Annotated in this window: 54 protein-coding genes, 1 pseudogene and 1 riboswitch (1 of these 56 running past the window's edge); of the genes and pseudogenes, 26 read left to right on the top strand and 29 right to left on the bottom strand. The window is 75.4% G+C overall.

Going from position 1 to position 53864, the window contains the following annotated elements:
• Positions 1 to 922 carry the 3' portion of a class A beta-lactamase gene (bla, locus tag ABTY40_RS15710; RefSeq protein ID WP_352059988.1) on the top strand. 80 nt of this gene lie to the left of the window's left edge, so 922 of the gene's 1002 nt are visible here — the last part of the coding sequence; its start codon lies off the left edge, out of view; it ends in the stop codon at positions 920 to 922.
• Between the two features lie 18 nt (positions 923 to 940).
• Here the strand turns inward: bla and ABTY40_RS15705 are convergent, their stop codons facing one another.
• Positions 941 to 1141: a hypothetical protein gene (locus ABTY40_RS15705; protein WP_352059987.1), complete on the bottom strand. Its 201-nt coding sequence runs from the start codon at positions 1139 to 1141 to the stop codon at positions 941 to 943.
• 165 nt (positions 1142 to 1306) lie between these two features.
• Positions 1307 to 1843: a hypothetical protein gene (locus tag ABTY40_RS15700; RefSeq protein ID WP_352059986.1), complete on the bottom strand. Its 537-nt coding sequence runs from the start codon at positions 1841 to 1843 to the stop codon at positions 1307 to 1309.
• 402 nt (positions 1844 to 2245) lie between these two features.
• On the opposite strand from ABTY40_RS15700, the gene ABTY40_RS15695 reads away from it, so the two are divergent.
• Positions 2246 to 3349 (top strand): ABC transporter substrate-binding protein, encoded by a 1104-nt coding sequence (locus ABTY40_RS15695; RefSeq protein ID WP_352059985.1) that lies wholly within the window; start codon positions 2246 to 2248, stop codon positions 3347 to 3349.
• Between the two features lie 203 nt (positions 3350 to 3552).
• Here ABTY40_RS15695 and ABTY40_RS15690 read toward each other — a convergent pair whose 3' ends face one another.
• Positions 3553 to 4092, bottom strand: a complete 540-nt coding sequence (locus ABTY40_RS15690; protein ID WP_352059984.1) for a hypothetical protein — start codon at positions 4090 to 4092, stop codon at positions 3553 to 3555.
• Between the two features lie 150 nt (positions 4093 to 4242).
• On the bottom strand, positions 4243 to 4683 hold the full coding sequence (locus ABTY40_RS15685) for a GNAT family N-acetyltransferase (protein ID WP_502990588.1): 441 nt from the start codon (positions 4681 to 4683) through the stop codon (positions 4243 to 4245).
• A 389-nt stretch (positions 4684 to 5072) separates the two neighbouring features.
• Between ABTY40_RS15685 and ABTY40_RS15680 the strand changes: the two genes are divergently transcribed.
• From ABTY40_RS15680 to ABTY40_RS15670, 3 genes are all read left to right on the top strand, one after another.
• Complete coding sequence (locus tag ABTY40_RS15680) at positions 5073 to 7601, top strand: glycoside hydrolase family 3 N-terminal domain-containing protein (RefSeq protein WP_352059983.1); 2529 nt, start codon at positions 5073 to 5075, stop codon at positions 7599 to 7601.
• Positions 7602 to 7689: 88 nt separating this feature from the next.
• Positions 7690 to 8061 carry a PadR family transcriptional regulator gene (locus ABTY40_RS15675; protein WP_352059982.1) on the top strand — a complete coding sequence of 124 codons (372 nt, stop codon included), beginning with the start codon at positions 7690 to 7692 and terminating at the stop codon, positions 8059 to 8061.
• Entirely contained in the window at positions 8058 to 8609 is a 552-nt protein-coding gene (locus tag ABTY40_RS15670) for an HAAS signaling domain-containing protein (RefSeq protein ID WP_352059981.1), read from the top strand. Before ABTY40_RS15675 ends, ABTY40_RS15670 begins: the two co-directional genes overlap by 4 nt.
• Positions 8610 to 8665: 56 nt before the next feature.
• Here ABTY40_RS15670 and ABTY40_RS15665 read toward each other — a convergent pair whose 3' ends face one another.
• From ABTY40_RS15665 to ABTY40_RS15650, 4 genes are all read right to left on the bottom strand, one after another.
• Positions 8666 to 9349 carry a class E sortase gene (locus ABTY40_RS15665; RefSeq protein ID WP_352059980.1) on the bottom strand — a complete coding sequence of 228 codons (684 nt, stop codon included), beginning with the start codon at positions 9347 to 9349 and terminating at the stop codon, positions 8666 to 8668.
• Between the two features lie 140 nt (positions 9350 to 9489).
• Entirely contained in the window at positions 9490 to 9876 is a 387-nt protein-coding gene (locus tag ABTY40_RS15660; RefSeq protein ID WP_352059979.1) for a hypothetical protein, read from the bottom strand.
• Positions 9873 to 10184: an STAS domain-containing protein gene (locus tag ABTY40_RS15655; RefSeq protein WP_352059978.1), complete on the bottom strand. Its 312-nt coding sequence runs from the start codon at positions 10182 to 10184 to the stop codon at positions 9873 to 9875. Before ABTY40_RS15655 ends, ABTY40_RS15660 begins: the two co-directional genes overlap by 4 nt.
• Positions 10185 to 10449: 265 nt before the next feature.
• Positions 10450 to 11760 carry a D-arabinono-1,4-lactone oxidase gene (locus tag ABTY40_RS15650; RefSeq protein WP_352059977.1) on the bottom strand — a complete coding sequence of 437 codons (1311 nt, stop codon included), beginning with the start codon at positions 11758 to 11760 and terminating at the stop codon, positions 10450 to 10452.
• A gap of 503 nt (positions 11761 to 12263) precedes the next feature.
• Between ABTY40_RS15650 and ABTY40_RS15645 the strand changes: the two genes are divergently transcribed.
• Positions 12264 to 15029: a SpoIIE family protein phosphatase gene (locus ABTY40_RS15645; protein WP_352059976.1), complete on the top strand. Its 2766-nt coding sequence runs from the start codon at positions 12264 to 12266 to the stop codon at positions 15027 to 15029.
• Here the strand turns inward: ABTY40_RS15645 and ABTY40_RS15640 are convergent.
• Positions 15007 to 16014, bottom strand: a complete 1008-nt coding sequence (locus ABTY40_RS15640; RefSeq protein ID WP_352059975.1) for a GlxA family transcriptional regulator — start codon at positions 16012 to 16014, stop codon at positions 15007 to 15009. The two genes, ABTY40_RS15645 and ABTY40_RS15640, sit on opposite strands and share 23 nt — an antisense overlap.
• A 294-nt stretch (positions 16015 to 16308) precedes the next feature.
• On the opposite strand from ABTY40_RS15640, the gene ABTY40_RS15635 reads away from it, so the two are divergent.
• A complete protein-coding gene (locus ABTY40_RS15635; protein WP_345277897.1) occupies positions 16309 to 16710 on the top strand; it encodes a hypothetical protein in 402 nt (133 codons plus the stop codon).
• A 60-nt stretch (positions 16711 to 16770) separates the two neighbouring features.
• Here ABTY40_RS15635 and ABTY40_RS15630 read toward each other — a convergent pair whose 3' ends face one another.
• The gene (locus ABTY40_RS15630; RefSeq protein WP_352060135.1) at positions 16771 to 17493 is read right to left on the bottom strand and encodes an NPP1 family protein; all 723 of its coding nucleotides are present in this window, start codon (positions 17491 to 17493) and stop codon (positions 16771 to 16773) included.
• Positions 17494 to 17720: 227 nt separating this feature from the next.
• On the opposite strand from ABTY40_RS15630, the gene ABTY40_RS15625 reads away from it, so the two are divergent.
• Both ABTY40_RS15625 and mgt read left to right on the top strand, forming a co-directional pair.
• Positions 17721 to 18671: a hypothetical protein gene (locus ABTY40_RS15625; protein ID WP_352059974.1), complete on the top strand. Its 951-nt coding sequence runs from the start codon at positions 17721 to 17723 to the stop codon at positions 18669 to 18671.
• A gap of 230 nt (positions 18672 to 18901) precedes the next feature.
• A complete protein-coding gene (mgt, locus tag ABTY40_RS15620; protein WP_352059973.1) occupies positions 18902 to 20101 on the top strand; it encodes a macrolide-inactivating glycosyltransferase in 1200 nt (399 codons plus the stop codon).
• 82 nt (positions 20102 to 20183) lie between these two features.
• Here mgt and ABTY40_RS15615 read toward each other — a convergent pair whose 3' ends face one another.
• The 4 genes from ABTY40_RS15615 to ABTY40_RS15600 form a co-directional block, all read right to left on the bottom strand.
• Positions 20184 to 21404 (bottom strand): S8 family peptidase, encoded by a 1221-nt coding sequence (locus ABTY40_RS15615; RefSeq protein ID WP_352059972.1) that lies wholly within the window; start codon positions 21402 to 21404, stop codon positions 20184 to 20186.
• Between the two features lie 259 nt (positions 21405 to 21663).
• Positions 21664 to 22434, bottom strand: a complete 771-nt coding sequence (locus ABTY40_RS15610; RefSeq protein ID WP_352059971.1) for an alpha/beta fold hydrolase — start codon at positions 22432 to 22434, stop codon at positions 21664 to 21666.
• Between the two features lie 99 nt (positions 22435 to 22533).
• The gene (locus ABTY40_RS15605) at positions 22534 to 23370 is read right to left on the bottom strand and encodes a class II fructose-bisphosphate aldolase (protein ID WP_352059970.1); all 837 of its coding nucleotides are present in this window, start codon (positions 23368 to 23370) and stop codon (positions 22534 to 22536) included.
• Between the two features lie 75 nt (positions 23371 to 23445).
• A complete protein-coding gene (locus tag ABTY40_RS15600) occupies positions 23446 to 24366 on the bottom strand; it encodes an SIS domain-containing protein (protein WP_352059969.1) in 921 nt (306 codons plus the stop codon).
• Positions 24367 to 24517: 151 nt separating this feature from the next.
• On the opposite strand from ABTY40_RS15600, the gene ABTY40_RS15595 reads away from it, so the two are divergent.
• Positions 24518 to 25321, top strand: coding sequence for a DeoR/GlpR family DNA-binding transcription regulator (locus ABTY40_RS15595; RefSeq protein WP_352059968.1), 804 nt, complete (start codon positions 24518 to 24520; stop codon positions 25319 to 25321).
• A 57-nt stretch (positions 25322 to 25378) separates the two neighbouring features.
• On the opposite strand, the gene ABTY40_RS15590 is transcribed toward ABTY40_RS15595, so the two are convergent.
• Positions 25379 to 26014, bottom strand: a complete 636-nt coding sequence (locus tag ABTY40_RS15590) for a DUF6197 family protein (RefSeq protein ID WP_352059967.1) — start codon at positions 26012 to 26014, stop codon at positions 25379 to 25381.
• 383 nt (positions 26015 to 26397) lie between these two features.
• Positions 26398 to 26566, top strand: a riboswitch (cyclic di-AMP (ydaO/yuaA leader).
• A 4-nt stretch (positions 26567 to 26570) separates the two neighbouring features.
• Here ABTY40_RS15590 and ABTY40_RS15585 point away from each other — a divergent pair.
• Positions 26571 to 27440, top strand: coding sequence for a LysM peptidoglycan-binding domain-containing protein (locus tag ABTY40_RS15585; protein WP_352059966.1), 870 nt, complete (start codon positions 26571 to 26573; stop codon positions 27438 to 27440).
• Here ABTY40_RS15585 and ABTY40_RS15580 read toward each other — a convergent pair.
• Positions 27424 to 28770, bottom strand: a complete 1347-nt coding sequence (locus ABTY40_RS15580; RefSeq protein WP_352059965.1) for an alpha/beta family hydrolase — start codon at positions 28768 to 28770, stop codon at positions 27424 to 27426. The genes ABTY40_RS15585 and ABTY40_RS15580 overlap by 17 nt on opposite strands.
• Positions 28771 to 28906: 136 nt before the next feature.
• Positions 28907 to 29671 carry an alpha/beta fold hydrolase gene (locus tag ABTY40_RS15575; RefSeq protein ID WP_352059964.1) on the bottom strand — a complete coding sequence of 255 codons (765 nt, stop codon included), beginning with the start codon at positions 29669 to 29671 and terminating at the stop codon, positions 28907 to 28909.
• 225 nt (positions 29672 to 29896) lie between these two features.
• Between ABTY40_RS15575 and ABTY40_RS15570 the strand changes: the two genes are divergently transcribed.
• A complete protein-coding gene (locus ABTY40_RS15570) occupies positions 29897 to 30145 on the top strand; it encodes a type B 50S ribosomal protein L31 (protein ID WP_309051348.1) in 249 nt (82 codons plus the stop codon).
• Positions 30146 to 30221: 76 nt separating this feature from the next.
• Here ABTY40_RS15570 and ABTY40_RS15565 read toward each other — a convergent pair whose 3' ends face one another.
• The 6 genes from ABTY40_RS15565 to ABTY40_RS15540 form a co-directional block, all read right to left on the bottom strand.
• A complete protein-coding gene (locus ABTY40_RS15565; protein WP_352059963.1) occupies positions 30222 to 30722 on the bottom strand; it encodes a peptidylprolyl isomerase in 501 nt (166 codons plus the stop codon).
• Positions 30723 to 30847: 125 nt separating this feature from the next.
• Complete coding sequence (locus ABTY40_RS15560; protein ID WP_352059962.1) at positions 30848 to 31060, bottom strand: hypothetical protein; 213 nt, start codon at positions 31058 to 31060, stop codon at positions 30848 to 30850.
• Positions 31061 to 31067: 7 nt separating this feature from the next.
• On the bottom strand, positions 31068 to 31703 hold the full coding sequence (locus ABTY40_RS15555; RefSeq protein WP_352059961.1) for a DUF6629 family protein: 636 nt from the start codon (positions 31701 to 31703) through the stop codon (positions 31068 to 31070).
• Positions 31704 to 31783: 80 nt separating this feature from the next.
• A complete protein-coding gene (locus tag ABTY40_RS15550) occupies positions 31784 to 32293 on the bottom strand; it encodes an NUDIX domain-containing protein (RefSeq protein WP_352059960.1) in 510 nt (169 codons plus the stop codon).
• 127 nt (positions 32294 to 32420) lie between these two features.
• A complete protein-coding gene (locus tag ABTY40_RS15545) occupies positions 32421 to 33131 on the bottom strand; it encodes a response regulator (protein ID WP_352059959.1) in 711 nt (236 codons plus the stop codon).
• Positions 33132 to 33180: 49 nt separating this feature from the next.
• Positions 33181 to 34473 carry a sensor histidine kinase gene (locus ABTY40_RS15540; protein WP_352059958.1) on the bottom strand — a complete coding sequence of 431 codons (1293 nt, stop codon included), beginning with the start codon at positions 34471 to 34473 and terminating at the stop codon, positions 33181 to 33183.
• A gap of 131 nt (positions 34474 to 34604) precedes the next feature.
• Between ABTY40_RS15540 and ABTY40_RS15535 the strand changes: the two genes are divergently transcribed.
• Together ABTY40_RS15535 and ABTY40_RS15530 are read left to right on the top strand one after the other, a co-directional pair.
• Entirely contained in the window at positions 34605 to 35513 is a 909-nt protein-coding gene (locus ABTY40_RS15535; protein ID WP_352059957.1) for an ABC transporter ATP-binding protein, read from the top strand.
• Complete coding sequence (locus tag ABTY40_RS15530; RefSeq protein WP_352059956.1) at positions 35510 to 36343, top strand: ABC transporter permease subunit; 834 nt, start codon at positions 35510 to 35512, stop codon at positions 36341 to 36343. Before ABTY40_RS15535 ends, ABTY40_RS15530 begins: the two co-directional genes overlap by 4 nt.
• Positions 36344 to 36491: 148 nt before the next feature.
• Here the strand turns inward: ABTY40_RS15530 and ABTY40_RS15525 are convergent, their stop codons facing one another.
• Both ABTY40_RS15525 and ABTY40_RS15520 read right to left on the bottom strand, forming a co-directional pair.
• Positions 36492 to 37373, bottom strand: a complete 882-nt coding sequence (locus ABTY40_RS15525) for a YhjD/YihY/BrkB family envelope integrity protein (protein ID WP_352059955.1) — start codon at positions 37371 to 37373, stop codon at positions 36492 to 36494.
• A 135-nt stretch (positions 37374 to 37508) separates the two neighbouring features.
• Positions 37509 to 37874 (bottom strand): luciferase domain-containing protein, encoded by a 366-nt coding sequence (locus ABTY40_RS15520; protein WP_352059954.1) that lies wholly within the window; start codon positions 37872 to 37874, stop codon positions 37509 to 37511.
• A 276-nt stretch (positions 37875 to 38150) separates the two neighbouring features.
• On the opposite strand from ABTY40_RS15520, the pseudogene ABTY40_RS15515 reads away from it, so the two are divergent.
• The 3 genes and pseudogenes from ABTY40_RS15515 to ABTY40_RS15505 all read left to right on the top strand — a co-directional run bounded on the left by ABTY40_RS15515 (position 38151) and on the right by ABTY40_RS15505 (position 41068).
• A pseudogene (locus ABTY40_RS15515) lies at positions 38151 to 39019 on the top strand (AAA family ATPase).
• Between the two features lie 62 nt (positions 39020 to 39081).
• Positions 39082 to 40398, top strand: coding sequence for a VWA domain-containing protein (locus tag ABTY40_RS15510; protein WP_352059953.1), 1317 nt, complete (start codon positions 39082 to 39084; stop codon positions 40396 to 40398).
• An 82-nt stretch (positions 40399 to 40480) separates the two neighbouring features.
• Positions 40481 to 41068: a nucleosidase gene (locus tag ABTY40_RS15505; protein WP_352059952.1), complete on the top strand. Its 588-nt coding sequence runs from the start codon at positions 40481 to 40483 to the stop codon at positions 41066 to 41068.
• Between the two features lie 81 nt (positions 41069 to 41149).
• On the opposite strand, the gene ABTY40_RS15500 is transcribed toward ABTY40_RS15505, so the two are convergent.
• Complete coding sequence (locus ABTY40_RS15500; protein ID WP_352059951.1) at positions 41150 to 42262, bottom strand: PP2C family protein-serine/threonine phosphatase; 1113 nt, start codon at positions 42260 to 42262, stop codon at positions 41150 to 41152.
• A 418-nt stretch (positions 42263 to 42680) separates the two neighbouring features.
• Here ABTY40_RS15500 and ABTY40_RS15495 point away from each other — a divergent pair, with 418 nt between their 5' ends.
• The 5 genes from ABTY40_RS15495 to ABTY40_RS15475 all read left to right on the top strand — a co-directional run bounded on the left by ABTY40_RS15495 (position 42681) and on the right by ABTY40_RS15475 (position 48150).
• Complete coding sequence (locus tag ABTY40_RS15495) at positions 42681 to 43265, top strand: TMEM165/GDT1 family protein (RefSeq protein WP_352059950.1); 585 nt, start codon at positions 42681 to 42683, stop codon at positions 43263 to 43265.
• 131 nt (positions 43266 to 43396) lie between these two features.
• Positions 43397 to 44014 carry a TetR/AcrR family transcriptional regulator gene (locus tag ABTY40_RS15490; protein WP_352059949.1) on the top strand — a complete coding sequence of 206 codons (618 nt, stop codon included), beginning with the start codon at positions 43397 to 43399 and terminating at the stop codon, positions 44012 to 44014.
• Entirely contained in the window at positions 43998 to 45671 is a 1674-nt protein-coding gene (locus ABTY40_RS15485) for an acyl-CoA dehydrogenase family protein (protein WP_352059948.1), read from the top strand. The genes ABTY40_RS15490 and ABTY40_RS15485 overlap by 17 nt, the downstream gene beginning before the upstream one ends.
• A 392-nt stretch (positions 45672 to 46063) precedes the next feature.
• On the top strand, positions 46064 to 46384 hold the full coding sequence (locus ABTY40_RS15480) for a cupin domain-containing protein (RefSeq protein ID WP_309058172.1): 321 nt from the start codon (positions 46064 to 46066) through the stop codon (positions 46382 to 46384).
• Positions 46385 to 46530: 146 nt separating this feature from the next.
• A complete protein-coding gene (locus tag ABTY40_RS15475) occupies positions 46531 to 48150 on the top strand; it encodes an extracellular catalytic domain type 2 short-chain-length polyhydroxyalkanoate depolymerase (RefSeq protein WP_352059947.1) in 1620 nt (539 codons plus the stop codon).
• 12 nt (positions 48151 to 48162) lie between these two features.
• On the opposite strand, the gene ABTY40_RS15470 is transcribed toward ABTY40_RS15475, so the two are convergent.
• On the bottom strand, positions 48163 to 48477 hold the full coding sequence (locus ABTY40_RS15470) for a CU044_2847 family protein (RefSeq protein ID WP_345277832.1): 315 nt from the start codon (positions 48475 to 48477) through the stop codon (positions 48163 to 48165).
• Positions 48478 to 48514: 37 nt separating this feature from the next.
• Entirely contained in the window at positions 48515 to 49000 is a 486-nt protein-coding gene (locus tag ABTY40_RS15465; RefSeq protein WP_352059946.1) for an SRPBCC family protein, read from the bottom strand.
• A 190-nt stretch (positions 49001 to 49190) separates the two neighbouring features.
• On the opposite strand from ABTY40_RS15465, the gene ABTY40_RS15460 reads away from it, so the two are divergent.
• The 4 genes from ABTY40_RS15460 to ABTY40_RS15445 all read left to right on the top strand — a co-directional run bounded on the left by ABTY40_RS15460 (position 49191) and on the right by ABTY40_RS15445 (position 52076).
• Positions 49191 to 49781, top strand: a complete 591-nt coding sequence (locus ABTY40_RS15460) for a PadR family transcriptional regulator (protein WP_345277828.1) — start codon at positions 49191 to 49193, stop codon at positions 49779 to 49781.
• Between the two features lie 61 nt (positions 49782 to 49842).
• Positions 49843 to 50292 (top strand): peroxiredoxin, encoded by a 450-nt coding sequence (locus ABTY40_RS15455; RefSeq protein ID WP_352059945.1) that lies wholly within the window; start codon positions 49843 to 49845, stop codon positions 50290 to 50292.
• Between the two features lie 49 nt (positions 50293 to 50341).
• Positions 50342 to 50785 carry an RrF2 family transcriptional regulator gene (locus ABTY40_RS15450; RefSeq protein WP_352059944.1) on the top strand — a complete coding sequence of 148 codons (444 nt, stop codon included), beginning with the start codon at positions 50342 to 50344 and terminating at the stop codon, positions 50783 to 50785.
• A gap of 103 nt (positions 50786 to 50888) precedes the next feature.
• Entirely contained in the window at positions 50889 to 52076 is a 1188-nt protein-coding gene (locus ABTY40_RS15445) for a globin domain-containing protein (RefSeq protein ID WP_352059943.1), read from the top strand.
• A gap of 21 nt (positions 52077 to 52097) precedes the next feature.
• Here the strand turns inward: ABTY40_RS15445 and ABTY40_RS15440 are convergent, their stop codons facing one another.
• Positions 52098 to 53684 carry a helix-turn-helix domain-containing protein gene (locus ABTY40_RS15440; protein WP_352059942.1) on the bottom strand — a complete coding sequence of 529 codons (1587 nt, stop codon included), beginning with the start codon at positions 53682 to 53684 and terminating at the stop codon, positions 52098 to 52100.
• Positions 53685 to 53864: the final 180 nt, after the last annotated feature.

The following is a 53864-nucleotide window of genomic DNA, read 5'->3' as shown; positions in this document are numbered from 1 at the left end:
CCCGCTCGCCGCGTGCGGGCGCGGCGGCACCCCCGGCACTCCGGTCGCCTCGTCGGCCCCCGTGTCCGCCTCCGCGTCCGCCCCGGGCGCGGGCGAGCGGGGCGGCCGGCTCCCCGCGGACGACTCCCGGGTGCGACGCGAACTGCGGGAACTGGAACGGGCGTACGGGGCGCGGCTCGGTGTCCACGCCGTGGACACGGGAACCGGCCGGGAGGTGTCCCACCGGGCCGACGAGCGGTTCGCGTACGCCTCGACGTTCAAGGCCCTCGCCGCCGCCGCGGTCGTCGACAGGTACTTCCCGGAGGAGATGGACCGGGTGGTGACCTACGGCGAGGAGGACTTGCTCGCCCACGCGCCCGTGACCCGGAAGCACGTGGCGACGGGCATGACCCTGCGCGAACTGTGCGAGGCGGCCGTCCGGTTCAGCGACAACACCGCCGCCAATCTGCTGCTCGACGCCCTGGGCGGGCCGCAGGGCCTGGCGGCCGCGCTGCGGGAGGTGGGCGACACCGTCACCCGGGTGGAACGGTGGGAGCCCGCGCTGAACGACTGGGCCCCGGGCGCCACGCGGGACACCACCTCGCCGCGCGCCTTCGCCCGCGACCTGCGGGCGTTCGTGCTCGGCGACGCCCTCGGGAAGGACGGGCGGGCCCTGCTGACGGAGTGGCTGCGGACCAACACCACCGGGGACGCTCTCGTCCGGGCGGGGGTGCCCCGTGACTGGGTGGTCGGTGACAAGACCGGGACGGGCGGCGCGTACGGGATCCGCAACGACATCGCCGTGGTCTGGCCGCCCGGCAGGGCCCCGCTCGTGATGGCGATCATGACGAACTGTCCCGCCGCGGACGCCGCCCATGACGACCGGCTGCTCGCGCGGGCGGCCGCCCTGGTGACGGAGTCGCTGGGCGACGGGCACCGGTGACGGACCGAGGCACGCCTCCTACGCCTCGCCGGCTCGCCACCAGCGGCCCGCGCCCCGCCGGACCGGCCGCCCGCCGGGGTGGCCGCTCAGCGTCCGGCAGAAGGGACAGAGCAGGTCGTCATGGTCGGCGGGGAACGGCGGATCGGCCGGGGCCGTGCCCAGAAGCTCGGCACGGACTCCGGAGATGTACTCGTCGTGTTCGTGTGGATGCTTCGTCATGTCAAGCCAACCGACATCTTCGGTCCGTGGGGACGGGAGGCGCCGGCCCCGTGACCCGACCGAGGCAATCCGCCGCCCCCGCGCTGACATCGTCACGGTTCACCACCGGGGCGTGTCGCTACCGGTGGGGGCGGCGGGTGACCGGCCCGCCCGGCCCGCGGCCCCTCAGAGCGCCTCCGCCTTCGCCAGGGCGTCGCTGACCAGCCGGGTCGCGAAGTCACGGTCCTCCGTGAGCCGGTTGACGTGGTCCGCGAGAAGGAAGACGGTCGCCTCCAGGGACGTCATCTCGTGCGGGGTCCAGTCGCCGTACTGCCTGCGCCACAGGCTGGGGCTCAGGCCGCTGCCCGCGGCGACGAGCAGACCGGCCATGGTGGGCACGGCCTCGGGGCGGATGCTCCGGGTCATCGCGCGCATCGAGCCGACGAGACTCGGGACGACGTACTCGATGACGTCCTTGTCGTGGCTCTCGTAGGCCCTGCGCAGCCACTGCATGTACATGTAGAGGAGGGTGCAGGCGCCGTCCAGGAGGTCGTCGATCCCCTCGGGGCCGAGGGAGGCGGCGAACTGGTGCACGAGCTCGCGCTGTTCGGCGTCCGGCCGGGTCTTCCCGTCGTAGACGGCCTTGAGTTGGGAGTCGATCATCATGAGCGCTCCGCTCACGTCACCGACCGGGGCGTGCTGGGGGTCGCAGGGGGATGACACGGGTCTGCCTCCTCGGGTGACCGCCGGTGCGCGGCACGGCGGTTCGGGGCGTCGGGTGTTCGCGGGGTGCGGGTCGTCGCGGGGTGTGGCTGTTCGCCGGGGTTTCCGCTGCGGGCCGGTGCCGGAGCCCGGCCGCGGGGTGTCAGCGTGGTGCACGGCGCACCGGCGGTGAGCGGGATCGTGGCGGCGATCACCCGAACCGGTGACGGCCCACCGCCACCGGGCGCCCTCCGGGAGCAGCCGCCGGCGTAGGACCCGGGAGGCCGGGTCGCTACGATGCGTCCCAGGGCCGGGGGCGCAAAGCGGTCGGCGACGGGCGTCCGGAGCGGGCGGGGTGCGCGGCCGGCTCGCGGTCCCCGCCGCCGTACCGTCGACCCAGGGGGACACCGCCGCGTGAACGCGATGCCGTCACCACTCCTCCCCGTACCCTCCAGGCCGCCGGCCGTCCCGGTGGGTGCGCTGGCTCCGCTGTCCCGGCCCGGCTGGGTCGAGGCGGGCCGGCATCTGCTCGCGGGGCTCGAGCTGGCCGTCTCCGAGGTGAACCGGGCCGGGGGGATCGGCGGGCGGCCCCTCGCCCTGGTGGTCCGGGACACCGCGGCCGACCCGGAGCGGGCGGCTAGGGCGGTGGAGGAGCTGGCGGGGCTGGGCGTGGCCGCCGTGACCGGGGAGTACCACAGCGTCGTCGCGCGGGCCGCCGCCGCGAAGGCCGACGAGCTCGGTCTGCCGTTCCTGTGCTCGTCGGCGGTCCTGGACGGACTCACCGAGGGGCCGACGGACCGGGTGGCCCGGCTCGCACCCGCCCAGTCGCACGGCTGGCGGCTGTACGCGGACTTCCTGCGCGACGCGGGCCACACCCGTATCGCCGTGGTGACGGAGCCGGGCGCGTACTGGGCGTCGGGGGCCCGCATCCTCCGTGACCGCCTTGCCGCGCACGGCGGTTCCGTGACGACGCTCGACGCGCGGGCCCTCTCCCCCGCCGCGGTCTGCGAGGCACTCGCCGCAGACGGGGTCGGCGCGCTCCTCCTGCTGGTCGGCGTCCCGGAGCCCGCGGCGTCGCTCGTACGGGCCGTCCGCCGCGACCGGCGCCTCGCCGGGCTGTTGCTCGGCGCTCCGGCGGGGCAGCCGGAGTTCGCCGGGTGGTCGGACCTGCTGGGGGACGAGGGCGCCGGCATTCCCTTCCTGCGCTATCTGCCCGAGCGTCTCGGGCCGCGCGGCGTACGGGTCGAGGCGGCCCTCCGCGAACGCCTGGGCACCGCGCCCTCGTTCGTCGCGTTCGAGGGCCACGACACGATCACGGTCCTGGCCGAGGCGCTACGTTCCCACGGCACGGACCGTGCGCGCCTCGCCGCGTCCTGGGCCCGGGTGGCGGTCGACGGCACCCGGGGGACGATCACGTTCACGCGCGTGCCGGGCATCGGCGTACGGCAGTGGGCGTGGGCACCGGTCCAGGTCGTGGACCGGGACCCGGCCCGTCCCGACCGCTTCCGCGTGCTCCGCTCCTCCTGACGGACGCGTCCGGTGCCGCGCGCCCCAGGGGGTGCGCGGCGCCGGGGATCACGGACCGGCCGGTGCCTCGCCTTCGGTGAGTGCGCCGTCGGCCAGGCGGAGGCGGCGGTCGACGCCGATCGCCCGGAGGAACCGTTCGTCGTGGCTGACGACGACGAACGCTCCCCGGTAGGCACGGGCCGCCCGGCGGCCGGCCGGCGGTTTCAGCCCCCGTACAGGGCCCGGCAGAGGTCGGCCGCGCCCATGGGGGCGTCGATCCTCCGGGCCTCCTGGCAGAGGCGGCGCATCTCGCCGGCGTGGCCGGCGGCCGGTCGCTTCGGGGGCGAGGGCCGGGCGGGGGCGGGGACCGGGGGCCGGTGCCGCCGGGCAGGCCGCGGCACGGTGACCGCCTTGCGGGAGGGTGGCTTCCGGGCGCGGGGACGGGGCGGTGGCTTCGGGTGCGGCTTCGTGCGTGCCGTCGGCTCTCCTTTCGCCTCGGCCTTCGGTTCCGGGGGCCGTACCTTCGCCGTCCCGGGGCGCGGCGCGGAGGGTGGGGGCGGGTCGGGCGCGGGAGTGGTGAGTTCCTCACGGGGCGCGGCCGGGGAGGGGTCCGGCCAGGTGGGAAGCGGGGCCGGGGGCCGGTCGGCGGCCGGGAGCAGGTCGGCCGGCCGACGGGGTGCGTCGGCGTGCGGGACGGCGACGCACCCACCGGCCAGCAGCGCGGCCAGCAGCAGGAGCGCGGTGCGGCGGCGGGGGCGGTTCATGCCGTCACCGTGCCCGAGCCGCCCCCTTCGGCGCGGAGGACGGGACGCGGGTCCACTCGGGCGGGTGACGGGCCCGTGGGCGGAGGTGAACCGCTGTACGAGCCCGTCCGCTCAGGAGGCGCCGCGGCACGGGTGCCGGACAAGGGCGGGTCAGACCATGGGTGGGCGGCCGGGCGCGGGCGCGGTACGGAAGGAGATCCAGGCGTCGGGCGGGAGGTCCGGGCGGCCGGGCACCTCCCGGCGTTCCTCGGTCCACGCGTCGCCCGCGATCTCGGTGGCGACACGCCGCCAGAACCTCACGGCGGCCGTGTTGGCGTCCTGGAACGCGATGTCCCAGGAGCCGGGATGGCGGGCGACGATCTCCCGGACGGCGCGCAGGCCGACACCGGTCCGCCGGGCGCCGCGCACCACGAAGAAACTGTTCAGGACGTGGGTCGGCCCCGTCAGGCCCCGGACGAAGGCGAAGGCGACCGGCCGGTCGCCGACCCGCACCAGATAGGGGATCCAATCGGGCTCGCCGAAAGCCAGGTGGAGCCGCTCCTCGCGGAAGGTCCCGTCGGGGTGCGGCAGCACTCCCTCGAACTCCGACATGTCATGACGGAACATCAGCCACAGGCGTTCGACGGCGGGACGATCGGCCTCGCCGGCCCGCCGCAGGGACACCACCGGCCCGGACGCCTCGGACGGGCGGGACGGTACGGGTGACTCGGAGGGCCCGGACGGACGGGACGGTACGGGTGCTTCGGACGGTACGGAGGGGGGCATGGGGCTCCTTCGTGCGGGGCGGGTGCTTCCGGGCATGAAAAAGCCTTCCTGGCGGACGGGGTGTCCGGGCCGGGAAGGCTGAGCGACGGCGGGGATGCTAGCAGCCGTCCGACGTGCGGCGTACGGGCAGCGGTCGGGAGCCGCACGGGTGGTGTCCGGCGGAAGGGACCGCACCCGGCCTTCGGGACCGGTGGTCCTGTGCCGAAGGACCCGGTATGACACGTCTTCCGTCCCGAAGGTCCGCGCGGGCGGTCCTGCTCAGCGCGGCCGCCGTCTTCGCCACCGCCTCCACGGGCGTCCCGCCCGGCGCCGCGACCGCCGCTCCGCTCCCCGCCGGCGCTCCCGCCCCGGCCGTCGTCGTCACCCGGTCCGCCGTGCACCCCGTGGACGAGGGCGGCACCGCCCGCGTCGACCTGTCGGTGGTCACGCCCGGCGCGGTCCCGCTCGCGGGACCCGTCACCGTGGCGTACGCGACGGAGGGCGGAAGCGCCGAGCCGGGGCGGGACTACGCACCGGTGCGCGGCAGCCTCGTCCTCCCCGCGGGTACGCCCTCCGGGGCGAGCCGTTCCGTCCGCGTGACCGCCCTGCGCGACGGGGCCGCCGAGGTGGCCGAGACCGTCACGCTGAGGCTGACGGTCCGGGGCGCGCGCGGGCCCGCCGAGCCGCCGCTCGTCGTGGTGAACGCGCACGGACTGCCCTACCTCGACCGCCGCCTCCCGGTGCGGGAGCGGGTCGCGGATCTGCTCGGGCGCATGTCCCCGCGGGAGAAGGCCGGGCAGATGACGCAGGCGGAGCGCGGGGCGCTGCGCGCTCCCGGGGACATCGCCGGGTACGGCCTCGGTTCGCTCCTGTCGGGCGGCGGGTCGGCACCCACACCCAACACGCCGGCGGCCTGGGCGCGGATGACCGACGCGTACCAGCTGCGCACGCGGGCGACCCGTCTGCAGATTCCCCTGCTGTACGGCGTGGACGCGGTGCACGGGCACAACAACGTGGCGGGGGCGACGATCATGCCGCACAACGTCGGCATCGGCGCCGGGCGCGATCCCGGGCTCGCGGCGAGGACCGCCGCCGTCACCGCGAAGGAGGTGCGGGCGACGGGGGTGCCGTGGAGCTTCGCGCCCTGTCTGTCAGTGAGCCGGGACGAACGCTGGGGGCGTGCGTACGAGTCCTTCGGGGAGGATCCCGCCCTCGTCACCGCGATGGCGGCGGTGATCGGGGGGATGCAGGGCTCGCCGGACGGGACGGACCTCCACCGCGGCGACAAGGTCCTGACGAGCGCCAAGCACTTCGTGGGCGACGGGGGGACGGCCTACGGTTCCTCGTCCACGGGGTCGTACACCGTCGACCAGGGGGTCACCCGGGTCACGCGCGCGGAGCTGGAGGCCGTCCACCTTGCGCCGTTCGCGGAGGCGGTCAGGCGCGGGGCGGGGACGGTCATGCCCTCGTACTCCTCCCTCGACGTCCTCGGGGACGGCCGCGGGCCCGTGAAGATGCACGCGCACGCCGAGATGATCACCGGGGTGCTGAAGGGGCGGCTGGGCTTCGAGGGGTTCGTCGTCAGCGACTGGCAGGCGATCGACCAGCTTCCCGGTGACTACGCGAGCGACGTACGCACCTCGGTCGCCGCCGGGCTCGACATGATCATGGTGCCGGCGGAGTACCGGGAGTTCGTCCGGGTGCTCGTCGCCGAGGTGGAGGCCGGGCGCGTGCCGGTGGCGCGCGTGGACGACGCGGTGCGCCGGATCCTGACGCAGAAGTTCCGTCTGGGGCTGTTCGAGAAGCCGTACGCGGACACGACGCACCTGGCGGCGGTCGGCTCGGCCGCGCACCGCGCGGTGGCGCGGGAGGCGGTGGCCGGGTCGCAGGTGCTGTTGAAGAACGAGGACGCCGTGCTGCCGCTGAGGCCGTCGCAGCGGGTGTACGTGGCGGGGTCGAACGCGGACGACCTCGGGCGTCAGGCCGGTGGCTGGACCATCTCGTGGCAGGGGGCGCCGGGTCGGACGACGACCGGCACCACGATCCTGGAGGCGATGCGCCGGGCCGCTCCGGGGGCGGACATCGCGTATTCGGCGGACGCCTCGGCTCCGATCGGCGGGTACGACGCCGGCGTGGTGGTGATCGGCGAGACGCCGTACGCGGAGGGCCAGGGGGACGTCGGCAACGGTCACGCCCTGGAACCGGCGGCCGCCGACCTGGCGGCCATCGACCGGGTGTGCGGGGCTGTGCCCTGCGCGGTGCTCGTCGTCTCCGGCCGGCCCCAGCTGCTCGGCGACCGACTCCCGGCGATCGACGCCCTGGTGGCGTCCTGGCTGCCCGGCACCGAGGGCGACGGGGTGGCCGACGTGCTCTACGGCAGGCGGCCGTTCACCGGTCGGCTTCCGGTCTCCTGGCCCGCTTCCGAGTCCCAGCTCCCGCTGAACGTCGGTGACGCGCGGTACGCCCCGCTGTTCCCGTACGGCTGGGGGCTGACGACGCTCACTCCCCCACCGGCCGGGGGCGCGCCCGCCCTGCGGACGGCCGAGCGGACGGTCCGCGCTCTCCGGGCCGCCAGGCGCGCGCACACGCCGGAGGCCCGGCGCGTCGTGGAGCGTGCCCGCCTGATCGTCCAGGACCGGATCGGCCCACGGGTGGCCGAGTCCACGGCGAAGCCGTTCGCCGAGGCGGACCACCTGCTGGTGAGCGGTGACCCCGTCGGGGCGGTGGCGAAGCTGAGGGAGGCGTACGGGGTGGCGGGGGCGTGACGTCCCGGTGCTTCCGTCCCCGGGCGACGGCGCGCGCCCGGGGGCGGGGCCTTGTTCCCGCTCACCCCCAGGGGCTACCTTGCATGACATGGTTCCTGGCGAAGCAATGGACGAGGCGGGGAGCGGGGTGCCCAGCCAGCTGCGCAAGGGCGTGCTGGAGCACTGCGTCCTCGCGCTGCTCAGGGACGGACCGAAGTACGGCGTGGAGCTCCTGGGCGAGCTCGCGGCCGTCAGCGTCATGGCGACCAGTCAGGGCACGATCTATCCGCTCCTGTCGCGGCTGCGGCGGGAGGGGCTCGTCGACACCGAGCTCCGCGCATCGCCCAGCGGCCCTCCGCGCCGCTACTACACGCTCACGGCCGGCGGCCGGGCGGCCCTGGGCGAATTCGCCTCGGTGTGGCCCCTGTTCCGCGACGCCGTCGACCACTTCCTCAACGACCCGCAGGGGGATCCCGCATGAACGCCACCGAGCACCCGCTCGCCGCCGCCTACCTCGGCGCCGTCGCCCGCGAGGCGGCCGCGCTGCCCCCGGAGCGCCGGGCGGAACTGATCGCGGACCTCCGCGAGCACATCGAGGTGAGCGGTGCCGAGGGCGACGAGGAGGTCCGTGCGGTGCTGGACCGCCTGGGTGACGCCCGGACCGTGGCCGCCTCGGCGCTTGCGGAGGAGCCGGCGGCGCGGCGGGAGGAGGACGGCGCGCGGGGCGGGGTCCGGCTGACGCTGGGTCTGCTCACCTTCTCCGGCCTGCTGGTGCTGCTCCACCCGCTCCTCGGCACGATCGCCCTGTTCGCCGGCCTGGCCCTGCTGTGGAACTCGCCGCTGTGGAGCAGCCGGCAGAAGCTGACGGGCACGGTGACGGCGGGGGCGCCCCCGGTCGTCCTCGTGGTCGGCGGCCTCCTCGGGGCGGGGTCCCGTATCGGGCCGCTCGAACTCCTGGTGATCGCCGGGCTCACGGTGGGTGTGCCGTTCGCCGGCGCGACGGCGCTCCGGCGCGCGATCCGGCGCTGACCGCCGCCCTTCGGCCGGTCGGTCCGTCGGTCGGCGGCCCGCGCCGCCGTGCCCGGTCAGGGGCCCGGAGCTGCGGGCCGGGTCGCGGACAGGACGCCGATCTTGTCGATGCGGTGCTCGGGGTTGCCCTGGGCGTCGCGCCAGAAGTTGCCCGCGGCGTCGTCCTCGGGCGTGGCACAGGTGGAGAGGGTGATCATGGCCCGGGTGGCCTTCTCCCCGGGCTCGCCGGGGACGGCCGCCCGTTGTTCGGCGAGGGAGCGTGCCGAGCGGAACGAAGTCGTACGGGTCTCCACGATCCGGTACTCGTGAACCGTGCCGCCGGCCGTCACGTACACCGCGTCCCCGGTCTTCAGCGCGGGCAGGTCGCGCAGCGGGCCGCCCGCGGAGAGCCGGTGGGCGGTGACCAGGTAGTTGCCGATGTCGCCCGGTCCGACGCCCCCGCGGCTCCCGTGGGGGCTGGCGGCGACACCCCGGTCCTGGATCCGGGTGCCGGCCGGATCGTCGGTCGTCCCCTCGTACGGCAGGACGCGCAGGTCACGGACACCGATGGACGGGATGTCCAGCTCGGCGGGCCGCGGCCGTGCCGTCGGGGAAGGGGAAGGTGAAGGTGACGGTCCGGGTGGGGCCGGCGCGGGGGCCGGTGGGACCGCTGCGGGGGTGGAGACGGCGGTGACGGCCGTACCCGGCGTGGCGGCGCCGGCCGCGCCGGGGGCCGGCGCGCAGCTCGCCAGGAGGGTCACCGCGCAGGCCGCGACGGCGGTGGCGAGGGAACGGCGGGCGCGGGCGGCGCGGCGGGGAGACGTCCTGGGTGTGCGGTGCCCTGGACGCCGGCGGCGCCCTCCCGCCGGGAAGCGATCGCCCGGGCCGGGTATCCGGGGGGTCATGGCACCCGGCCGGGTGCCGTCTCGCCCGCCGGTCCCGTGCCGGGCGCCCCGGTCGCGTGGGCGACGAGGAGGAAACCGTCCGGGCCGGAGGCCGTGGCCGGTCCGGCGTCACGGCGGACGCCGGGCCGTGCGGCCTCCGGGGCGGTGGGTGGGCCGGCGCTCCCGGCCGGTGCGCGCCGGTCGGGGTGGAGGGCAGGGTCGGTGGCGTGCGCGGTGACGGCGCGCCGGATCAGGACGTCCGCGTGCCAGGTCACGGCGGCGGTGTCCCCGGGACGCCGGACGGCCGGACCGCCGCCCGGGCCGAGGCACGTACCCGAGGGGAGCGCCTCGACCTCCCGGACCAGGGCGCCGTCCCGTGCACCGGGACCGTCGACGGTCGTCATGGGGTGGGCCCGAAGAGAGCGGCGGTGCCGGTGGCTTCGAGCAGGCGCGTCACCGGCCGCGCGGCGGCGGTGATGGCGAGGGAACGCCGTTCGCTGCGGGCACGGCGCCGGGCCCGGAGGAGGACGTTGAGGCCGGAACAGTCGCAGAAGGTCACGGAACCGAGGTCCAGACCGACCACGGCACCGGTCTCGCAGCGGGTGACGGCGTGCGCCAGAGCCTGGCGCAGCCGGCCGGCCACGGCCAGGTCGATCTCACCGCGGACGGTGACGGTGACACCTTCGGCGGTGTCGGTCACGGTGACGGCCATCGGGGGGTCCTCCGTCCCGTGCGGTGACGACACGAGCGAGGCAGGCTCGGGAAGCGGATGCATGAGCCCTCCAGAACCGGAACGGTTCCACGACAAGATTCTCGGCACTCGGCCCTTATACGTCAACAATTGCGCGTTTTTCATCACGCGTGATCAGCCAACGGGTCAAATGGCGGAAAAACCGGCCCCACGGGCCGGTGGCCGCCGCGACCCGGCGCGGGGAGCGAGCCGGAGACGCGAGGCCGCCCGGACCGGCCGGGACCGGTCACCCGCCGGGGCGGCCGAGCACGCGGTCGAGATACGGGTTGGAGAACACTCCCTCCGGGTCGAGCGCGTCGCGCAGGGCGGTGAAGTCGTCGAAGTGCGCGTAGCGGGGCCGCAGGTCGTCCGCGCCGAGGTCGTGCATCTTGCCCCAGTGCGGGCGGCCGCCGTAGGCGCCGAGGATCCGCCGGCAGGCGTCGAAGTACCGCCGGTACGGCATGCGGTGGTACTGGTGGAAGGCGATGTAGCAGGTCTCGCGGCCGTGGGCGGTGGAGAGCCAGATGTCGTCGGCCGCGGTGAAGCGGACCTCCAGCGGGAAGGACACCTTCTCCCCGTGGGTGTCGATCCAGGACTTCAGCTCGCGCAGCGCCTCGGCGGCGTGCTCGCGCGGGAGGGCGAACTCCCCTTCGTGGAAACGGACGTTCCGCGCGGAGACGAAGACCCGGGGGGCGTGGTCGGTCCAGGTCCTCGAGGACATGGCGCGGGCCGCGAGGCGGGTGATCGGAGGAACGAGCCCGGGGACGCGGGTGCCGATCCGGTTGAGCCCCTCGAACCCCGCGCCGCTCACCGCCTCGTCGAGCCGGCGGGCGAAGGGGCCGATCGGCGCGAGCCGCGCGTCACCGGGCAGCCGCCGGAAGCGCCGGGTCAGGGTCGTGTCGCTGTGCGGGAACCAGAAGAACTCGAAGTGGTCGTGGGCGTCCGCGAGTTCCTGGACGCGCTCCAGGGTCTCGGCCACGGGCATGGCGGCGTCACGGGCGTGCAGGGCGAAGAGGGGCACGGTCCGCAGGGTCACGCGGGTGATGACGCCGAGGGCGCCGAGCCCGACGCGGGCCGCCGCGAACAGATCCGGGCGCTCGCCGGGCGAGCAGCGGGCGAACGAGCCGTCGGCGAGGACCAGTTCCAGGGCCCGCACCTGGGTGGCGATGCCGCCGAAGCGGACGCCGGAGCCGTGCGTGCCGGTGGAGATCGCGCCCGAGACGGTCTGGCGGTCGATGTCACCCATGTTCTCCAGGGCGCGGCCGTGCGCGGCCAGCAGCGGGTTCAGCTTCCACAGCGGCATGCCGGCGCCGACCGTGACGAGCCCCGATTCGGTGTCGATCTCCTCGACCCCGTCGAGGAGATCCAGGCGGAGCTGTACGTCGGGGGCGACGGCGATCGGGCTGAACGAGTGACCGGCCCCGACGGCCTTGACGCGCAGCCCGTCCCGTACGGACTCCGAGACGGCCGCGGCCACCTCCTCCGGGCGCGAGGGCCGCAGCACCCGCCGGGGGCGCGCCTCCTCGTTGCCGGCCCAGTTGCGCCACACGCTGCTCATGCCAGGAGTCCTCTCGACCGGATCGACGGCGCCGTCGCGCCGGACGCGAGGCCCCGCACGGGGGCTTCCCACCGCGCGGCGGCCCACGGGAAGACTGGTCGGGTCAGGCGTCCCAGTCAAGTGTCCTGATGAGTTCCCGGATGCCGGCCGGCCAGGTGATCGGCTGCTCTGCGGGCGTCCCCTGGAACGGCGGCCACCCTGGCTCGTGCCCCACCGGAGCGAGCTCCGGGGGTGTCGCGGGCCAGGCGCGACATCGCGGACACGGCCGGGTCCCTCGGGGCGTCGCGCGGGTCCGCAGTCCCGGCCCTCACCCGAACGGCTCACCGTGGCGCTTCCGGTCCCATGGGACGCCGCCCTGCCCGGGCGGCGGGCCGGGCGTCCGGAGGGGGCGGGGGCGGGGTGTCGCAGCGGAGGCGCCCGGGACGGGCGGGCCGCACACTTGCATGAGGTCCGCCCCCGGGCACGACCGCGGACCGGGTTCTGCGAAGGAGGTGGCTGACGGCGTGGAAGATCCGCCTCTGACGCATGGGCCCGTCCATGACGGGCTGCCGTTCACCGACGGTGCGGCGGGGGCCCTCCTCGACTCCGCCGGCCGGATCGTCGGCTGGACGGCGGCGGCCGAGCGCCTGCTCGCGCTCTCCGCGGCCGAGGTGTGGGGCCGGCCCGTACGGGAGCTGCTGGCGGATCCCGCCGCGTGGCCGGCCCTGCGCGCGCGGGGCGCCACCGACGCCTGGTCGGGCGAGACCGCCGTGCGCACCGGCGAGGGCCGGGCCCTGCGGGTCGGCTTCCAGGTCAGCCCCCTGGCGGGAGCGGCCCCCGGGGCCGCGGCCCGGCGGGGCCCCGCGCCGGACGGCCCTCCCGGCGCCGGAGCCGAACAGGAGACCGCACCGGACGACACCCCCGCCGGGACCTCGACCGGGCCGCGCCCCGCACCGGTGACCGGCGTCACGGCCGAGTCCTGGCCCCGGCCGGAAGCCGGCGCGGACGCCCCTGCCCCGGCCGTGACCCGGTCCGCGCCGTCGGTGACGGAGCCCGCCCGGTACTTCGTGCTCGCCGCGCCGGCCACGGCGGTCGACCAGTGGCGCCAGGACCAGGCGTTCACCAGGGAGCTGTTCCTCCAGGACCGCGTCGGTCTGGCCGTGTTCGACGAGGAGCTGCGCCTGGTCAGGACCAACACGCATCTCCTGCCGTACACGGGTCTGCCCTCCGACATGCGCGACCGGCGCCTCGGGGACTTCCTGTGGCCGGAGGACGCCGCGGCGATCGAACGGCGGCTGCGCGAGGTGCTGCGCACCGGCCGGCCGCTGGTGCGGGCCGAGGAGACGGCCCGGACGCTCGTGGACCCGGGCGCGGGGGCGGTCATGGCCATCACGGCCTTCCGGATGCAGGATCCGTCGGGGCGGGTCCTGGGCGTCACCGCGCTGTTCACGGACGTCACCGAACTGCGCCGGTCCAGTGGGCGGCTGGCGGTGCTCCACCGGGCGACGGCGGCCGTCGGCGGCTCGCTGTCCGTGGGCGGCACGAGCGAGGAACTGGCGGCCGTGCTCGTACCGGACGTGGCGGACCTGGCCGTCGTGGAGATCGCCGAGGCGGTGTTCGCCGGGGAGGACCCGGCCACGGCTCCCGAGGTGCGGGCGGTGCTGCGGCGCGCCGCCGTCGCGGGCCGGCCGGGGCCGGACCTTCCGGTGCCCGACCTGCCCGTGCCGGACCCGACCGCCGTCGCGGTCGAGACGCCCGGGGGATCCGGGGGCGGCGCGCGGTCCGTGACCGGGGCGCGTCCCTCCCCCGCGTACACGATGAGCGCCCCGCTGCGCGCCCGGGGCGTGGTCCTGGGCCGGGTCACCGTGCACCGGCGGTCCGGCGCGCTCCCGTACGAGCCGGCCGATCTGGACCTGCTGCGCGAGATCGCCATCCACGCGGGCCTGGCCCTGGACAACGCCCGGCGCTACACCCGCGAGCACCGGGCCGCCGTGGAGCTCCAGCGCAGCCTCCTGCCGCCCTCGCAGTCCGAGACGGTCGCGGTGAGCACCGCGGGCGTCTATCTGCCGGCCGACACGGGGACGGGCGTCGGCGGTGACTGGTTCGACGTCATCCCGCTCTCCTCGGCTCGGGTCGCCCTGGTCGTCGGGGACGTCGTCGGCCACGGTCTCACCGCCACCGCGACCATGGGGCGGCTGCGGACCGCCGTGCGGACCCTGGCCGATCTGGACCTGGAGCCGGACGAACTCCTCATCCACCTCGACGACCTCGTCTCCCAGCTGCGGGTGGAGACCGGCGCGCCCGACCGCGCGGACCGGTACGGCGACGACGCCGGGCGCGTGGACACCGGGCCGCCGCCCGGTCCCGCCGGGGAGCCCGGCCCGGGCGCGGGCCCCGGCCGCTCGGGGGAGCCCGAGCCGGCCATCGGGGCCGGCCCCGGCCCACTGGGCGCCACCTGCCTGTACGCGGTGTACGACCCGGTGTCGCGGCGCTGCACGCTGGCGTCGGCGGGGCACCCGCCACCGGCGGTCAGGGCTCCGGACGGGACGGTGACGTACGTGCCGCTGGAGCCCGGTCCCTCCCTCGGTACGGGTGGCGTGCCCTTCGAAACGGCCGAGGTGGTGCTGGAACGCGGCTCCGTCCTCGCCCTGTTCACCGACGGCCTGGTCACGGGCGACGGCGAGGGGCTCGACACAGGCCTGGCGCGGCTGCGGGACCACCTCGCCGACGCGCACGTCACCGACGAGACGCCTTTGCGCGCGCTGGGCCACGCCCTCGTCTCCCGGCGCCCCGGGCAGCCCCTCACCGACGACGTGACGCTGCTCCTCGCCCGTACGCACGCGGTGTCCCCGGAGAACACGGCCACCTGGCCGGTGGAGCCGGACCCGGCCGCCGTCGCGGAGATCCGGGAGCGCGCCGCCCGGCAGTTGACCGCCTGGGGCCTGGACGAGCTGGCGTTCACCACCGAACTCGTCGTCAGCGAGCTGGTCACCAACGCCATCCGCTACACGGGAGGCCCCGTGGAGGTACGGATGATCCGCGCCGGCCGGCTGACGTGCGAGGTCTCCGACCCGAGCGCCACCCACCCCCGGATGCGGCGCGCGCGCCTGACCGACGAGGGCGGCCGGGGGCTCTATCTGGTGGCGCAGCTGAGTGCCCGCTGGGGCAGCCGGTACACGGCCAGCGGCAAGACGATCTGGAGCGAGCAGGACATCCCGGGCGGGCCGGCGGACGTCTCCGGTCCGGATCCGCCGGTGGGCGCCTCGGTCACACCTCCGGCCGCCCTGTGAGCCGGGCCGTCCCGGTGGCCGCGCGGGGCCGCATGGCCGCCCGATAACGGGAGGGCGGGATGCCGTACCGCTCGGTGAACGCCTGGCGCAGGGACTCGGCGGATCCGAAGCCGGAGCGCGCGGCGACGGCCGGCATCGTGAGCGTGGTGGAGGCGAGGAGCTGAGCGGCGGTCTCGGTGCGGACCTCGCGGACGTACCGTCCGGGTGAGCGGCCGAGGTGTTCGGTGAACAGGCGCGTGAGGTGACGGGGGGTCACTCCGGCCCGGGCGGCGAGGGCCGGGGTGCCGAGGTCGTGGTCGGGGTGGGCCGCGATGTGGTCGACGAGGGCGCGGACCAGGGCGTCGCGGGGCGGGGGCGCCGAGGTGAACAGGCTCATCTGCGCCTGGTTGCCCGGCCTCTGGAGGTAGACGACCAGGTGGCGGGCGACCTCGCGGGCCAGGTCGGGTCCGTGGTCCTCCTCGATGAAGGCGAGGGTCAGGTCGAGGGCGCTGGTGATGCCCGCCGCCGTGTACACGTTGCCGTCGCGCGTGTAGATCGGGGCGGGGTCGACGGTGATCTGCGGGTGCCGGGCCGCGAGCAGGGGCGCGTACCGCCAGTGCGTGGTGGCCCGGCGTCCGTCGAGGAGTCCGGCGGCGGCGAGCACGCCCGCTCCGGTGCAGACGGAGGCGACGCGCCGGCTCTCCCGGGCCAGGCGGCGGACGTGGGCGACGAGGCGCGGGTCGGCGGCGGCCCCCTCGACGCCGGTGCCGCCGGAGACGACGAGGGTGTCGAGCGGGCCCGTGACGCGTTCGAGGGCTTCGTCGCTGGCGAGGGAGAGCCCCGAGCCGCAGCGGATGGCACCGCCGCCGGGGCCGGCCACGCGGACCCGGTAGGGGACGGCGGGTTCGCCGATCCCGTTGGCCGCCGCGAGGCCCGTGGTGACGCAGGCGATGTCCAGCAGCTCGGCCGCCGCGTATCCGACGACCACGATCAGGCGCTCCCCCATGGGCGGGAGCCTAGGGCCTGTCTTTCGGATCTTGCCGGGCTCGCGTCGCCTGGCACGCACCTTCGCCGCGTTGTCGTCGGTCGCCGATTCCCCCGTAGCCCTCCGGGCACGGGAGGTACCTCCACCGCATGGACTCCCTCCTCCGCCTTGCGAACGCACGCACCAGACGCCGCTCCCTGATCCGGCCTGATCCGAAAGAAAGACCCTAGGACGGAAGGACACGTACCCCAAGGAGGCGGACACCGTTGGGCGCGGGCCCTCGCCACGGGGCGGGCGGGCCGGGACAGTGCGGGCATGACGATCGACCGACTCGCCCACCGGTGGCCCACGTTCCTGGCTCTCGCCCTGGCCGTCGTGACCTTTGCCGACGGTTCGCCGCCGGCCGGGTTCCTCGCCTCCCTCCTCGTCGCCATGCCCGTCTGCTACCTGGTCTTCGGCGCGCTGCGCGGGGAGTTGCGCCGGCGGCGGACGCTGGGCGTCCAACTCCTCGGGCTCGCCGGTTTCACGGCCGTGGCGCTGCTGGCGCTGTCGGTGTCCGTGCCGCTCGCCCTGTACGTGGTGGCGGCGGGCTGGCTGGGCCACGCCGTCTGGGACTTCGTCCATCTCCGCTCGGGAGCGGTCGTGCCACGGGCCTGGGCGGAGTGGTGCGGGGTGGTGGACGCCTCCGGCGCGCTGGCGATCGCGCTGCTGGCGTGACGTGCCCCCACCTCCTCCTGCCCGGGCCCGGGCGGACCCGGACGGCCTTGGGCTCAAGCGTCAGGCGTACGGGTCGAAGGGGATGCCCGGCGGGAGGGCCTTGGCCAGGTGGGCGGCGAAGTTGCCGTCCTTGAGACCGAAGACGGCGCTGCCGAAGTCGGCCTGGACGAGCTTCTCGCGGACGCCGGGCGGGTAGCCGTTCCAGCCGACGAGGCTCGGGAACTGCCAGGTCCCCCGGTGGTTCTCGGGCGGCTCGTCGTTGCCGCCCGCGAGACGGAAGCAGTGGGTGCTCCAGCCGTCCTTGTGGTAGACGATCTTGGGGTGGGTTCCGTCCCAGCGGACGCGGTCGCTCGGGTGGATGTCGAACCGGCCGTGCGCGGAGGTGGCGACGTAGCGGGCTCGGCCCTCGTGGATCCAGACGACCACGTGTTCCCAGTCGTGGCGGTGGCCGCCGAGACCGCTGCCGGCGACGGCCTGGTCCTTCTCGAAGTAGAGGCCGTACAGGACGGCGCACCAGCCGTTGTTGCACGTGTGGCGGGCATACCCGTTGGTGTTGGCGAGGTCCGAGGAGTCGCGGCACTGGCCGTTGAGCGCGCCGGAGGGGTTGAGACCGCCGTTGACGGTTCCGTCGGCTCCGACGGCCGGGGTCGGGTAGCAGCCGTCGGTGTCGTAGTCGTAGGCGGGTTGGTACGTCTGTTCCAGCGGGTCCGCCGCGGCGGGGAGCGCCGGGGGCGGGGCGGCGAGGGCGCTGCCGGGCGCGGCGCCGAGCAGGGCGAGCGTCATGGCGAGGACGAGTGTCCCCCTGGCACGGTTCCGCACGGTTTCCCCCACGTCTCCTGGTCCGGGGTGCGCCGGTGGCGGCGGCACCCGGTGCGGCGGCTGCCGCCGGCACCAGGCACTGACATGCCCACCTCATCGCAGTCCAATCGCGGGACGGCCCCGCGCGTCGGCGGCAGTGCGCGATGGCAGACTCCTGCCGACAGCGCGAGCGCGGGACGAGGGAGACGACGATGGCTTGGCACGACCGGCGGACGGGGCGCGCGGTCGCGGCGGCGGTGCTCGCCGCGGGCCTCGCGGCCTGCGGCGCCGACACGGGCCCCGCGGGGAACGCGGGCGGAGCCGACGGAGCCGGCTCCGGCGGCAGGTTGTCGGCCGCACTGGACGGCATTCCCGCGGGCGCGGGCGGCGAGGCCGCGCTGACGTACGTGGACGTGCGCGAGGCGCGGCGACTCCTCGGTGAGGACAGGGAACTGTACGGCGGCCTCGACGGATTCGGGATCCCGGAACTTGCGCACGCGCGGTACGACGGCGATTCGCCGCGCGCGGCCCTCGGCTTCGACGCGGCCGACGTGGACACCTCCGTGCAGATCACGCCCGGGGCAGCCCGTCTGACGGGACGCTTCGACGTGGCCGCCGTCACGGCCGCCCTGACGAAGCGGGGCTGGAAGGAGGAGCGGACCGGGGGCGGGGCCCTCTTGAGCGACGGGCCCGCGCGGACGGCGGTCTCCGGTGGTGTCCGCTCCTCCACGGCGGGACCGGAGAACGCCCTGCCGCCGCTGACGGCCCCGGAGCGCTCGGTCGCCGACGATCCGGCGTACCGGTCCGTCGTACGCTGCCTCGGCGAGGACGTGTTCGCCGCCACCTTCTACGGCACCCGGCCGGGCCGGAACCTGCCGGGGCTCACCCTCTTCGCGATCGGCGCCCGGGCCGGCACCGACGGCTCGTCGCGGGAGCGGCTGTGTGCCCTCACCGCGTCGGCCGACGGCGCCCGGCGCGTCACCGACGCGCTGAAGCCCCGGACCGCCGGGGGCGAGCGGTTCGCCGGGGCCACCCTCCGCACCGGCGGCGGCCCGGCCCCGATGGTCACCATGGAGTGGCCGAACCGGGCCGGAACGGGGCTGCGGCCCGGTGATCAGAACCGGACGGGCGAGCTGCCCCGGCTGCTCATGCCGCCGCGCTGACACCCCCGGATCACCGCCCCGCGGCCCCCCGCCGGATCGGTGCGCCGGCACGCCCCTCAGGCCGGACGGGTCGGTGTCGGCGCCCCGGAGGACGACGCACACCTGCTCCCCGGGGCGCGGCCGGTGCCCGCCGGCGTCCGGCCGCGCCGTCCACAACGTGGCCGTCCCACGGCGCTCGACACCACCGAAATAGCTAGACGATACGTTGCGTCTCGTCTAGGGTGGTGCCCATGACCACGACTCCCCCCGCCCACCTCGCCATGTTCTCCATCGCCGCCCACGGCCACGTGAACCCCAGCCTGGAGGTCATCCGCGAGCTGGTCGCCCGGGGGCACCGGGTCAGCTACGCCATCCCCGCCTCCTTCGCCGACAAGGTCGCCGCGACCGGCGCCACGCCCGTCGTCTACACCTCCACCCTCCCGACGGACGACGACCCCGACGCCTGGGGCACCGAACTGATCGACAACATCGAGCCGTTCCTCGCCGACGCGATCCACGCACTGCCCCAGCTCGCCGCGGCCTTCGAGGACGACCGGCCGGACCTGGTGCTGCACGACATCACCTCGTACCCGGCTCCCGTCCTGGCCCACGGCTGGGGCGTGCCCGCCGTCTCGCTCTGGCCCAACCTCGTGCCCTGGGAGGGGTACGAGGAGGAGGTGGCGGAGCCGGTGTTCGCCGAGCTCAAGGCGTCACCGCGCGGCAAGGCCTACTACGCGCGGTTCGAGGCGTGGCTGGCGGAGCACGGCGTCGACACCCACCCCGACCGGCTGATCGCCCGCCCGCGCCGGGCCCTGGTCCTCATCCCCCGGGCCCTGCAGCCGCACGCCGACCGGGTGGACGCCTCCGTGTACACCTTCGTCGGCGCCTGCCAGGGCGACCGGTCCGAGCAGGGGACGTGGACGCGTCCGGCGGGCGCGGAGAAGGTGCTCCTGGTCTCCCTGGGATCCGCCTTCACCAAGCAGCCGGCCTTCTACCGGGCCTGCGTCGAGGCCTTCGGAGATCTGCCGGGCTGGCACGTCGTCCTGCAGATCGGCAAGTTCGTCACCCCCGGGGAGCTCGGGGACGTCCCCGAGAACGTCGAGGTGCGTTCCTGGGTGCCGCAGCTGTCGGTGCTGAGGCAGGCGGACGCGTTCGTCACCCACGCCGGGGCGGGGGGCAGCCAGGAGGGCCTGGCGACCGCCACGCCCATGGTCGCGGTGCCGCAGGCCACCGACCAGTTCAGCAACGCCGCGATGCTGGAGTCGCTGGGGGTCGCCCGGCACTTGCCGATGGACGAGGTCACACCGGAACGGCTGCGCGAGGCGGTGCTCGCCCTCGTCTCCGACCCCGCGGTCGCGCGCCGCGCCGCCGCGGTCCGGCGGGAGATGGCCGGGGAGGGCGGGACGCGGCGGGCCGCCGACCTCGTCGAGGCGGAACTCGCGGGCCGGTGACGAAAGGGGTCCGTCCCGCAGGCGCCGATCGCCTCCGGGACGGACCCCCCGCGCGTGCCGGGGGAAGGCCCCGGCGGGGTGGTTACGGGACGAGCCGCAGCAGACGGTTCGGGGAGCCGCTGCCGGGGCTGGTCACCTTGTTCGGGGTGGAGCCGTTGACGAGGGCGGAGGCGACCTGGGCCGGGGTGGCGGAGGGGTGGCCGGCCAGGTGGACGGCGGCGGCGCCGGCCACGTGCGGGGTGGCCATCGACGTGCCGGAGATCGTGTTGGTGGCGGTGTCACCGGTGTGCCAGCCGGCCGTGATCGACACGCCGGGGGCGAAGATGTCCAGGACGGAGCCGTAGTTGGACCAGCTGGCCTTGGCGTCGGAGCTGTTGGTGGCGCCCACGGTGATCGCCTCGGGGACGCGGGCGGGCGAGGTGGAGGAGGCGTTGACGCCGGAGTTGCCGGCGGCGACGGCGTAGGTCACGCCGTCCGCGATCGACCTCTTCACCGCGTTGTCGAGGGTGGTGGAGGCGCCGCCGCCGAGGGAGAGGTTGGCGACGGCGGGCGCGCCCGCCGTGTGGTGGGACGTCACCCAGTCGATGCCCGCGATGACACCGGCGGTGGTGCCGGAGCCGTTGTTGTCGAGGACGCGGACGGCGACGATCTTCGCGGCCTTGGCCACGCCGTAGGTCTTGCCGGCGATGGTCGTGGCGACGTGGGTGCCGTGCCCGTTGCCGTCCTGGGCGACGGTGTCGCCCTCGACGGCGTCGTAACCGTTCACGGCCCGGCCGGCGATCTCGCTGTGGCTGATCCGGACGCCGGTGTCGATGACGTACGCGGTGACACCCGCGCCGGCGCTGTCGGGGTAGGTGTAGGTGCCGTTCAGCGGCAGGTTCGCCTGGTCGATCCGGTCCAGGCCCCAGGGGGCGTTGGTCTGGGTCGCGTCGGCGCGGACGAGCCGGTTCTGCTCGACGGAGGCGACGGCCGGGTCGGCGGCCAGCCTGCGGGCCTGGGTGGCGTCGAGGGTCGCCGTGTAACCGTCGAGCGCGGCGCCGAAGGTCTTGCCGACCGTGCCGCCGTAGCGCGCTATCAGTTTCCGCCCCTGGGCGGAGGAGGCCTTGAAGCCCGCGTCCTGCTTGAGCGTGACGATGTAGCTGCCGGGCACGGCGTCGGCGGCGCCGGCCGCGAGCACGGTGCCCTCGGCGGGAGCGGGGGCCGCCTGGGCGGGAAGGGCGGCGAAGGTGCCGAGCAGGGCGGCGGCGGTCGCGAGGGACGCCGTGGCGGCGAGGCGGGCAGGGGTGCGCTTGGGGAGTGCCATGACGAGGGTTTCCTCCTCCTGGGCGCCGTGCCCCCGGGGTGGGGCGGCACGGCTGTGGGGGGTGCGCGTGGGGTTCACGCACACGGCCGGGAGCGGTGGGGCCGCGCTCGGCGTGATCAGCAGCCTGTCCTCATCGGCGGCGCCGATCAAGAGAGTTGAAGCCTTGTCATGCATCTGCCACAACTCTGCAATCGAATCCCCGTCGAACGCCCGCACGATGGCGCGAAGGGCTTGCTACGGTGGCCGGGATCCGCCCCCGTCACGCCCCCTGACGGTCCGTGAGCGCGTCCGCCAGCGCGGCGGCGAACCCCTCCGGGTTGTCCAGCATCAGGTTGTGTCCCGCCGCCGGGACCTCGCGCACCGGGACACCGGCCGCCGCCATCCACGCGGCGTCCGGCTCGGGCAGGCTCCACTCCCCCACCAGGAAGGTCCGGGGGACGCCGAGGGCCACGAGGAGCTCACCGCCCGACGGCACGGTGCCCTCCACGAGCGCCACCGCGCTGCGGTGCACGGCCAGCGGGTCGGCGAGGCGCAGCCGGGCCGTGTAGTCGGGCCGGTCACCGGCGGCCAGCATGCGGGCGAAGCCCTCCGCGACGAACGCCTTCTCCTCCTGGGCGGCGACGGGACCGCTGAACGCGCCCGGGCCGGGCCGGACGTTGGGCTCGGCCACGACGAGCCGGGCCACGAGGTCCGGACGCGCCGCCGCCAGCTGGATCGCGACGGCGCCGCCCATCGAGTGCCCGACCAGGTCCACGCCGGCGAGCCCGAGGTGGTCGAGGACCGCAGCGACCGCCGCCGCCTGGGACTCCATGCGGTAGTCGAAGCCCGCGGGCCGGTCGCTCAGGCCGTGACCGAGGAGGTCCACCAGCAGCGCTCGGCCGCCCCCGAGGGCCGGGTGCGTCGCGATGTGCGCGAAGTCCGAGGCCGCCGTGCAGCCCAGCCCGTGGACGAAGACGCGCACGGGCCCCTCACCCGGCAGGTCGATCCACCGGATGTGGGCCCGCTCGTCCTCCAGGTACAACTCCCGCATGCCTGCCCGCTCCCCGTTCCGACGCCGCACGCCCTCGCGCACGGTCGGCACCCACCTTAGAAGGGGGCACCGACAGCGCGTCCGGCGCGGCCCCGCGCGTCAGGCCGGGGAGAGCACCACCAGCAGGTGGGCGACGGCTGCGGCGACCGCCGTGCGGGCCGGGCCGAGATAACGGCGGGGGTCGACCGTCTCCGGGTGCTCCGCGAGGTGCGCCCGTACCGCCCGGGTGAAGGCCTTGTTGAGGTGGGTGGAGACGTTCACCTTGGTCATGCCGGCCGCGACCGCGGCCGCGAGGTCGCCGTCCGCGACGCCCGAGGAGCCGTGCAGCACCAGCGGGGTGTCGATCGCCGCGCGCAGCCGGGCGATCAGGTCGAAGTCCAGCACCGCGTCACGGGTGAGCATCTGGTGGGAGCTGCCCACCGCCACGGCGAGCGCGTCGACGCCCGTGGCCGTGACGAAGGCGCGGGCCTCGTCGGGATCGGTGCGGACTCCGGGGGTGTGCGCGCCGCCCTTGCCGCCGATCTCGCCGAGTTCGGCCTCCACCCAGACGCCGTGCCGGTGGCAGAACTCCACGACCTCGCGGGTCGCGGCGACGTTCTCCGCGTACGGGAGCGTGGAGGCGTCGAACATGACGGACCCGAGGCCGAGGGCGACCGCCTCGCGCACCAGCTCGGGGTTCTCCGCGTGGTCGAGGTGGACGGCGACGGGCACCTTCGCCGCCCGGGCCACGGCGAGGGAGGCGAGGGCGACCGGTTCGAGGGCGCCGTGGTAGCGGACGGTGTTCTCGCTGATCTGGAGAACGACCGGCCGGTCGGCGCTCTCCGCCCCGGCCACGATGGCCTGGGCGTGTTCCAGTTGGAGGACGTTGAAGGCGCCGACGCCCCGGCCGGCGGTGCGGGCCCGGCGGACGATCTCGTCGGTGGGCGTCAGCGGCATGGTCCTTCTCCCGTGGGGGCGGCGGGTACGGCGGGGGCGGCGGCCGGCCGGCGGGGCCTTCGGCCGGAGGGGCGGTCAGCCATCGAGGTCCGCCAGGACGACCGAGCGGGTGAGGTTCCGGGGGGTGTCGGGGTCGAGGCCGCGCGCCTCGGCGACCGCGACGGCCAGGCGCTGGGCGCGCACCAGGTCGGCCAGGGGGTCGAGGTCGCTCTCCTCGACGGTGCCGCCGACCTTGCGGACCTCGTCCGCCAGCCCGGCGGGCAGGGCGCCGAAGCCCCAGGCCACCCGGCCGGGGCCGGTGATGCTGATGGGCCCGTGGCGGTACTCCATCGCCGGGTACGCCTCGGTCCAGGCGCCGGCCGCCTCGCGCATCTTGAGTCCGGCCTCCAGGGCGAGTCCGTAGGTCCAGCCGGTGCCCAGGAAGGTCAGCTGCTCGGCGGAGACGAGCGCCTCGTCCAGGGGGAGGCCGAGGGCCCGTTCGGCGTCGCCCGCCGCCTCCTCGACGGGGGCGACGCCCTCGGGCAGCGCGCCCTCGGCCTCCAGGTGGGCGCGGAGCAGGGCCAGGGCGGTCGTGGCGAACCGCGTCTGCACGACCGACTCCTCGTCGGCGAAGTCCAGGACGGCGACCGCGTCGGCGAGGTCCATGACGGGGGTGGTCGGGTCGGCCGTCAGGGCGCCGGTCGGCACGCCGCCCCGGAGCCGGGCGAGGACGGTGAGGACCTCGCTCGTCGTGCCGGAGCGGGTGATCGCGAGGACGCGGTCGTAGCGGCGTCCGTACGGGAAGGCGGAGGCGGCGAAGGCGTCGGTCTCCCCGTGGCCGCCGGACTCGCGCAGCTCCGCGTAGGCCAGTGCCATGAACCAGGAGGTGCCGCAGCCGATGACGGCGACGCGCTCGCCGCGCCGGGGCAGGGCCGCGGTGTGCCGGTCGAGGGTGCGGGCCGCCTGGCGCCAGGTGGTGGGCTGGGAGGCGATCTCCGCGGAGGTACGGGAGGTCATGCGGCGCTCCTTGCGAACGGAGAGACGGGGTGATGATTGAAGTTGCTCGGACAGCGTCAGATTCAAGCAGATCCACGCATCCACTTTCCAGGTCCCGTGCAGCGCGGCGGCTAGAATCGCCGCGCGGACGAGCGGGAGGGGAACGGCACACATGGCCAAGCACGAGCGGTGGAACGCGCTCCTCGAACTGCTCGCCGACTCCGGCAGGGTGGAGGTCGAGGAGGCCGCCGCCGCGCTGGACGTCTCCGCCGCCACGATCCGCCGCGACCTGGACGAACTCGCCGAGCAGCGGCTGCTCGTGCGCACCCGGGGCGGCGCGGTCGCCCACGGCGTCTCGTACGAGCTTCCGCTGCGCTACAAGTCCACCCGGCACACGCCGGAGAAGCGGCGGATCGCGGCCGCCGTGGCGGATCTGATCGCGCCCGGCGAGGTCGTGGGACTCAACGGCGGTACGACGACGACGGAGGTGGCGCGGGCGCTCGCGGTGCGGTTCGCCGGCGAGCGGGCACAGGCGCCGGGTGCCGTCCCGGCCGCGCCGGCGCTGACCGTGGTCACCAACGCCCTCAACATCGCCGGCGAGCTGGCCGTGCGGCCGGCGATCAAGCTGGTCACGACGGGCGGGGTGGCGCGTCCGCAGACGTACGAGCTGGTGGGACCACTGACGGCCGGCGTGCTCGGCGAAGTCGTCCTGGACGTGGTGGTGCTCGGCGTCGACGGCATGGACGCCGAGCTGGGCGTGATGGCCCATCAGGAGGAGGAGGCGGCCGTCAGTCGTCTGTTCGCCGAGCGGGCGAGCCGGGTCGTGGTCGTGACGGACTCCTCGAAGCTGGGCCGGCGGGCGTTCGCCCGCATCTGCGGGACCGGCCGCGTCGACCTCCTCGTCACGGACTCCGCCGTCCCGGCGGAGGCGGTCGCGCGGTTCGGCGAGGCGGGCGTGAAGGTGCTGACCGTCTGACCGACCGCGCCGCCGCCCTCGTGCCGGAGTCACCGGGGCCGGGCGGCGGGCGGCCGTTCAGTGGCCGGCGTACGCGGCCCGGCGGGCGGTGGCGTCCAGCAGGGCCAGGGCGTCGGCGGCGGTCCGGCCGGGGGCACGGTTCCAGGGTCCGATCAGCCCGGTCCAGCCCCGGGCGCGCAGCTCGGTGACGATCCAGGCGGCGGCCTGGTTCATGGTGTCGGCGCTGCCGTAGCCGAGGCGGTGGGCGGCGAGCAGGGCGCCGCAGACGCAGCGGGCGCCCCGGGCGTCGCGGAGCCGGTACGGGGCGTTCTGCCAGCCCCATTCCTCCAGGACCTGGCGGGCGTAGCCGAGGTGCACCGAGGGGCGCAGATCGGCCTGGCCGATCCGGCGCCACACGTGCAGGCGGTCCGGGAGCGCGGCTCCGACGCGGCCGGGGAGCCGGCGCTCGGCGGGCAGGGCGGGCGGCAGCGCGTCGAGGGCCTCGGCGACGAGCCGGTCCACCGGGACGGTGAGGAGGGCGCGCCAGTCCTCCCCCGGCCGCTCCTCCGGGCCCGGGTTCTCGCCGGGGGGAGCGGGGGCGGGGGCCTGGCCGTGCCAGTTCTCGACGATCCGCTGCCAGGTCGCGCTCTCGTACAGGGCGGCGGCCTCGCGGTCCAGGGCGTCGGGGCCGAGCAGGGAAGGGGCGGAGGACATGGGCGGCTCCTGAGGTCGGAGGACCTCATCCTTCAGCACAAATGTCGACTTCGCGACATTTGCCCCTTTCGTGGGCGCGGCGCTCGGCCACCCCTTTTCACGCCACCCGAAGGGGGAGCATTTCACCCGCTTCCCTTTCGATCGGAATTACAGCCCATATTCGGACATTGCGCTCCGGGTGACGCGTTTCACTTCCCGGCCCGCCCGGAGGGGTTCCGGCGTCGGCCGAGCCGTACGCCGCAAGGCCGTTCGCCCGGCCGCCGCTCCACAGGATCTTGAATGCGCGAATTCCGGGAACCGCTTTTCCGTGAATGCGCGGGGCGACGCCTTGTTCCCGGCCCCCTTTCTGGCCTACGGTCACCCCCATTCAGGCGGACCGCCGAATCCTGCCACCGCCTGAAAACCTCCCTTTTCACCCGACGGCAGGAGCGGGGGACCCACGAACACGCCGGTCCGGCCTTCCGGAGCGGCTCGGGGTGAAGCCGCGTGCGCGCGGCCGGACACCTCCCGTCCGAACCCGACAGCTCACCCCGCAGGCGCCGGAGAGGAAGCCGTCATGCCTGCACACGGTAAGCACCGCCGCCCTCGGCGCCGCACCGTCCCCCGTGGTCTCGCCCTCGCCGGTTCGGGCGGCGCCGCGCTGGCCCTGCCGCTCGTCGTACCCGCCTCGGCCGGTGCCCAGCCGGTCGCCGGGGCCCCGCAGACCGCCGCCCACGCGCTCCCGGCGGCGCCTTCCGCCCGGCCGGCCGCGACCGTCCCCGCCACGCTCCCCGCCGCTCCCGCCACGACCCGCACCTATACCGTCGTGAAGGGCGACTCCCTTTCCGGCATCGCACGGGAGAAGGGAATTCAGGGCGGCTGGAAGGCTCTTTACCGGGCCAACCGGACCGTGGTGGGTGACAATCCGTCACTCATTCACCCCGGGCTCGAACTGACGATTCGTCGGGATTCCGCGAAGGCTCCCGCGGCGAAGACCCCGGCCGGCACCAGCGAGCGCGCGAGCCGCGGCGAGCGGCGCTCGGCTCCCGCCTCCTCCGGTGCCGCCGCGGCTCCGGCCGCCGCTCCCGCCGCGGCACCTGCCGCCCGGGCCGCCACGACGGCCTACGCCGACAACCTGGACGGCTGGATCCGCGAGTCGCTCGACGTCATGGCCCGGTACGGCATCCCCGGTTCGTACGACGGCATCCTGCGCAACGTGATGCGCGAGTCCTCCGGCAACCCGCGGGCCATCAACCTGTGGGACTCCAACGCCGCGGCCGGCACCCCGTCGAAGGGCCTGCTCCAGGTCATCGAACCGACCTTCATGGCCTACCACGTGCCGGGCACGTCCATGGACCTCTTCGACCCGGTCGCGAACATCACCGCCGCCTGCAACTACGCGGCGGACCGCTACGGCTCGATTGACAACGTCAACGGCCCGTACTGACGTCCGAGGCGGCCGTCCGGCGTCCGAAGTGCCCGGTGAACCAGGAGGCGGCGAGCTCCGCCACCTCCTCCAGGGCGCCCGGCTCCTCGAAGAGGTGGGTGGCGCCGGGCACGACCTCCAGCCGGTTCTCGCAGCGCAGCATCGCCTGTGCCTTCCGGTTGAGGTCCAGGACGAGCGCGTCGCGTCCGCCCACCACGAGGAGGGTGGGGGCGTCGACCCGGGCCAGCCGTTCGTGGGCCAGGTCGGGCCGGCCCCCGCGCGAGACGATCGCCGCGGGCCGGGCACCGGTCCCGCCGCCCGCCGTACCGACCGGCCCGGCCGCCGCCCACAGGGCGGCGGCCGCTCCCGTGCTCGCGCCGAACCAGCCGAGCGGCAGCCCCCGGGCCGCCGGCTCCGCCGCCAGCCACTCCGTGGCCCGGGCCAGGCGTCCGGCGAGCATCGGCGTGTCGAAGACGAGCCGCCGGTCGGCCGCCTCGTCCTCGGTGAGCAGGTCGAAGAGGAGCGTGCCGAGGCCCGCCCGGTTCAGGGCTCCGGCCACCGCCCGGTTGCGGGGGCTGTGCCGGCCGCTGCCGCTGCCGTGGGCGAACAGGACGACGCCGTGCGCGTCCTCGGGCACGGCCAGCCGCCCGGCGAGGGTGCCCCCGCCCTCCGGCAGCGGGAGTCGGACGTCCGACTCCCGGACGACGGGTCCGTGCACGGCCCGGCTGTGCGCGAGCCGGGCGACGACCTCCTCGTCGGAGGTCGCGGAGAAGTCCTCGTAGAACTGGCCGACCGCGGCGAAGCCGTCCGGCGTGTGGACACACACGGTCTCGTCCGCCTCCCCGCCGAGGCGGGTGGTCCAGCCGCGGGGGGCGACCGGGACGGCGAAGACGATCCGTGCCGCGCCCCGGGCGCGGACGACCCGGCAGGCCGCGAGCGCGGTGGCCCCGGTCGCGAGCCCGTCGTCGACCACGAGGACCGTCCTGCCGTCGAGCGGTACGGGCCGCCGGCCGCCCCGGTAGCGGCGAGCGCGCCGCTCCAGCTCGGCGCGCTCGCGTTCCTCGACAGCCGCGAGGTCACCCGGGGCCACCCGGGCGTCGCGGAGCACCTGGTCGTTCAGGACCCTGACGCCGCCCTCTCCGATGGCCCCCATCGCGACCTCGGGCCGGTACGGCACGCCCAGCTTCCGTACCACGCAGATGTCGAGCGGCGCGCCGAGGGCGTCGGCGACCTCGGCGGCCACGGGGACCCCGCCCCGGGGCAGGCCGAGGACCGTGACGTCGAGGGCCGCGAGGTGGCCGAGGCGGGCGGCGAGGCGCCGTCCCGCGTCGGTCCGGTCCGTGAAGTACATGCTCGGCCGCCTTCCGCCGTCCGCGTGCGCCGCGGCTTCCGGGCGGTGCCGGGGCCCTGCCCCCGGCCCGTGCTCCCTCCAGGGTAGGCACGCCCCCACCGTCGCCCGCACCCCAAGGGAGCGGCCCGGGGCCGGGTCAGGCGGCGAGGAAGGCCTCGATGGCCTCGGCGAGGGCCTTCGGGGTCTCCTCGGGGGCGTAGTGGCCGGCGTCCTCGAGGACGTGGAGGCGGGCGTTGGGGTACCAGCGCAGCCAGGTGGCCTCCATGGCCTCCGCGCCGAGGGCGGGGTCGTGGGCGCCGACGACGAGCAGGACGGGCACGGGGTTGTCGCGGACGCGCTCGTGGAAGTCGGCGCGGGCCCAGGAGTCCAGGTAGGCGCGGAAGGCGGTGGCCGACGAACGGTTCACGGACCGTTCGACGCGGGTGCCGAGCCAGGTGTCGTCGTACCGCCCGCCGGTGGTGCGGTCGATGATGGCGCGCCGGTTCGCGGGCTCGGCGGCGGCCCCGGCGAAGAGTTCCCAGGTCTCGGGGTCGAGCGGGAAGCCCGCGGCGGAGACCGGTGAGATGCCGACGAGGGACCGGACGCGGCCGGGCTCGTCGAGGAGCATCACCTGGGCGGCCTTGGCGCCCATGGAGTGACCGATGACGGTGAAGGAGTCCCAGCCCAGGTCGTCGGCGACGGCGAGGGCGTCGGCGGCGACCTCTTCCATCGTGTAGTCGCCGGGCGTGTCGCGGGCCTCGCCGTAGCCGCGGCAGTCGAGGAAGGCGTACTGCCCGGCGGCTGGGTCGAGGTGGTCGCGGAGCGGGGCGAAGCTGGTGCGGTCGCCGAACCAGTTGTGGAGCACGAGGGCACGACCCGGCCCCTCGCCGTGCACCTCGTACGGAAGAACCCTGCCGGTCATCGCGCCCCCTGGTGGCCTGGGAAGGGCCCGCACCTCTCGGCGGCGCCCGACGACCGAGTGTGGCGTCCCGGTCGCGCGCAGTCAAAGGGGCGGTCCGGGGGACTCGTCCGGCGCGTCACCCGGTCGGTCCCGTGGCGCTGGTCGCCCCGGCCGGGCGCGGCGAGGCTGGGGGTGGCCTGTCGCTCAGGCCGGAGGACTCAGGGCGTCAGCCCCGGAGGAGGACACGTGCAGCAGGACAAGCAGCCCGAGTACCGGCCGGTGGTCTTCCGGGACCGCTCGGCGGGGTACGCGTTTCTGACGCGGTCGACGGCGACCAGCGACACCACCATCGAGTGGGACGACGGGAACACGTATCCGGTGATCGACGTGGAGATCTCGTCGGAGAGCCACCCGTTCTACACGGGCAAGGCGCGGACGGTCGACACGGAGGGCCGGATCGCGAAGTTCGAGCGCCGGTACGGCGAGCAGGGCTGAGCCGTGGCGGCGGGTCCCGGCCGGGGCGGGTGCGTGTCGAGAACGGCGCGCCCGGCCCCGGCCGGCGGGGAAGGGCTCAGCCCTTGACGACGCCGGACTTGGCGACCTTGATGCTGGCACTGGTGCGGCCGGACTGGGAGCCGAGGGACTCGATCTTCTTCACCAGGTCCTGGCCCTCCACGACCTCGCCGAAGACGACGTGCTTGCCGTCGAGCCAGCTGGTGACGATCGTGGTGATGAAGAACTGCGAACCGTTGGTGTTGCGGCCCGCGTTCGCCATGGAGAGCAGGTACGGGCGGTCGTGCTTCAGCGTGAAGTTCTCGTCGGCGAACTTCTCGCCGTAGATGCTCTTGCCGCCGGTGCCGTTGCCGTTGGTGAAGTCACCGCCCTGCAGCATGAACTCCGGGATGACGCGGTGGAACGGGGAGCCCTCGTAACCGAAGCCGTGCTCGCCGGTGGCGAGCTCACGGAAGTTGCGCGCCGTCTTCGGGACGACGTCGTCGAACAGCTTGAAGACGATCCGGCCGGCCGGCTCGTCGTTGATGGTGATGTCGAAGAACACGTTGTCGTTGCTCATGGGGACATCCTGTCATTACCCCCGTACCGCACGCGCACGGGCCGCCTCCCGCCGTGTCACGTCGCGGGTGCCCCGCCGCCCGGGGAGGGGGCGAGGGGCACCCGCGACGGCATCCGCGCGCGGGATCAGAGCAGTCCGCCGCCCCGCTGGTCCAGGGCGCCCTCGGCGGCCTGGCCGGCCTCGTGGACGACGGTCTCGACGGCCTGGTCCTCCTGGAGCAGTCCGGTGGCTCCGCCGAGGGGCGCTTCGGCGGCGTCGGCCTGCGGCGGCGGGGTGATGAGGGCGGTGACGACGCCTGCGGCGAGGGAGGCGATGGCGAGCATGCTGCGCTTCTTCATGCCCTGGTCAACTGCTCAGCGGCCGAGGAGTTACGGTTCGCCGGCCACGGATCCATCCGAGGAGGAGCAGCGAGGCGACGGCGGCCAGGGCGCACCAGGTGGAGACGAACGCCGTGCGCCACAGCAGCGCGCAGAGCGCCGCGCCCGCGCCGGTGGCGAGGCCGAGCAGGCGGAGCCGCCGGTCCCGGGCGAGGAGCAGGGCTCCGACGGTCGCGAAGAGGTAGCCGGCGAGGACCACGGGGGCGTACGGCAGGCCGACGGCGTATCCGACGGTGCGTCCGTGGATCTCGGCGGTGACGGGGGCGGTGGCGAGCCGGTGGGCGAGGAAGGCGGCGGTCCCGAGTCCGGCGGCGAGCGGCGCGTACAGGCGCGGCCGGTCGCCGGGCCGGGCGGCGGCGAGGACGCCGAGCGGCACCCAGAGCGGCAGCAGGGGCAGGGCGATCACGGCCCAGAGGAGGGTGGCCGGGCCGGCTCCCCCGCCACCGCTCCACACGGCGGCCTCCACGGCCTGGTGGGCGCCGAGGAGCAGGGGCAGGGCCGCGAGCGGGGCGTCGCCCGGACGGCGCACCGAGGCGAGGGCCACCACCCCGGCCGCTCCGATCCCGAGACCCGCCCAGAGGTCCGCCGCCGCACTCCAGCACATGTCCGATGTGTACCGCGTCCGCCGCGGGGGCGCCCCCGCGACACCGGGGCGGGGAGGCCCCCGCCTCCGAGGGCCGCCGTTCAGGCTCCGGTGGGTTCCGACTCCATGTACACGGTCGTCCCGGTCCTGCGGGCGCGGTCGACGGCGGCGAGGCGGCGGAACTCTCGGGGGTCCATCTCGCGCTCCCACTCCTCCAGGGTCCGCACCCGGTACTCGCTGTGCTCCCCGGGGTCGAGGACGATCCCGGCGATCTGTTCGTCGGTCAGCTCGCCGCCGTCGAAGACGAATCCGATGTGGTTCGCCGGCCAGGCGGCACCCCGGTCCGTGGTGAAGTCGGCGCCGAGGAGGCGCGGCGGGCCGGTGAAGACGATCCCGGTCTCCTCGCGGCACTCGCGCAGGGCGGTCTGCCAGGGCGTCTCCCCCGGGTCCATGTTGCCGCCGGGCCACTGCCACCGGCAGGACTCGGCTCCGTAGCCGGCGCGCAGCTGGAAGGGGCGCCCCGCCGTGTCCGTGAAGTAGAGACAGGCGTAGGCCGTCGCTCTCGGCAGGGTCTCGACGTATGCGGCGGGCGGCAGCCAGGCGTGCGTCATGGGCGGCTCTCTCTCGACGGGCCGATGGGGATTCCTCCATCCAAGCGGTCCCGGGCGGACCGTCCGGCCGCTCCGGAACGGATCACCGGATCGTGTGAGCCGGCCGGGGCGGCGGGGCGGGGGCCGGTCAGTCCGCGGAGACGAGCCCGGTCTCGTAGGCGAGGATGACGAGGTGCACGCGGTCGCGGGCGCCGAGCTTGGACAGGAGCCGGGTGAGGTAGGTCTTGGCGGTGGCGACGCTGAGGTGGAGCTCCTGGGCGATCTCGGTGTTGGATAGGCCGCGGCCGACGAGGGTGAGGACCTCCCGTTCGCGGTCGGTGATGCCGTCGGGTCCCGGGCGGGGTGCGGCGGCGGGCCGGCGGGGGCGGCCGGCGAACTCCTTGATGAGGCGGCGGGTGACCCCGGGGGCGAGGAGCGCGTCACCGGAGGCGACGATCCGGACGGCGGCGAGGATGTCGTCGAGGGCCATGTCCTTGACGAGGAAGCCGGAGGCTCCGGCGTCCAGCGCGCCGTAGACGTGCTCGTCGTCGTCGAAAGTGGTGAGGACGACGACCCGGGCGCCGCTCGGTCCGGCGGTGACGCGGCGGGTGGCCTCGATGCCGTCGGTGCCGGGCATGCGGAGGTCCATGAGCACGACGTCGGCGGCGGTCGCCTCGGTGAGGCGGACGGCTTCGGCCCCGTCGGCGGCCTCGCCGACCACGAGGAGGTCGGGGGTGTCGGCGATGACCATGCGGAGCGCGGTGCGGACGAGGGGCTGGTCGTCGGCCAGGACGACACGGACCGGGGGCGCGTCTCCGGTGCCGGGGGTGGCGGGTGGTGCGGGGGTGGCAGGGCTCATGGCGGGGGCGACTCCGGGGCGGGGGTGGCGGTGGGGTGAGGGGTGAAGGTCAGGTGGAGGGTGAGGGTGAGGCCGGGGTGGAGGGTGAGGGCACGGGCAGGTGGGCGGTGACGCGGAATCCGCCGGCCGGCCGGGGGCCCGCCTCGAACCGTCCGTGGAGCAGGCCGACGCGCTCCCGCATGCCGATCAGGCCGTGGCCGGAGCCTCCGCCGGTGCGGGCACGCTCCTGGCCGGGGCGCGGACCGGGGTCCTCGACGGTGACGACGAGGGACGCGGGGTCGCGGTGGTCGACGGTGACCGTGCAGGAGTCCGCGCCCGAGTGGCGTACGACGTTGGTGACGGATTCCTGGACGAGGCGGAAGGCCGAGAGGTCGATGTCCGGGGGCAGGGGGCGGGGGGCGCCGGTGCGGTGGACCGTGAGGCGGACGCCCGCGGCGGCGGTGAGCGCCGTGAGCCGGTCGAGCGCGTCCAGGCCGGGCATGTCGGGCAGCCCGGCGGGTCCGGCGCCGTGCGGGTCGCCGGGCGCGGACGGTTCCGCTCCGGTGTCCTGGTCCGGGGTGCGCAGCGCGCCGACCATCCGGCGCAGGCCCGCCAGGGTGTCGCGGCTCGCGGCCTCGATCTCGGCGAGGGCCTGGCGGGCCGCGTCGGGCTGCGTCGTGATGACCCGGCGGGCGGCGCCGGCCTGGAGGGCGACGATGCCGATGCTGTGGGCGACCGTGTCGTGCATCTCGCGGGCCACGCGGAGGCGCTCGGCGGTGACGGCCCGTTCGGCGGCGCGTTCGGCGTCCCGGACGCGGGTCTCCTCCGCGTGCGTACGGCTCTGCCGCTCGAAGCGGCCGAGCAGCCAGGCGACGGCGGCGGTGAGCCCCACCGCCAGGGCGCCGGTGGTGCCCACGCTCCAGCCGGAGAGGAGCCGGACGGCCAGGTACGCCACGGGGACGCCGAGGGCCAGCAGCAGGGCCCGGTTCGCCTCGCGGGCCGGCCGGGAGGCGGCGATGACGTACAGGGCCACGTCGACGGCGAGGTACTGGGCGAGGGGGATCGCGGTGACGGACAGGGGCGTGGTGCCCACGACGGCGGCGGCGAGGAGGTGGCGGAGCGCCGCGGCCGGCCGGCGGGCCAGCAGCAGGCCGCCGCGCACCGCGAGGGCCGTGGCGAGGGCGAGCAGGGTGAGGCCGTCCCAGCGGAGGAACGCCACACCGGCCAGGACGTCCGCCTGCTCCTGGCCGGGCAGACGTACGCGGAGGAGGAAGGTGAAGGCCAGCCCGGCGAGCCAGGCCGTCACCGTCCACCCGGCCGGGGTGATTCTCCTCAGGTACGGGGCCGACGGCATGACAGACATGCCGCGATCGTAGGGGCCCGGGCGCCGCCGGTCGTCGGACCGGGGGTGTACGACCGGGGATGACACGGCGGTGACGGATTGTCGGCGCCGGTCCGATGTCCCGCCGGGGCGCGGGCGGCACCGTTGTGGTCATGATCGATGTCAGGGAACTCACCAAGCGGTACGGCGGCAGAACCGCCGTCCAGGCACTCACCTTCACGGTCCGGCCGGGCCGGGTCACCGGTTTCCTCGGGCCCAACGGGTCGGGCAAGAGCACGACGCTGCGGATGATCCTCGGGCTGCACGCGCCGACGAGCGGCTCCGTGACGGTCGGCGGGCGGCCCTTCGCGGAGCGCTCGCGGGGGCTGCGGCACGTCGGGGCACTCCTCGACGCCGGGGACGCGCACGGCGGTCTGACGGCACGGCGGCATCTGGCCGTGCTCGCCCGGGGCAACAGGCTGCCGCCCGCCCGGGTCGACGCCGTCCTGGAGGAGGTGGGCCTCGCGGACGCGGCGCGGCGCCGGATCGGCGGCTTCTCGCTGGGCATGCGGCAGCGGCTCGGGATCGCGGGGGCGCTCCTCGGTGATCCGCCGGTGCTGCTGTTCGACGAACCGCTCAACGGCCTCGACCCGGAGGGCGTGCGGTGGGTGCGGGGCCTGTTCCGGCGGCTGGCCGCCGAGGGCCGTACGGTCTTCGTCTCCAGCCATCTGATGACGGAGATGCAGCACACGGCGGACGAGCTGGTGGTGATCGGGCGGGGCCGGCTGATCGCGGCGGAGAGCCTGTCCGCGTTCGCCGGGCGGGCGGGCCCGCCGCAGGTGCTGGTGGGGACGTCCGATCCGGCGGCGCTGGCCGGTCCCCTGCTCGCGGCGGGGGCCGTCGTCGTGGAGGAGGCCGGGCGGCTGACGGTCTCGGGTCTGCCGGCCGCGCGCGTCGGGGAACTGGCGCTGCGTCACCGGGTGCCGCTGCACGAGCTGACGACGCGGACCGCGTCCTTGGAGGAGGCGTTCATGGAACTCACCGCCGGCAGTGTCGAGTACCCGGCGGGAGACCTCCGGTGACCGGGGCCGTCCTGTCCGCGCGGGAGCCGCGGGCCCGGTTCCGGGACCTGTTCGCCGCCGAGTGGCTGAAGCTGTGGTCGCTGCGGTCCACGTTCTGGTCGCTGCCGGCGGCGATGGTGGCCGTGGTGGCGTTCAACGTGGGGACCGCCTGGGACCACTACCGGTACTGGCACGCGTACGGCCCGGCCGACCGGGTGGACTTCGTGGCCCACGGCATGGCGCTGCGCGACGCGTTCACGGGGAACGCCGCCACCGTGCTGGTGCTGTGCGCGGCGGCCATGGGGGCGGTGACGGTGTCCGGTGAGTACGCGAGCGGGTCGATCCGCACGGCCTTCGCCGCGGTGCCGGCGCGGGGGGCGGTGATGTCGGCGAAGGTCCTGGTCGTGGCGGCGGTGCAGACCCTGTTCGGGGCGGCGGTCGCGGGGCTGTCGTTCTGGCTGACGCAGGCGGTGCTGGCGGCCCGCGGCGCGGGGGTGCCGCTCTCGCATCCCGGGGCGCTGCGCATCGTCCTGGCGTCGGCCCTGCTGGCACCGGTCTGCGCGGTGGCCGGGATGGCGCTCGCGGCCGTGGTGCGGCGGGCGGCGCTGTCGGTGGTCGCGGCGGTGGTGGTGCTGCTGTTCCTGCCCATGGCGCTGAGTGAGCGGCGGCATCTCACGGCGGTCCTCGCGCACGCGACGCCGCTGAGGGCCTGGGAGCGGCTGGTCGCGGCGGGACCCGCGGAGGCGGTGCCGTACCCGTGGACGACGGGCGGGGCGTGGCTCGTGTACGGGATGTGGCCGGTCGCCGCGGCGGTCGTGACGGCGCTGGTGGTGCGGCGCCGGGACCAGTGAGCGGGGCGCGGGCGGGGCGGTGAACCGTTCTCGGACGGGGGCGTGTCCGGGGACGGTTCACCGTTCTCGGAGCGTCCGGGCCGGTGAACCGTTGGGGCTCGGGCGCGTCCGGGCCGGGGCGCTCTGGCACCGGCGCGGGCGGCCGGTGTCAGTCCTCGGGCGGTGGCCCGGTGCGGCCGAGGCCGCGGCGGACGCGGTGCTCGTGGACGAGGCGGCCGGCGAGGGCGCCCCCGTAGACGACGAAGCCGACGCCGACGAGCCAGGACTGGAGGACGAGCACGGTGCCGAACTGGCCGTACGTCACGGCGTTGGAGGCGATGAGCGGGGAGAACACCAGCTGGGAGAAGACGCGCAGGCCGAGCAGGCCGCAGGCGGTGAGGGCGGCGCCGGGGGCCAGGGCCCGCCAGCGGATGCGGCCGCACAGGAGGAAGCGCTGCGACCACCAGAAGAACGCGAAGGTGCCGGTGAGGTCGCCGAGGGCGACGAGGGCGGTGACGGCGGCGGGGGCGTTCGCGGGGGCGGGGAAGGCGACGAAGAGGAGCAGCGCTGCGATGAGGACGGCGAGCCAGACGACGTGGCGCCACATGGTGTGCCAGCGGGCGGTGGGGAGGTCCCAGACCCGCTCGTACCCGGTCTGGACGGCGGAGCCGAAGGTCACGCCGAAGGCGGCGAGCGCGGCGAGACCGAAGGCGGTGGTGCGCTGGAGGGCCTGTCCCGGACGGCCGAAGAGGCCTTCCACCTCCTCCTGGGACACCTGGGAGACGCCCAGTCCCTGGACGAGCCAGCGGGCGAAGCCCTGCCCGCTGGCCAGGTCGGCGGCGGCGACCACGATGAGCAGGGGGACGAGCGTGAGCAGGCAGAGCGCCGCGAATCCCATGGCGCGGTGCATGAGTTCCATGGCCCGGCCCCGGTTCCAGACGAGGGCCGCGGGCGAGTCGAGGACGCGCTCGTGGAGCCGCCGGAACCGGTGGCTCCCGTGGCCGGACCCGGTGGGGGTGTCGTCGTGCGGTGCGCCGGGGGTGGGGGGCATGTCCGGTGGGGTACCCGGCGGGGCGCCGGGACCGCTCCGGGATGCGGCCGAACGGGTGGCACGGTGCTCCTCCGGGCGCACCGGCCGGCCGGGCCGCCGCAGGCTCACGGGGCCTCGCCCGGACGGCCGGAAGAGTCAGCGGAGGCCGGGGACCGGGAGGGTGCGGGTGCAGCCGTCCGGGGCGGCGTCCGGGACGCCGTGGGCCTGGAGGGCGGCGCTCACCAGCGTGGCGAGCAGGTCGATGTCGGAGCCCGTGTCCAGGCGGACCGTCACCCAGCCGGAGCCGGCCCGCAGGCGCAGCGCGCTCGATCCGAGGAGGGCCGGGCGCAGCTTGGCGATCATGGCGCGGGTGAGATGGACGTCGGCCTCGTGCTCGCCGTGGAAGTGCACGATGTCGTGCGTCGGGGTGCGCAGTCCGAGCTCGGCGCCGCACTGGGCGGGGCTCGGACTCAGCGAGGGCCAGCTCATCAAGCGTTCACTGGCGTGCCGGGCCGTGTTCATACCGAGGAGCGTGCCGGGCCCCGGGGTCCGGCACAAGCGTCCGGGCGAAAGAATCCGGCCGGGGCGGGAATCCGGTGGTCAGCGGGGGCGAAGTGACGTTCCGTCACGACGGTGGGTGGTGCCGGGGTGGCCGTCGGTCACCGGCGCGGGAGGGTGACCGCGCCCGGCTCGCGCGCCGCGGAACGGGTTCGCGGAACGGTTGTGCGGCGGCGCGGGATCTGGTCGAGTGCTCCCTGAGGCTACCGACCAGTAATCTTCGCTCCCCGGGGGACCGCCATGACGACCGGATTCTTCCATTCCGTCGACGATGCCGCCGAACGGCTCGCCGCCACCGGCTATGTGGCGTCACCGGCCGTCGCCACCGCCGTCTTCCTCGCCGACCGGCTGGGCAAGCCCCTGCTCGTCGAGGGCCCCGCAGGGGTGGGCAAGACCGAACTGGCGAAGGCGGTCGCGCGGGTGACGGGTGCCCGGCTCGTACGGCTCCAGTGCTACGAGGGCGTGGACGAGTCCCGGGCCCTGTACGAGTGGAACCACGCCAAGCAGCTGCTGAGGATCACGGCGGGCCGTGGCGAGTCGTGGGACGAGACGCGGTCGGACATCTTCGGCGAGGAGTTCCTGCTCGCCCGGCCGCTGCTCACGGCGACCGCTCCGAGGAACCGGCCGTGCTCCTGATCGACGAGGTGGACAAGGCCGACGTCGAGGTGGAGGGCCTGCTCCTGGAGGTGCTCGGCGACTTCCAGATCACCGTGCCCGAACTGGGTACGATCAAGGCCACCCACCGCCCCTTCGCCGTCCTGACCTCGAACGCGAGCCGCGAGCTGTCGGAGGCGCTGCGCCGCCGCTGCCTGTTCCTGCACATCGGCTTCCCCGAGGAGGAGCTGGAGCGCCGCGTCCTCGCCCTGAAGGTGCCGGGTCTCGACACGGCCCTCGCCGACTCCGTGGTCCGGGTCGCCGGAGCGCTGCGGGCCATGAACCTGCGGAAGGCCCCGTCGGTGGCGGAGACCGTCGACTGGGCGCGCACGCTGCTGGCGCTCGGGGCGGGCCGGCTGGACGAGCGGCTCGTGCGGGACACCCTGGGCGTCCTGCTCAAGCACCAGGAGGACATCGTCAAGGCCGCCGCCGAGCTCGCCCTGGACGTGGTGTGAGGGGCACGGGACGTGCGGACGGGCCGGAGCCTTCGGAAGCGGCGGCGCGGCTCACCGGTCGGGTGGGGGCGCTGCGCGCGCACGGCTTCGGGGTCGGCACCGGCGAGACGGTGGACGCCGGCCTCGCCTTGGAGGCGGTCGGCTTCGCCCACCGGGAGCGGATGCGCGAGGCGCTCGCGGCGACGCTTCTCCACGGGGAGCGGCAGCGGCCGGTCTTCGACCTGTACTTCCCGCTCGGCGACGGAGTGGCGGCGCCGGGCCCCCGGGAGGGGCCCGCCGGCCTCGCGGGGCTGCGGGAGCGGCTGGTCGCGGCCCTCGCCTCCGGGGACGGTGCCGCTCTCCACGGGCTCGCGGCCGAGGCGGTGGGTGCTTTCGGCGGGTACGGCTCCGGCCCGGAGTCGGACGGCTGGTCCTCGTACCGTACGCTCGCCCGGCTGCGCCCCGAGACCCTCCTCGTCCGGGTGCGGGACCGGCTGCGGGACGCGGCGGACGGGCCGGAGTTCACCGACCGCCTCCTGGACGACCGGATCCGGCGCCGGATCGAGGACTTCCGGGAGCGGGTGCGGACCGAGGCGCGGCGGCGGGTGGCCGAGCGGCAGGGCCGGGACCGGGTCGCGCGCCGCGCGGTCGCGGGGACGGCGGACTCGGTGGACTTCCTGCTGGCCGGCCGGGCACAGCTGGACGAGTTGCGGCGTGCGGTGGGTCCGCTGGCCCGGAAGCTGGCCACCCGTCTCGCGGCCCGGCGGCGGCGGGCCGCGCGCGGCGAGATCGATCTGCGCAGGACGCTGCGGCGGTCGCTGTCGACCGGGGGCGTGCCGGTGCGCCCCGTTCCGCGGCGGCGCGCGCCCGGGCGACCGGAGCTGGTGCTGCTGTGCGACGTGTCGGGGTCGGTGGCCGGTTTCGCTCAGTTCACGATGCTGCTCGTGCACGCCCTGCACGAGCAGTTCGCCCGGGTGCGGGTCTTCGCCTTCGTCAACCGGGTGGACGAGGTGACCGGGCTGATCGCGCGTGGCGCGGCCGATCCCGCCGGCCTCGGGGAGCGGATCCTGGCGGAGGCGGAGGTGACGGGGTGGCACGGGCAGAGCGACTACGGGGCGGCGCTCGGCGAGTTCGCCAGGCGGTACGCGCGGGCCGTCGGGCCGCGTTCGGTGGTCTTCGTCCTCGGTGACGCCCGTACCAACGGCGCCGATCCCGACGTGGCGGCGCTGCGGCTGATCGCGGCCCGCGCCCGCCGGGTGTACTGGCTCAATCCGGAGCGGCCGGCCCTCTGGGGCACGGGGGACTCGGCCGCCCCCGCGTACGCCGAGGTCGTCGAGATGCACGCGTGCCCGAACGCGCGCCGGCTGGCCGCGCTGATCGCCCGCCTGACGCCGGTCTGAGCGCCGGGCGCGGCCCCCGGCCGGGGTGCCCGCACCGGTCCCGATTGCGGGCCGCGCGGGCGGGAGAACTACGGTGACCCCCATGGAACTCATCGGAGAGATAGCGGCCGACCGTCCCCTGCTCGTCCTCGCCGTCAAGGAGGAGGCCCAGCACCTGGACACCGACCTTCCGGTGCTGCTGACCGGCATGGGCAAGGTGAACGCGGCGACCGCGCTGGCGACCGTCCTCGCCCGGGGTCCGCGGCCGTCGGGGGTCGTGAACCTGGGGACGGCCGGCGCGCTGCGGCCGGGCTGGACCGGCACCCACGTGGTGGGCACCGTGGTCCAGCACGACCTGGACGGCGCGACGCTCGCCGCGCTGACCGACGGCGGCACGTACGGCCCTCCGATGGCGCTCCCGGACGGGGGCGACGTCGTGCTCGCCACCGGGGACCTGTTCGTCTCGGACGAGGCGGCCCGGGCGCGGCTGGCGGAGCTGGCGCCGCTGGTCGACATGGAGGGGTACGCCCTCGCCGTGGCGGCGGAACGCGCGGGCGTGCCGCTGCGGATCGTCAAGCACGTCAGCGACGACGCGGGCGAGGGCGCCGGGCGCACCTGGCGCGAGTCGGTGGCCGGGTGCGCGCGGGCCCTCGCGGACTGGGCCGGGGCGAACATCCCGTACCGCTCCTGACGCCGGACGGGCCGGTCACCGCGCGGGGCCGTGACCGCGCGTGCCTGTCCGCCCGTAGCTGTCCGTCCGTGCCGTCGCCGGTCAGCCGGACGCGGGCGGGCGGACCACGAGCAGCGCGGCCACGTCGTCGTCGATGTGGTCGGAGCAGTGGGCGACGAGGTCCCGGTGGAGGAGCGTGAGCACCTCCCCGGCCGGTCTGTCCGCCCAGGCGCGCAGCCGGACCTCCAGCGGGTAGAACGCGCCGGCCCGGTCGCGGCACTCGCTGACGCCGTCGGTGTAGAGGAGCAGCCGGTCGCCGGGACCGAAGGGCACCTCCTCCACCCGGTGGACGGTGTCGGCCAGGCCGGCCAGGTTGACCGGCAGGGACGGCTCGGCGAAGGCGACGGGGGTGACGGCCGACCCGTGCTGGAGCAGCGGCGGCGGGTGGCCGCGGCTGAGGAGCCGGACGACGTCGTGGCCCTCGGGGAGTTCCAGGAGGAGGACCGTGGCGAAGCGTTCGGTGGCCTCGGAGGCCGGGTCGAGCGCTCCGTAGCGGGCGAGTCCCTCGTCGAGCCGGTCGGCGAGCTCGGGGAGACCGGGGGCCTCGTCGGCCGCCGCGCGGAAGGCGCCGAGGAGGACGGAGGCGGTCTCGACCGCCCCGAGGCCCTTGCCCTGGACGTCCCCGAGCATGAGGCGCACCCCGCCGGGCACCCGGACGGCCTCGTAGAAGTCGCCGCCGATCCGGGCCTTGGCGGCGGCCGCCACGTACAGCAGGTGCAGCTCCACGGGCCCGAGCCGGGGCGGCAGCGGACGCAGGACGACGCGCTGGACGACCTCGGCGACGGCCGTGACCTCCGCCAGGTCCCGCTCGTACCGGGTGCGGACCCTGCTGACCCAGGCCGCGGCGGCGGTCACCCCCGCCAGCACCGCCTCGGAGGCGAGCAGCTCGGAGGCGAGGCCCTCGCCGCGCTGGACACCGAGCAGGGCGCGCAGGGCCATCGACGCCAGGCCGAAGCCGATCGTCCACGGCATGCTCCAGGTGACGGCGGCGAGCGCGGGCGCGGCGACGAGGAAGCGGTCGAAGCGCTCCCGGTCGGGGGTCAGCAGGTCGACGAGGACGGTGAGGACCAGCACCAGGAGGGGCAGAGCGCGACCGAGGTTGAACTGGGTGCGCGTCGCCGCGCCGTGCGGGCGCCGGTGACGGGCTGTGGACATTCGGTGATCGTACGCAAGGTCGCCGGGCGTCCCGGGGCGTGCGCCGACGCCGGGCGTGTCCCCTGCGGGGCGAGCGGCGCGGGGTCCCGACGGGGCGTGGCGCGGGGCCTCGGCCGGGGGTGGCGCGGGGCGGGCCCGGCCCATCGGGCAGGGGCGGCGGTGACCAGGTCGGTTACACTCGGGGGCAGCGAAGGGGAGTAGCCCTGCGAACCGGTCGTCGACACACTGGAGCCCCCGGGTTCCCGGTGACCGGGTCCGCGTACGACGAGTGCGGCGGACGGGCGAGACCTTCGGCCAGGCAACAGCCGCGTCCGCGTCCGTGCGGGCGTGGTCCGTCATGCCGGGCCGAGTGGTCCTCCCGTCGCCCACCGAGGCGCCGTGCCGGTCCACGGGCCCGGACCGAGCAGAGAGCCCCGGTATGCACCTCGACCCCTTGGCGATCCTCACCGCCTTCGGGCTGATCTTCCTCGCCGAGCTTCCCGACAAGACGATGTTCGCGTCCCTCGCCATGGGCACGCGGATGCGTCCCCTGTACGTCTGGTTCGGCACGTCGACCGCCTTCCTGGCGCACGTCGCCATCGCCGTCGGCGCCGGCAGCCTGCTGGGGCTGCTGCCCGGCTGGACCGTCAAGCTCGTCTCGGCGCTGCTGTTCGGCTTCGGCGCGTACGTCCTGCTGCGCGGCGGGGACGACGACGAGGAGGACGACGCCGGCGGCCGGACGGTCACCGGTTTCTGGCCGGTCTTCTCGACCGCCTTCACGGCCGTGTTCATCAGCGAGTGGGGCGACCTGACGCAGATCACCACGGCGAACCTGGCGGCGACCAACGGCACCTGGTCCACGGCGATCGGCTCCTTCGCCGCCCTCACGAGCGTCTCCGCCCTGGCCCTGGTCGCCGGGCGTTTCATCGCCAAGCGCGTCCCGCTCAAGACCGTGCAGCGGATCGGCGGCGTCTGCATGGCCGGCCTGGCCGTCTGGTCGCTGACGGAGGTCTTCACCGGCTGACCGGATCCCCCGGCCGGCCGGTCCGGCGCGGCGGCGGCCCGCGCGGCGGACGAAGGACGCCTCCCCACCCCGGGGAGGCGTCCTTCGCGCATGCCCTTGAGGAAGGAATGAATCACTGCTTCACTCCTTCCATGCCCTACCGACGCACCCCCGCCGTCCAGGCCCGGCTGGACGCCCAGCGCGCCGCCGTGGTCGACGCGGCGCTCGGGCTGCTGGCGGAGCACGGCTACGCCGGCTGCACCATGGCGGCCGTCGCCGCCCGGGCGGGGATCGCCACCGGCAGCGTGTACCGCCACTTCGACGGCAAGTCCGCACTCGCCGTCGAACTCTTCAGGACCGTCGTACGCCGGGAGGTCACCGCGGTCTCCACGGCGGCCGCGCACCCGGGGCACGCCTCGGCCGCCGAACGGGTGGTGGCCGTGATCGAGACCTTCGCGCAGCGCGCCCTCAAGTCGCCCCGCCTCGCCTACGCCCTGCTCGCGGAGCCGGTCGACCCGGCCGTGGACGCCGAGCGGCTGGTCTTCCGGCGCGCCTTCCGCGACGTGTTCGCCGCCCACGTGCGCGACGGCGTGCGCAGGGGCGAGCTGCCCCCGCAGGACCCGGTCCTCACGGCCTCGGCGCTCGTGGGCGCCGGCGCAGAGGCGCTCGTCGGCCCGCTGGCGGAGGGGTCCGTCGGGCCGGGCACCGTACCCGCACTCGTCACCTTCACCCTGCGAGCACTGGGAGTTCCCGATGCCGACCACGCATGAGGTCACCAACCAGGTACCGCCCCTGACCGGTTACGACGTCTCCGCCGACCCCGCGCTCCTGGAGGCGCTGCGCCGGGAGGGCGCCGGCTGGGCCGAGCCCGAGGTGCGCGAGCTGGGGGTGCGGGCGGGCGGGGCCGAGGCCCAGGAGTGGGGGCGGCTCGCGGAGCGCCACTCCCCCGTCCTGCACACCCACGACCGGTACGGCCACCGGATCGACGAGGTCGAGTTCCACCCGTACTGGCACGAGCTGATGGGCGTCGCCGTACGCCACGGGCTGCACGGCGCCCCCTGGCGCGACGACCGGCCGGGCGCGCACGTGGCGCGTGCCGCGAAGGTGTTCGTGTGGGGGCAGGCGGACGCCGGGCACCTGTGCCCGGTCTCGATGACGTACGCCGCCGTCCCGGCGCTGCGCGTCCAGCCCGAGCTGGCCGAGGTGTACGAGCCGCTGCTCTCCTCCCCCGTGTACGAGTTCGGTCTGCGGGTGCCGACGGAGAAGCGCGGGATCATCGCCGGGATGTCGATGACCGAGAAGCAGGGCGGTTCGGACGTCCGGGCGAACACCACGCGGGCCGTCCCCACGGGCGAGCCCGGCCTGTACGCGCTGACCGGGCACAAGTGGTTCACCTCCGCCCCCATGTCGGACGTCTTCCTGACCCTCGCGCAGGCGCCCGGCGGGCTCTCCTGCTTCCTGGTGCCGCGCGTCCTGCCGGACGGCGGCCGCAACGCGATCCGCCTCCAGCGGCTCAAGGACAAGCTGGGGAACCGGTCGAACGCCTCCTCCGAGATCGAGTACGAGGGCGCCCTCGGCCGGCTCGTCGGGGAGGAGGGGCGCGGGGTCGCCACCATCATCCGCATGGTGAACATGACGCGCCTCGACTGCGCCGTCAGCTCCGCCTCCGGGATGCGGTACGGCCTGGTGCAGGCGGCGCACCACGCCACGCACCGCCGTGCCTTCGGGGCCCGCCTCGCCGACCGGCCGCTGATGCGGAACGTCCTCGCGGACCTGGCCGTGGAGGCCGAGGCGGCCACGGTCGCCGCGCTGCGGCTGGCCGGGGCGGTGGACCGGGCGGCACGCGGCGACGCGGAGGAGGAGCAGCTGCGGCGGCTCGGCCTCGCGGTCACCAAGTACTGGGTGTGCAAGCGGGCTCCCGCGCACGCGGCGGAGGCGCTGGAGTGTCTGGGCGGCAACGGCTACGTCGAGGACTCGGGGCTGCCGCGGCTGTACCGGGAGTCGCCGCTGCCGTCCATCTGGGAGGGGTCGGGGAACGTGGCCGCGCTCGACGTGCTGCGGGCGATGGGCCGGCAGCCGCAGGCCGTCGAGGCGTTCTTCGCGGAGACGGAGCGGGCCGCGGGCGCGGACCGGCGCCTGGACGCGGCCGTGGCGGGGCTCCGCAAGGACCTGGCGGGGCTCGGTGACCCGGCCTCGGTGGAGTTCGGCGCGCGGCGGCTCGTGGAGCGGATGGCGCTGGTGTTCCAGGGCTCGCTGCTGGTGCGGCACGGGCATCCGGCGGTGGCGGACGCGTTCTGCGCCTCGCGGCTCGACGGTGACCGGGGGCTGGCCTTCGGCACCCTGCCGGGCGGGGTGGACACGGCGGCGATCCTCGCGCGGAGCCTGCCGGACGCGGAGACCGGCCCGGGGGCCGGTACCGCCGCCTGACCGGGTGATCGCCGCCCCGGCGGGCGGGTACGGCTCCGGCCGCGCCCGCCCGCGCGTCGGCGCCCGTACCGCCCGCTCCCCCGGGCGCGGATGCCGGGGCTCGGTGGGCGTGGCCGTCCGGCACCGGAGGCGGCCGGGCGCGGTCCGGGGGGCGAGGCCGGGGGCCGGCGGGGCGGCCGGCGGTACGGAGGAGGCGGCCCAGGGCGCGGGCGGGGCGGGGGACCGGGTCCACGGGGGTGGCCGGCGCGGGCGGGGCCGTGGTGGCGTCCGTGGGGGTGGGCGGGGACGGGCCCCGCCCGTCGGCACGCGCCGAGTTGCGCCGTGCGCGCCGCACGAGAGGCTGGGGGTAGCCGCCCGGTCACCTCGGAGCGGCGGATGCCGTAGGGAGAGACATGAACCTGGACCTCAGCGCCCTCGCCGACGAGCACCTGGCCGCGGCCCGCACCGCGGAGCACGGCCGCAGCGCCCACCTGGTGGTGCACGACGGCGTGCTCCGGCAGACGGTGATCGCCCTGACCTCGGGCACCGCCCTGGACGAGCACAACGCGCCGCCCGCCGCGAGCCTCCAGGTGCTGCGGGGCCGGGTGCGGCTGACGGCGGCGGAGAGGTCGGCGGACATGTCGGCCGGCGAGCTGCGGATGATCCCCAAGGAGCGGCACGGGCTGACCGCGCTGGAGGACGCGGTGGTCCTCCTGACGGCCGTCAACGACTGACCGGTCCCCGGTGGCGCGGGACGCCAGGTGACGGACCGCCACACCGCGCGGGGCGGGTTGTGGCGTCCGGGGCCATGGAGCGGGGCGGGCGCCGGTCGTAGCCTCCCGGCCGATCCTTCGTCAGGAACGAGCCACCGGGAGTCCGTATGCGTTCCTTCCCCTTGCCCCGCCCGCGCGGGCGGAGCCGTCTCGCGGCGCTGCTGCTGTGCGTGGCGGCCGTCCTCGCGCCGTCCGCCGGGACCGCGGGGGCCGCCGCTCCCCCGCCGGTGCCCGGCACCCTGCGGGCGTACGACGTCGGCGCCGTGTTCAGCGCGGGCGTGTCGTCCGGCGGCTACATGGCCACCCAGTTGCACGTGGCGTACTCCGGTACGTTCGAGGGCTCGGCCTCCTTCGCCTCGGGGCCGTACGACTGCGCGCGCGGCTCGCTGGCCACGGCGCTCAACGCCTGCATGGACACCACGCAGCCGCTGGACCCCGCCGCGCTGGAGCGGCTGACGCGGGAACGCTCGGCGCAGGGGCTGATCGATCCGGTGGAGCAGCTGGCCGGAGACCCGGTGTACGTGTTCGGCGGTGCGAACGACACGACGGTGAAGCCGCCGGTGGTGAACGCCCTGGTCGACCACTTCGGGCGGTTCGGTGCCCGCGTGCGCCAGGACCGGTCCTCGGCGGCCGGGCACGCGTGGGTCACGCCGCTCGGCCCCAACGCGTGCGCGGTGACGGCCAGTCCGTACCTCAACGACTGCGGGATCGACGCGCCGGGCGCGCTGCTCGGGCATCTGCTCGGTCCGGTGGCCGCGCCGGGGTCGGGGACGGGCGGTTCGCTGATCCGGTTCGACCAGAACGCGTACGCCCCCGGGGGTTCGGCGGCGGCCCTGTCCATGGGCGCGGACGGGTTCGCGTACGTGCCGGCGTCCTGCGCGGCCGGGGCCCGCTGCCGGCTGCTGGTCGCGCTGCACGGCTGCAAGCAGGGGTACGCGTACCAGGGGTTCGGGACGCGGTTCGTGGAGGGCGCCCACCTCAACGAGTACGCCGACACCAACGACCTGATCGTGCTCTACCCGCAGGCGGCGCCGACCGCGACCCTGGAGAACCCCAACGGGTGCTGGAACTGGTGGGGTTACCTCGGTGACCGGGCGTACGCGCGGCACGGCGGGAAGCAGATCGAGGCGGTGATGGCGATGGTGCGGGCGCTGCGCGGCGAGGGCACGCCGCCGCCCGCGCCGGGACGGGCCGTACTGTCCAGCGCGGACGCCGAGGACGGGTACGTGAAGGCGGCGGCCGACGGGTCGGGCGCGGCGGTCGGCACGCTGGAGGACACGTACGGGCTCGCGGTCGGGCGGGGTGCGGACGGCCGCGTGAACCGGTCGGTGGTGTCCTTCGACACCTCCCGGATCCCGGCGGGTGCGGAGGTCACCCGGGCCTGGCTGACACTGGCGCGCAGCGGTGGCGCGGGCGACCCGTGGACCTCACCGGCGGGGAACCGGCTGCTGGTGGACGTCCGGTCGGGCTGCTTCGGCGGCTGCGCTCTCGAGGCCACGGACTGGTCGGCGGCGGCGACGGTCGCGGGCGGGGCGGAGGTGCCGGCCTTCTTCTCGGGCGGCGCGGTGTCGTCGGAGCTGTCGGCGGCGGCGCTCGCGGCGCTGAACCGGGGCGGGACCACGCAGATGCGGCTCGGGTTCGCGGCGGCCCCGGCCGGGACGGCGTACCTCTTCGTGAACCGGGACGCGCCGGTGACGCTGACGGTGGAGTACCGGACGGCCGGGTGAGGAGCCGGGGGCTCAGCGGGCGGTCCGGTCCCATTCGAGGGTGACGCGGAGGCTGGCCTGGGCACCGCCCTGGACGACGAGCGCGGTGAGACGGCCGGCGTCCAGGCAGAGCTGGCAGCCGAACTCGACGGTGGCCCGGTCCGGGGCCGCCCGGTCGAGGGCCTGTCCGATCTGTTGCGCGAAGGCGGAGAGGGCCTCGGTGACGGCGGAGAGGTCGGGCAGCCGGCCGCCGAACCCTTCGAGGCCCTCGTCGGGGGCGAGGCGCCGCGCCTCCACCCGGAGCGTGGCGCCGCCCGCGCCGACCTCGACCTCGGTGACGTCCGGCACGGCTGCTCCTCGGGTCGGGGGTCGGTGGAGGGTCTGTTCAGCGCGGTGGCGGCGGGAGTTCCTCGCCGGTCTCCAGGAGCGACTTCAGGCTGGAGATCAGGGCCGGCCAGCCCTCGCCGATCAGTTCGCGGATCGTGCCGCCCGGCTCCAGGTCGTCGTGGGTGACGGTGAGCCGGACCATGTCTCCCGCGGGTTCGAGGGCGAAGGTGACCTTGGAGCGGCGTTCCGCCGCGAGCCGCGCGTACACCTCGTCACCGATGCCGACCGCTTCGGCCCAGGCGGGCGTGATGGTGTGCCAGGTGTACGAGAGAAGGCGGCCGGGCACGGCCTCGAGGACCATCTGCTCGGGGTCGGAGGTCCGCCGGCCGCCCTCGTCCCAGACCATGGCGGCGCCCGGCGTCCACTCCGTCTCGAAGGCCACGCCCCAGTACCGGCGGGTGAGCTCGGGGTCGGTGAGGGCCTTCCAGAGGTCGTCGGGCGTGGTCCGGATGTAAGTGGTGTAGACGAAGGCGTCGCTGTCCATCGTGCCGTTCCTCCGGGTCTGCCCCCGCGCGGTCTGCCCTCTCCTCCCTCCTCCACAGTAGGCGGGCCCCGTCGGACGCTGCCAGCGAAGCGCCCCCGCCCGGGGGGCTGCCGTCGTCCCCGGTCCCCGGCGTGGTGCGTCCGTTGAATAGGTGCGGAGGAAAATATTCAACGGCTGCTAGCGTGTCGGAATGTCCCTCAAGCACGCCGTTCTCGCCGCTCTCCTGGAGGGCGAGGCATCCGGGTACGACCTGGCCAAGATCTTCGACGTGTCCGTCGCCAACTTCTGGGCGTCGACCCCGCAGCAGCTCTACCGCGAGCTGGACCGGCTCTCCGAGGCGGGGCTCATCACGGCTCGGGTGGTCGAACAGGAACGGCGTCCCAACAAGCGGATGTTCAGCCTCACGGAGGCCGGGCGCGCGGACCTGTACGCGTACACGACGACGGCACCGCGTCCCACCGCCGTCCGTGACGAGCTGATGGTGCAGGTCCAGGCGTGCGACAGCGGGGACACGGAGGCGGTCCGGGGCTTCGTGGCGGAACGGATGGAGACCGCGCGGGGCAAGCTGGCGCGGTACGAGCGGCTGCGGGAGTGGCTGCTGGACGGCCGGGACGAGGAGACGTACCTGCGGGAGGCGGAGCGGGTCGGGCCGTATCTGACGCTCCTGCGCGGCCGGCTCCTGGAGGAGGAGAACCTGCGGTGGGGCGAGCGGGTGCTCGCCGTCCTGGACGCCCGGGCGGGCGCCCCGGCCGGGGTCCCCACGGAACGTACTCTGCGGTAACGTCTCCGGCCGGTCACCGGAGTCACCGGTGCGCGGTGGGCACGGATCGGGGACGGACTTCATGAACATCGGCGATCTCGTCGAGGACTTCACTCTGCCGGACGAGACGGGGACGCCCCGTTCCCTGACGGGGCTGCTGGCCGGCGGGCCGGTCGTCCTCTTCTTCTATCCGGCGGCGCTCACTCCGGGCTGCACCGCCGAGGCCTGTCACTTCCGTGACCTGGCGGCCGAGTTCCGCGCGGTGGGGGCGCGACCGGTCGGCGTGAGCGCCGACGAGGTGGACCGGCAGCGGGAGTTCGCCGAGCGGCACTCGCTCGGATTCCCCCTGCTCTCCGATCCGGACGGCGCCCTCCGCGCCCGGTTCGGGGTGAAGCGCGGATTCTCGCTCGTCCCGACGAAGCGGGTGACCTTCGTGATCGGTCAGGACCGGCGGGTGCGGGAGGTCGTCCGCAGCGAGCTGCGGATGAGCGCACACGCCGACCGGGCGCTCGCCGCGCTGCGCCGCCCCTGACCCGCCCCCAAATAAGTATCCGGAAAGCGTATTTGGTACGGTCGGCCGCGTGAGGCTGACCAAATTCACCGACCTGGCGCTGCGTGCCGTGATGCGCCTGGCGGTCACCGGGCCCGAGGAGTCCCTCACCACGCGCGCGGTGGCGGAGGCGATGGACGTCCCGCACGCCCACATGGCGAAGGTGGTCACGCGTCTTCAGCATCTGGGGGTGGTGGAGGCCCGGCGCGGGCGGGGCGGCGGCCTGCTGCTGACCGAGTTCGGCCGGCGCTCGTCGGTGGGCTGGCTCACCCGCACCCTGGAGGGCGAGGAGGAGGTCGTGGCCTGCGAGGCCGATCCGCCGTGCCCGCTGCGCGCGGCCTGCCGGCTGCGGGGGGCGTTGCGCGAGGCGCAGGAGGCGTTCCACCGGACGCTCGACCCGCTGACGGTGGCGGACCTCGTGGATTCCCCGACGGGGCCTCTCCTCCTCTCTCTCACCGGCCGCCCCCTTCTCTGAGAACCCGCCCAACGCGCCTTCCGCGTGCCACGCCTTCACGTGCCACGCCTTCACGTGCCACGCCTTAAAACACGTAGATCATTTACCGAATAGGAAGTGTCCGATGCTGTCCGAGCAGGCCGTTCCGGTCGTCCGCGCCACACTGCCCGCCGTCGGCGGGGCGCTCGACCGGATCACCGAGCGGTTCTACGCGCGCCTCTTCGACGCCCACCCCGAACTGCTGCGGGATCTCTTCAACCGGGGCAACCAGGCCAACGGCGAACAGCGCCGCGCCCTCGCCGGCTCCCTCGCCGCCTTCGCCGTGGCGCTGCTCGACCGGCCCGACGCGCGCCCCGACGCGCTGGTGAACCGCATCGCGCACAAGCACGCCTCGCTCGGCGTCACCTCGGAGCAGTACAAGACCGTCCACGAGCACCTCTTCGCCGCGATCACCGAGGTCCTCGGCGACGCCGTCACCCCGGAGGTGGCCCGCGCGTGGGACGAGGTGTACTGGCTGATGGCCAACGCGCTCATCGCCGTGGAGAGCCGGCTGTACCAGGAGGCGGGAACCGCCGAGGGCGAGGTGTGGCGCACGCTGCGAATCGCCGCGCGCCGTGAGGAGACCCACGACACCGTCTCCTTCCTCCTGGAGCGGCCCGACGGCTCGGCCCCGGGGGCCTTCCGGCCGGGGCAGTACGTCGGTGTGCGGGTGCTCCTGCCCGACGGTGCCCGGCAGACACGGCAGTACAGCCTCTCCTCGGCGCCCGGTCTGCCGCACTGGCGGATCACGGTGAAGCGGGCCGACGGCGACCCGGCGGGGGAGGTCTCCTCGTGGCTACTCGCCCACACGCGGGCGGGCGAGTTTCTGGAGGTGTCGGTTCCGTTCGGGGATCTTGTCCTTCCGGAGGGCGACGGCCCCCTGCTGCTCGCCTCCGCCGGCATCGGCAGCACCCCCTTCCTCGCGATGCTCGGCCGGCTCGCGGCCACGGGGTCGACCCGGCGGGTCGTGGTCGTGCACGCGGACCGCTCCCCCGCGGCGCACGCGCACGCCGGCGAACTGCGCCGCCACGTCGACGCGCTCCCGCACGGCTCGCTGCACCTCTGGTACGAGGAGCCGGGCGGGACGGAGGCCCGCGCGGGCCGCGCCGATGTGCGGGCGCTGGACCTTCCGGAGGGGCTCACCGCCTACCTGTGCGGACCGCTGCCCTTCATGCGCGCGGTCCGCGGCGACCTGCTGGCGCTCGGCACGGACCCGGCCGACGTGCACTACGAGGTCTTCGGCCCGGACCTGTGGCTGGGCGCGGAAGGCTGACGGCAGAAGCCGGTGCGGGTGTCAGCCCTCGTCGTCCTGGGCGGTGTAGACGTCCTTGACCTTGACCTCGGTGACGCCCCGGCCCTCCGGGAAGACCCGCCGCCAGTCCCCGATGACGTGCAGCTCGTCGGTACCCATGGCCCGCACCACGGTCAGGCCCGACTCGTAGGCCTTGTAGGCCTTCGTCCAGAGGTTGGCGAAGGCCTGAGACCTGATGATGTGCATCCAGTCCGGCCGGTACAGCTCCCGGTTGTAGTTCGACTCGCCCATGGTGGCGACGAACTTGGAGTACATCGCCTTCACGTATTCGAGGGTGATCTCGTCCCCGGCCTCCAGGGCCTCGGCCCGGGCCTCGCGCAGCGTGGTGCGGAACTTCTCCAGCAGGTTCTCGGTCGAGCCCGAGGTGAAGGACTCGTGGATGACGGGCGGTTCGCACAACCCGTACGCGGGCGAGGAGAGCCGCAGGAGCAGCCGGAGGGTCGGCTCGGTGACCCAGAGCGGTCCCGGTTCGTCGCGGGAGCCGAGGGGGTTGGGCAGCTCGTGCTCGTGGTGCCACTCGGGCGGGGTGACGAGATGGACGCCCGCACGGCGCCGGTCGTGGGTACCGCCGGTGTGGTGTTCCAGCGCGCCGAGCGGCAGATGGGTCTTGAGGGCGCTGAGATAGGCGCCGTTGATGTCGAGGGCCGTGATCTCCTGCGGCCCGGGGGGCAGGGCGGGGCGCGTCCACTTGGGCCGCGCCTCCCAGATCTCGTCCGCCCCGCGCGAGGTCTTCTTGCGGAGGATGCCGGGGAGCGGCGGGTGGGCGACGATCTCGTAGCGCGCGCCGGTGCGGCACTGGTCGAGCAGGGCCATGGCGTCCGGGATGGCGGTCCGTACGAGGTCGGCGGTGGCGGCCTCGGTGTCGCCGCCGTGGCGCTCCAGCGCGGCACGGACGGAGTCCTGGAGGGTGCCGAGCGGGGTGGGCGCCGGCTCCTGGAACGCGCGCCTGCTCGGCGTCCGGCCGGTCGCCTTCCCCGCCCGGGGGGCGGGCGCGGTCGTGGCGGCCCCGGCGGACGCGGCCGGGGTACGGCGCGGTGCCGGCCGGGCGGGGCGCGCCGCCGCGGCGCCGGACCGCGGTCCGGCGGGGCGCTCGGTGGCCGGGGCGGGGACGGCGCGGGGGCCCGACGCGGCCTCGCAGTCGGCGGGGTCGAGGTGCTGGGCGAAGCCGGCGACCTCGTGGTGGGCGGGGTGTCCGCACAGGACGCACGGGCGGGGCTCGGCGAGCCGGTCGCCGTCGTCCGCCGCGAGCGCCCCTGCCGGAGCGGGCTCTCCCGCCGGTGCGGGATCCCGGTCCTGGGCGGGCGGGGCGACGGCCGGTGCGGTGGGCGCGTCCAGCTTGGCGCGGAGGCCGTCGAGCAGATAGGCGTAACGGCTGCGGGTCTCCCCTGAGGGTTCGCGGCCCGCCTCCCAGCCGGCGAGGGTGGTGGGGCTGACACCGAGGGCGCGCGCCACCTGGGCCTTGGACAGCCGGGCGCTCTCCCTGAGCCGGACCCGCTCCTCGGGGGCGGGCAGTTCCGCCTCGGGGGCGACTGCCGCGAGAAGTGCGTCGACCGCGTCGAAGTCCGTCACTGCCGCCCTGCCTCCACAACCCGCTGCACGCCGCCACCCTACCCAATGCCCCGTCCCGTGAGGGGTCGCGCCGGGGCATGCGGGGAGGGGTGGCGGGACGGATCGGGGGAGGTCGGCGGCCGGGGGGGGGCGGGGGGGGCGGGGGGGCGGCCGAGGCGCGCCGGCGGCGGCGGCGGCAGG

The sequence above is a fragment of the Streptomyces sp. NPDC126503 genome, assembly GCF_040302405.1.
In the GTDB taxonomy this organism is placed as follows: domain Bacteria; phylum Actinomycetota; class Actinomycetes; order Streptomycetales; family Streptomycetaceae; genus Streptomyces; species Streptomyces gulbargensis.
The sequence above is the reverse complement of the archived record's forward strand: the minus strand, read 5'-3'. Positions and strand labels throughout refer to the sequence as shown.

Excerpts from the sequence above, each read along its gene's own strand:
- ABTY40_RS15540 (WP_352059958.1), bottom strand. The coding sequence starts at position 34,473 with ATGTCTGTCATGCCGTCGGCCCCGTACCTGAGGAGAATCACCCCGGCC.
- ABTY40_RS15640 (WP_352059975.1), bottom strand. The coding sequence starts at position 16,014 with ATGGGGGAGCGCCTGATCGTGGTCGTCGGATACGCGGCGGCCGAGCTG.
- ABTY40_RS15460 (WP_345277828.1), top strand. The coding sequence starts at position 49,191 with ATGTCCCTCAAGCACGCCGTTCTCGCCGCTCTCCTGGAGGGCGAGGCA.
- ABTY40_RS15670 (WP_352059981.1), top strand. The coding sequence starts at position 8,058 with ATGAACGCCACCGAGCACCCGCTCGCCGCCGCCTACCTCGGCGCCGTC.
- ABTY40_RS15655 (WP_352059978.1), bottom strand. The coding sequence starts at position 10,184 with ATGGCCGTCACCGTGACCGACACCGCCGAAGGTGTCACCGTCACCGTC.
- ABTY40_RS15605 (WP_352059970.1), bottom strand. The coding sequence starts at position 23,370 with ATGCCGCTGACGCCCACCGACGAGATCGTCCGCCGGGCCCGCACCGCC.
- ABTY40_RS15600 (WP_352059969.1), bottom strand. The coding sequence starts at position 24,366 with ATGACCTCCCGTACCTCCGCGGAGATCGCCTCCCAGCCCACCACCTGG.
- ABTY40_RS15660 (WP_352059979.1), bottom strand. The coding sequence starts at position 9,876 with ATGACGACCGTCGACGGTCCCGGTGCACGGGACGGCGCCCTGGTCCGG.
- ABTY40_RS15690 (WP_352059984.1), bottom strand. The coding sequence starts at position 4,092 with ATGAACCGCCCCCGCCGCCGCACCGCGCTCCTGCTGCTGGCCGCGCTG.
- ABTY40_RS15555 (WP_352059961.1), bottom strand. The coding sequence starts at position 31,703 with ATGTGCTGGAGTGCGGCGGCGGACCTCTGGGCGGGTCTCGGGATCGGA.
- ABTY40_RS15590 (WP_352059967.1), bottom strand. The coding sequence starts at position 26,014 with ATGTCCTCCGCCCCTTCCCTGCTCGGCCCCGACGCCCTGGACCGCGAG.
- ABTY40_RS15490 (WP_352059949.1), top strand. The coding sequence starts at position 43,397 with ATGCCCTACCGACGCACCCCCGCCGTCCAGGCCCGGCTGGACGCCCAG.
- ABTY40_RS15705 (WP_352059987.1), bottom strand. The coding sequence starts at position 1,141 with ATGACGAAGCATCCACACGAACACGACGAGTACATCTCCGGAGTCCGT.
- ABTY40_RS15500 (WP_352059951.1), bottom strand. The coding sequence starts at position 42,262 with ATGTCCACAGCCCGTCACCGGCGCCCGCACGGCGCGGCGACGCGCACC.
- ABTY40_RS15550 (WP_352059960.1), bottom strand. The coding sequence starts at position 32,293 with ATGACGCACGCCTGGCTGCCGCCCGCCGCATACGTCGAGACCCTGCCG.
- ABTY40_RS15465 (WP_352059946.1), bottom strand. The coding sequence starts at position 49,000 with ATGGACAGCGACGCCTTCGTCTACACCACTTACATCCGGACCACGCCC.
- ABTY40_RS15585 (WP_352059966.1), top strand. The coding sequence starts at position 26,571 with ATGCCTGCACACGGTAAGCACCGCCGCCCTCGGCGCCGCACCGTCCCC.
- ABTY40_RS15610 (WP_352059971.1), bottom strand. The coding sequence starts at position 22,434 with ATGCGGGAGTTGTACCTGGAGGACGAGCGGGCCCACATCCGGTGGATC.
- ABTY40_RS15625 (WP_352059974.1), top strand. The coding sequence starts at position 17,721 with ATGGCTTGGCACGACCGGCGGACGGGGCGCGCGGTCGCGGCGGCGGTG.
- ABTY40_RS15505 (WP_352059952.1), top strand. The coding sequence starts at position 40,481 with ATGGAACTCATCGGAGAGATAGCGGCCGACCGTCCCCTGCTCGTCCTC.
- ABTY40_RS15685 (WP_502990588.1), bottom strand. The coding sequence starts at position 4,683 with ATGTCGGAGTTCGAGGGAGTGCTGCCGCACCCCGACGGGACCTTCCGC.
- ABTY40_RS15445 (WP_352059943.1), top strand. The coding sequence starts at position 50,889 with ATGCTGTCCGAGCAGGCCGTTCCGGTCGTCCGCGCCACACTGCCCGCC.
- ABTY40_RS15680 (WP_352059983.1), top strand. The coding sequence starts at position 5,073 with ATGACACGTCTTCCGTCCCGAAGGTCCGCGCGGGCGGTCCTGCTCAGC.
- ABTY40_RS15565 (WP_352059963.1), bottom strand. The coding sequence starts at position 30,722 with ATGAGCAACGACAACGTGTTCTTCGACATCACCATCAACGACGAGCCG.
- ABTY40_RS15520 (WP_352059954.1), bottom strand. The coding sequence starts at position 37,874 with ATGAACACGGCCCGGCACGCCAGTGAACGCTTGATGAGCTGGCCCTCG.
- ABTY40_RS15535 (WP_352059957.1), top strand. The coding sequence starts at position 34,605 with ATGATCGATGTCAGGGAACTCACCAAGCGGTACGGCGGCAGAACCGCC.
- ABTY40_RS15575 (WP_352059964.1), bottom strand. The coding sequence starts at position 29,671 with ATGACCGGCAGGGTTCTTCCGTACGAGGTGCACGGCGAGGGGCCGGGT.
- ABTY40_RS15595 (WP_352059968.1), top strand. The coding sequence starts at position 24,518 with ATGGCCAAGCACGAGCGGTGGAACGCGCTCCTCGAACTGCTCGCCGAC.
- ABTY40_RS15615 (WP_352059972.1), bottom strand. The coding sequence starts at position 21,404 with ATGGCACTCCCCAAGCGCACCCCTGCCCGCCTCGCCGCCACGGCGTCC.
- ABTY40_RS15480 (WP_309058172.1), top strand. The coding sequence starts at position 46,064 with ATGAACCTGGACCTCAGCGCCCTCGCCGACGAGCACCTGGCCGCGGCC.
- ABTY40_RS15485 (WP_352059948.1), top strand. The coding sequence starts at position 43,998 with ATGCCGACCACGCATGAGGTCACCAACCAGGTACCGCCCCTGACCGGT.
- ABTY40_RS15580 (WP_352059965.1), bottom strand. The coding sequence starts at position 28,770 with ATGTACTTCACGGACCGGACCGACGCGGGACGGCGCCTCGCCGCCCGC.
- ABTY40_RS15635 (WP_345277897.1), top strand. The coding sequence starts at position 16,309 with ATGACGATCGACCGACTCGCCCACCGGTGGCCCACGTTCCTGGCTCTC.
- ABTY40_RS15675 (WP_352059982.1), top strand. The coding sequence starts at position 7,690 with ATGGTTCCTGGCGAAGCAATGGACGAGGCGGGGAGCGGGGTGCCCAGC.
- ABTY40_RS15695 (WP_352059985.1), top strand. The coding sequence starts at position 2,246 with ATGCCGTCACCACTCCTCCCCGTACCCTCCAGGCCGCCGGCCGTCCCG.
- ABTY40_RS15495 (WP_352059950.1), top strand. The coding sequence starts at position 42,681 with ATGCACCTCGACCCCTTGGCGATCCTCACCGCCTTCGGGCTGATCTTC.
- ABTY40_RS15560 (WP_352059962.1), bottom strand. The coding sequence starts at position 31,060 with ATGAAGAAGCGCAGCATGCTCGCCATCGCCTCCCTCGCCGCAGGCGTC.
- ABTY40_RS15525 (WP_352059955.1), bottom strand. The coding sequence starts at position 37,373 with ATGCCCCCCACCCCCGGCGCACCGCACGACGACACCCCCACCGGGTCC.
- mgt (WP_352059973.1), top strand. The coding sequence starts at position 18,902 with ATGACCACGACTCCCCCCGCCCACCTCGCCATGTTCTCCATCGCCGCC.
- ABTY40_RS15650 (WP_352059977.1), bottom strand. The coding sequence starts at position 11,760 with ATGAGCAGCGTGTGGCGCAACTGGGCCGGCAACGAGGAGGCGCGCCCC.
- ABTY40_RS15630 (WP_352060135.1), bottom strand. The coding sequence starts at position 17,493 with ATGACGCTCGCCCTGCTCGGCGCCGCGCCCGGCAGCGCCCTCGCCGCC.
- ABTY40_RS15545 (WP_352059959.1), bottom strand. The coding sequence starts at position 33,131 with ATGAGCCCTGCCACCCCCGCACCACCCGCCACCCCCGGCACCGGAGAC.
- ABTY40_RS15475 (WP_352059947.1), top strand. The coding sequence starts at position 46,531 with ATGCGTTCCTTCCCCTTGCCCCGCCCGCGCGGGCGGAGCCGTCTCGCG.
- ABTY40_RS15455 (WP_352059945.1), top strand. The coding sequence starts at position 49,843 with ATGAACATCGGCGATCTCGTCGAGGACTTCACTCTGCCGGACGAGACG.